This window comes from Micromonospora acroterricola (assembly GCF_003172955.1).
GTDB classification, from domain to species: domain Bacteria; phylum Actinomycetota; class Actinomycetes; order Mycobacteriales; family Micromonosporaceae; genus Micromonospora; species Micromonospora acroterricola.
Genome location: NZ_QGKR01000352.1, coordinates 1 through 57,671, shown reverse-complemented (window position 1 = coordinate 57,671; position 57,671 = coordinate 1). Strand labels below are relative to the sequence as shown.

39 protein-coding genes and 1 pseudogene (1 of these 40 running past the window's edge) are annotated in these 57,671 nt (G+C 74.3%); 15 read left to right on the top strand and 25 right to left on the bottom strand.

The annotated features are described in order from the left end of the window. Positions 1-37 carry the final stretch of an NUDIX hydrolase gene (locus DKT68_RS29735; protein WP_109820693.1) on the top strand. It extends 479 nt beyond the left edge of the window, so only the last 37 of its 516 coding nucleotides appear in the window; the start codon falls outside the window, past its left edge; its stop codon occupies positions 35-37. Positions 38-101: 64 nt separating this feature from the next. Beyond that, entirely contained in the window at positions 102-1,349 is a 1,248-nt protein-coding gene (locus DKT68_RS29730) for a hypothetical protein (protein ID WP_109820692.1), read from the top strand. 197 nt (positions 1,350-1,546) lie between these two features. Here DKT68_RS29730 and DKT68_RS29725 read toward each other — a convergent pair whose 3' ends face one another. From DKT68_RS29725 to DKT68_RS29720, 3 genes and pseudogenes are all read right to left on the bottom strand, one after another. Further along, positions 1,547-1,738 carry a DUF397 domain-containing protein gene (locus tag DKT68_RS29725; RefSeq protein WP_109820691.1) on the bottom strand — a complete coding sequence of 64 codons (192 nt, stop codon included), beginning with the start codon at positions 1,736-1,738 and terminating at the stop codon, positions 1,547-1,549. Further along, positions 1,729-1,830, bottom strand: a pseudogene (locus DKT68_RS30980) (XRE family transcriptional regulator); the annotation flags it as partial. The pseudogene DKT68_RS30980 and the gene DKT68_RS29725, both read right to left, overlap by 10 nt. A 3-nt stretch (positions 1,831-1,833) precedes the next feature. Further along, positions 1,834-2,058: a GntR family transcriptional regulator gene (locus DKT68_RS29720; RefSeq protein WP_109820690.1), complete on the bottom strand. Its 225-nt coding sequence runs from the start codon at positions 2,056-2,058 to the stop codon at positions 1,834-1,836. A gap of 247 nt (positions 2,059-2,305) precedes the next feature. On the opposite strand from DKT68_RS29720, the gene DKT68_RS29715 reads away from it, so the two are divergent. Further along, positions 2,306-2,506: a hypothetical protein gene (locus DKT68_RS29715; protein ID WP_109820689.1), complete on the top strand. Its 201-nt coding sequence runs from the start codon at positions 2,306-2,308 to the stop codon at positions 2,504-2,506. Between the two features lie 120 nt (positions 2,507-2,626). Here the strand turns inward: DKT68_RS29715 and DKT68_RS29710 are convergent, their stop codons facing one another. From DKT68_RS29710 to DKT68_RS29645, 14 genes are all read right to left on the bottom strand, one after another. Continuing rightward, positions 2,627-8,137, bottom strand: a complete 5,511-nt coding sequence (locus tag DKT68_RS29710; protein WP_109820688.1) for a non-ribosomal peptide synthetase/MFS transporter — start codon at positions 8,135-8,137, stop codon at positions 2,627-2,629. Continuing rightward, a complete protein-coding gene (locus DKT68_RS29705; RefSeq protein WP_109820687.1) occupies positions 8,134-11,250 on the bottom strand; it encodes a non-ribosomal peptide synthetase in 3,117 nt (1,038 codons plus the stop codon). Before DKT68_RS29705 ends, DKT68_RS29710 begins: the two co-directional genes overlap by 4 nt. Positions 11,251-11,374: 124 nt before the next feature. Beyond that, positions 11,375-11,563, bottom strand: a complete 189-nt coding sequence (locus tag DKT68_RS29700; RefSeq protein ID WP_109820686.1) for an MbtH family protein — start codon at positions 11,561-11,563, stop codon at positions 11,375-11,377. Then, entirely contained in the window at positions 11,563-12,516 is a 954-nt protein-coding gene (locus tag DKT68_RS29695) for a TauD/TfdA family dioxygenase (RefSeq protein WP_109820685.1), read from the bottom strand. The genes DKT68_RS29700 and DKT68_RS29695 overlap by 1 nt, the downstream gene beginning before the upstream one ends. A 23-nt stretch (positions 12,517-12,539) precedes the next feature. Beyond that, entirely contained in the window at positions 12,540-18,008 is a 5,469-nt protein-coding gene (locus tag DKT68_RS29690) for a type I polyketide synthase (RefSeq protein ID WP_109820684.1), read from the bottom strand. A gap of 14 nt (positions 18,009-18,022) precedes the next feature. After that, positions 18,023-21,544, bottom strand: coding sequence for a non-ribosomal peptide synthetase (locus DKT68_RS29685; RefSeq protein WP_109820683.1), 3,522 nt, complete (start codon positions 21,542-21,544; stop codon positions 18,023-18,025). Beyond that, a complete protein-coding gene (locus tag DKT68_RS29680) occupies positions 21,541-23,850 on the bottom strand; it encodes a lantibiotic dehydratase (RefSeq protein ID WP_109820682.1) in 2,310 nt (769 codons plus the stop codon). Before DKT68_RS29680 ends, DKT68_RS29685 begins: the two co-directional genes overlap by 4 nt. Next, positions 23,847-26,933, bottom strand: a complete 3,087-nt coding sequence (locus DKT68_RS29675; RefSeq protein ID WP_109820681.1) for a thioesterase domain-containing protein — start codon at positions 26,931-26,933, stop codon at positions 23,847-23,849. Before DKT68_RS29675 ends, DKT68_RS29680 begins: the two co-directional genes overlap by 4 nt. Continuing rightward, positions 26,930-30,244, bottom strand: a complete 3,315-nt coding sequence (locus DKT68_RS29670; protein WP_109820680.1) for an AMP-binding protein — start codon at positions 30,242-30,244, stop codon at positions 26,930-26,932. Before DKT68_RS29670 ends, DKT68_RS29675 begins: the two co-directional genes overlap by 4 nt. 318 nt (positions 30,245-30,562) lie before the next feature. Continuing rightward, positions 30,563-30,964: a DUF2267 domain-containing protein gene (locus DKT68_RS29665; protein WP_109820679.1), complete on the bottom strand. Its 402-nt coding sequence runs from the start codon at positions 30,962-30,964 to the stop codon at positions 30,563-30,565. A 66-nt stretch (positions 30,965-31,030) separates the two neighbouring features. Then, positions 31,031-31,429 (bottom strand): NUDIX hydrolase, encoded by a 399-nt coding sequence (locus tag DKT68_RS29660; RefSeq protein ID WP_109820678.1) that lies wholly within the window; start codon positions 31,427-31,429, stop codon positions 31,031-31,033. Positions 31,430-31,487: 58 nt separating this feature from the next. Continuing rightward, entirely contained in the window at positions 31,488-32,867 is a 1,380-nt protein-coding gene (locus tag DKT68_RS29655; protein WP_109820677.1) for an MGH1-like glycoside hydrolase domain-containing protein, read from the bottom strand. After that, entirely contained in the window at positions 32,864-33,688 is an 825-nt protein-coding gene (locus tag DKT68_RS29650) for a sugar phosphate isomerase/epimerase family protein (protein ID WP_109820676.1), read from the bottom strand. The genes DKT68_RS29655 and DKT68_RS29650 overlap by 4 nt, the downstream gene beginning before the upstream one ends. Continuing rightward, positions 33,688-34,725, bottom strand: a complete 1,038-nt coding sequence (locus DKT68_RS29645) for a zinc-dependent alcohol dehydrogenase (RefSeq protein ID WP_109820675.1) — start codon at positions 34,723-34,725, stop codon at positions 33,688-33,690. The genes DKT68_RS29650 and DKT68_RS29645 overlap by 1 nt, the downstream gene beginning before the upstream one ends. A 158-nt stretch (positions 34,726-34,883) precedes the next feature. On the opposite strand from DKT68_RS29645, the gene DKT68_RS29640 reads away from it, so the two are divergent. The 4 genes from DKT68_RS29640 (at position 34,884) to DKT68_RS29625 (ending at position 38,749) form a co-directional block, all read left to right on the top strand. Continuing rightward, a complete protein-coding gene (locus DKT68_RS29640; protein ID WP_236647134.1) occupies positions 34,884-36,236 on the top strand; it encodes an ABC transporter substrate-binding protein in 1,353 nt (450 codons plus the stop codon). After that, entirely contained in the window at positions 36,233-37,192 is a 960-nt protein-coding gene (locus tag DKT68_RS29635; protein ID WP_109820673.1) for a carbohydrate ABC transporter permease, read from the top strand. Before DKT68_RS29640 ends, DKT68_RS29635 begins: the two co-directional genes overlap by 4 nt. Then, entirely contained in the window at positions 37,192-38,058 is an 867-nt protein-coding gene (locus tag DKT68_RS29630; protein ID WP_109820672.1) for a carbohydrate ABC transporter permease, read from the top strand. Before DKT68_RS29635 ends, DKT68_RS29630 begins: the two co-directional genes overlap by 1 nt. 85 nt (positions 38,059-38,143) lie before the next feature. Further along, positions 38,144-38,749, top strand: a complete 606-nt coding sequence (locus DKT68_RS29625; protein WP_109820671.1) for a class I SAM-dependent methyltransferase — start codon at positions 38,144-38,146, stop codon at positions 38,747-38,749. An 18-nt stretch (positions 38,750-38,767) separates the two neighbouring features. On the opposite strand, the gene eccB is transcribed toward DKT68_RS29625, so the two are convergent. Continuing rightward, a complete protein-coding gene (gene eccB, locus DKT68_RS29620; protein WP_109820670.1) occupies positions 38,768-40,153 on the bottom strand; it encodes a type VII secretion protein EccB in 1,386 nt (461 codons plus the stop codon). 128 nt (positions 40,154-40,281) lie between these two features. On the opposite strand from eccB, the gene DKT68_RS29615 reads away from it, so the two are divergent. Further along, the gene (locus DKT68_RS29615; protein ID WP_109820669.1) at positions 40,282-41,001 is read left to right on the top strand and encodes a polyamine aminopropyltransferase; all 720 of its coding nucleotides are present in this window, start codon (positions 40,282-40,284) and stop codon (positions 40,999-41,001) included. A 184-nt stretch (positions 41,002-41,185) separates the two neighbouring features. Beyond that, positions 41,186-41,362 (top strand): hypothetical protein, encoded by a 177-nt coding sequence (locus DKT68_RS31645; protein ID WP_201749241.1) that lies wholly within the window; start codon positions 41,186-41,188, stop codon positions 41,360-41,362. Positions 41,363-41,374: 12 nt separating this feature from the next. On the opposite strand, the gene DKT68_RS29605 is transcribed toward DKT68_RS31645, so the two are convergent. Then, positions 41,375-43,189, bottom strand: coding sequence for an acyl-CoA dehydrogenase (locus DKT68_RS29605; RefSeq protein WP_109820667.1), 1,815 nt, complete (start codon positions 43,187-43,189; stop codon positions 41,375-41,377). A 222-nt stretch (positions 43,190-43,411) separates the two neighbouring features. On the opposite strand from DKT68_RS29605, the gene DKT68_RS29600 reads away from it, so the two are divergent. From DKT68_RS29600 to DKT68_RS29585, 4 genes are all read left to right on the top strand, one after another. Next, complete coding sequence (locus tag DKT68_RS29600) at positions 43,412-43,834, top strand: MmcQ/YjbR family DNA-binding protein (protein WP_109820666.1); 423 nt, start codon at positions 43,412-43,414, stop codon at positions 43,832-43,834. 124 nt (positions 43,835-43,958) lie between these two features. After that, the gene (locus tag DKT68_RS29595; RefSeq protein WP_236647138.1) at positions 43,959-44,990 is read left to right on the top strand and encodes a major royal jelly family protein; all 1,032 of its coding nucleotides are present in this window, start codon (positions 43,959-43,961) and stop codon (positions 44,988-44,990) included. Positions 44,991-45,046: 56 nt separating this feature from the next. Beyond that, a complete protein-coding gene (locus DKT68_RS29590; protein ID WP_109820664.1) occupies positions 45,047-45,427 on the top strand; it encodes a VOC family protein in 381 nt (126 codons plus the stop codon). A 59-nt stretch (positions 45,428-45,486) separates the two neighbouring features. Beyond that, the gene (locus DKT68_RS29585) at positions 45,487-46,182 is read left to right on the top strand and encodes an alpha/beta hydrolase (RefSeq protein ID WP_109820663.1); all 696 of its coding nucleotides are present in this window, start codon (positions 45,487-45,489) and stop codon (positions 46,180-46,182) included. Positions 46,183-46,200: 18 nt separating this feature from the next. Here DKT68_RS29585 and DKT68_RS29580 read toward each other — a convergent pair whose 3' ends face one another. Genes DKT68_RS29580 through DKT68_RS29570 form a run of 3 tightly spaced genes read right to left on the bottom strand, consistent with a single transcriptional unit; the run spans position 46,201 to position 49,677 of the window. Next, the gene (locus tag DKT68_RS29580; protein ID WP_109820662.1) at positions 46,201-47,457 is read right to left on the bottom strand and encodes an MFS transporter; all 1,257 of its coding nucleotides are present in this window, start codon (positions 47,455-47,457) and stop codon (positions 46,201-46,203) included. Then, complete coding sequence (locus DKT68_RS29575) at positions 47,454-48,050, bottom strand: ArsR/SmtB family transcription factor (RefSeq protein WP_109820661.1); 597 nt, start codon at positions 48,048-48,050, stop codon at positions 47,454-47,456. Before DKT68_RS29575 ends, DKT68_RS29580 begins: the two co-directional genes overlap by 4 nt. A gap of 49 nt (positions 48,051-48,099) precedes the next feature. Then, on the bottom strand, positions 48,100-49,677 hold the full coding sequence (locus DKT68_RS29570) for an LLM class flavin-dependent oxidoreductase (protein ID WP_109820660.1): 1,578 nt from the start codon (positions 49,675-49,677) through the stop codon (positions 48,100-48,102). Positions 49,678-49,790: 113 nt separating this feature from the next. Between DKT68_RS29570 and DKT68_RS29565 the strand changes: the two genes are divergently transcribed. Then, on the top strand, positions 49,791-50,396 hold the full coding sequence (locus DKT68_RS29565; protein WP_109820659.1) for a MarR family winged helix-turn-helix transcriptional regulator: 606 nt from the start codon (positions 49,791-49,793) through the stop codon (positions 50,394-50,396). A gap of 131 nt (positions 50,397-50,527) precedes the next feature. Here DKT68_RS29565 and DKT68_RS29560 read toward each other — a convergent pair whose 3' ends face one another. Both DKT68_RS29560 and DKT68_RS29555 read right to left on the bottom strand, forming a co-directional pair. Further along, entirely contained in the window at positions 50,528-52,036 is a 1,509-nt protein-coding gene (locus DKT68_RS29560) for a CehA/McbA family metallohydrolase domain-containing protein (RefSeq protein ID WP_109820658.1), read from the bottom strand. A gap of 175 nt (positions 52,037-52,211) precedes the next feature. Then, positions 52,212-54,209, bottom strand: a complete 1,998-nt coding sequence (locus DKT68_RS29555; protein ID WP_109820657.1) for a Xaa-Pro dipeptidyl-peptidase — start codon at positions 54,207-54,209, stop codon at positions 52,212-52,214. A 181-nt stretch (positions 54,210-54,390) separates the two neighbouring features. Between DKT68_RS29555 and DKT68_RS29550 the strand changes: the two genes are divergently transcribed. Continuing rightward, entirely contained in the window at positions 54,391-56,634 is a 2,244-nt protein-coding gene (locus DKT68_RS29550; RefSeq protein WP_201749240.1) for a WD40/YVTN/BNR-like repeat-containing protein, read from the top strand. A gap of 60 nt (positions 56,635-56,694) precedes the next feature. Here the strand turns inward: DKT68_RS29550 and DKT68_RS32285 are convergent, their stop codons facing one another. Continuing rightward, a complete protein-coding gene (locus DKT68_RS32285; protein ID WP_236647133.1) occupies positions 56,695-57,357 on the bottom strand; it encodes a hypothetical protein in 663 nt (220 codons plus the stop codon). Positions 57,358-57,671: the final 314 nt, after the last annotated feature.

Genomic DNA, 57,671 nt, shown 5'->3' with positions numbered 1-57,671 from the left:
CGAGGAGATCGACGAGCCGTTCGAGCTGTTCTCGTGACCGAGGTGCAGTTGGCCGACTCGGCTCCCATGCCCCGGAGCGGCGGTTGGGGCAGAGTGGAGGAATGACGAGCGACCTGCACGGCCCGCTGTCCCGGTACGCCGACCGCCTGCACGCCGGGATCGGCCCCGAGCACCACGTCGCCTCCCCGCTCGGCGCATGGCTGCTGCTCGCGCTCTGCGCCACGACCGCGACCGACCGTGCGGACAACGCGGCAGCCGAGGGGCTTGCGGAGGCTCTCGGCACCGACCTGTCCAGCGCCGTCAAGGTCGCCCGCGCGCTGCTGGACGCCCCGCATCCGCTGGTCGCGTCCGCCACCGCGCTCTGGCACCGGCCGGGTCAGGGCGACGGCGGGCCGTCCGGCTGGCGGAGGGCACTGCCCGCGACGACCGAGGTCGGTCCACTGCCCGACCAGGCCGGATTGGACGCCTGGGCCCGGGAGCACACCCTCGGCCTGATCGAGACGTTCCCGCTGCGGGTCAGGCCGGAGGTGGTGCTGGCCCTGGCCAGCGCGCTGGCCACCCGGATCTCCTGGGCGGACCCGTTCGAGGTCGCCGACGCCGGGGCGCTCGGCGCCGGCAGCGCCTGGGCGGGCCGGCTGCGCCGGGTGTTGCGCAGCCCACGCCGGGGCCACCGCTGCGACATCGTGCGGACCGAGCGGGCCGGTGACGTGATCGTGCACGCCGCGCCCGCCCAGGCGACCGACGGCGCGGGGCTGGTGGTCCTCTCGGTGGCCGCCGCGCCGCACGTGCCGCCGGCCGAGGTGCTGGCCGCCGCGTACCAGCTCAGCGCCGGCGCGGCCGACGGCGCGGAGCCGGCCGGTCGGCGCTCGCTGTTCGACCTGCCGCTCGGCGAGACTCCCCTGTGGACGCTTTGGGAGGAACGGGTACGGACCCGGGCCCGCGACGGCCGCGAGGAGCGGCACACGGCGTTGCTCCCCTGCTGGTCGGCCCGCAGCGAGCACGACCTGGGCGCCCCCGCTCTGGGCTTCCCGGCGGCGTCGGCGACGCTGGCGACGGCGCTGGCCCTGCCGGTGCAGGACTTCGAGGCGCGGCAGGCGGCGATGGCCCGGTTCGGCCGGTACGGCTTCGAGGCGGCCGCGGTGACCGGCATGTTCGAGCTGACCAGCATGCCGCCGGAGGGCCTGGCCCGCACCGCCGAGCTGCGCTTCGGCAACCCGTACGCGGTGGTCGCGGTCACCACCGACAAGCGGGCCGACGGCGCGACCGGCCCGTGGCACGGGGTTCCGGTCTTCTCCGGCTGGGTCGCCGAGCCCGAGGAGCTACCGGAGGCCGACGCGGTCGACCGGTGAGCAAGACCGGCTGACGTGTGCATGGCGCGACGGGCTCACCGAACCGGGCCCGCACCTCATCCAGGCCGTGGCCCCACCCGTCGCCTGACCTTGCGTCCCGACCACGCCCTTCGTGCCAGGCCCGCACCACGTCCGCTGTCCGAACACTGGCTCAGTGCTGCCCGGAGGAAGGGGCGCTTCGGGTACGCCCGGTGCGGTTACGGCCGCTGGGCGAGCTGGGTGACGAAGGCACGCCAGGCCGTCGGGCCGAAGACGAGGGTGCCACCGTCGCGGTTCTTCGTGTCACGGATCAGGATGACGCCGGGAAGATTGTCCGCGACCTCCACGCAGTCGCCGCCGTTGCCGCCGCTTTTCGTGCTCTTGCGCCACCGCGCGCCGGTCATGTCCATGAGGCTGCCGCTTCTTTCAGGAGGTCCAGGGACCGCCCGCGGGACAGGGGCGCGCCCCGAATGCGTTCCCACCGTCGCTTCAGGATAGCGACACGCTAACCAGGTTCGGCGACGAAGACACCCTGACCCTGTTGCCCGTAGATGAGATTGCGGGCGTGCAACTCCTTGACAGCGCGATAAGCCGTCGATCGAGCCACGTTGTACAGCTCGCCGATCTCGGAGACCGAGGGCAGTTGCTGGCCCGACGCGTACTCGCCAGATCTGATCTTGGCCTCGATGTCGTCGGCTACCCGCCGGTAGTGCGGTGGTCTGGTCGGCATGATCGGCTCTCCTGGACTTCAGCGGAGATCATGTTTCCAGCCCGGGCCTGATCAGGACAAGCCGACAACACCGTCGAGTGGTCACAGTGAGAACTTGACTACAGTGAGACAGTGGATACAGTGAGACAGCGACCGGATGACTCCTGGACTTCAGCACTCCGACATTCCGGTCCTTCCACGCTGGAGGCACGACGCATGGACTGTGCCCCAGGGTGGGCTCCTCGTGGCCTCGTGAAAGGTGCCGACCATGCCGATCGATGAGCCGGTGTCCACCGCGACCGAATTCTTCGTAGCGAAGCAGGTCCTGGACGCGCACTGGTCCAGGGCGCTCGACGAGCCTTGGCGAGTTGGCGGATGCCTGGAATGCCACGGCGGCAAGGACTGCCCGCAGCTTGATTGGGCGCTCGGCCTCATGGCGGAGGTCGCATCGGTCATGTTGCAGAAGTAGTGACGGTGTTGCCGACGGCACGACCTTGGACACGGCGACGGGGCAACAACGACCCCGCACACGCGTACGGCTGCGGGGCCGCCGCGGCGCCGATGTGACACCACGGCGGCCCCACCCGGGTCACACCCCGACCGGCACCCGCTCCTCCTCGCGCTGCGCGGCGCGGGCCGCCAGCCGACGTTCCCGCTCCTGCGCGCCGATCAGGTCGTCGGGCAGCGAGTCCGGCACCTCCAGGTCGAAGCGGCGCAGCAGCCGGATCGCGAAGCCGCCCAGGGTGATCAGGGTCAGCGCCGCGCCGAAGCAGACGTACGCGAAGCCGATGCCCCGGCCCGGACCGGTGCCGATCACCGCGCCCACCGACCCGGCGAGTGCCCCGTCCGGGGCGAGCAGCGGCTCGAACAGGTTGGTGGCCGCCGGGGCGAGCAGCGCGAAGCCGATCGGCAGCGTCGACCAGGAGATGGTCTGGTTGAGGCTGAACACCCGGCCGTGGAAGCGCTGCGGCACCTTCACCTGGACGATGGTGGCGTAGATGGACTGCGCGGTGGTCATCGACATGGCCAGCCAGAAGGCCCCAACGCAGATCATCGCGACGGACGCGTCCAGACCGACCAGGACGCAGCCGAGCGCCGTGCCGAGGTTACCGATCAGCACGCCGATCATGCGGCGGTGCCGGGGCCCGCCCCAGAGCGACATGAGTACGCCACCGGCCACCGCGCCGACCGCCTCGGCGAGAGCGACCTGGGCGACCTGCGTGGCGTTGCCGAAGGAGAGCACCAGCGGGGTGGTGAGCACCAGCGCGGGGGCCAGGAAGATGTTGCCCAGCGCGAAGTAGCCCAGCATCAGGCGGAAGCCACGGTGCTGCCACGAGTAGCGCAGGCCGTTGGCGATCGCCACGAGCAGCCGCTCCTTGGGCCGCCAGCCGAGCAGGTCGGGGAAGCGGACCAGAGACAGGGTCACCACCGCGACCAGGTAGCTGACCACGTCGAGCAGCAGGATGCCCTTGAGGTCGATGGCGGCCAGCAGGCCGGCGGCGAAGACCGGCATCAGCAGCATGGCGAAACCGTTGGAGAGCTGCGTGATGCCCATCGCGTGCCCCAGGTAGCGCTTGGGCACGAGTTGCGGCACGGCCGACTGGAACGCGATCCGCTGGAACGACCCGGCCACCTGACTCAGCGCCACCAGGGCGTAGATGTGCCAGAGCACCAGGTTGTCCGTCCAGAGCAGCGCGGCCAGGATCAGCTGGATCGAGCCGGCGCTGCAACTGGCGACCATCATGATCTTGCGGCGGCTGACCCGGTCGGTGATCGCGCCCGCGATCGGCAGCATCAGCACGCCGCAGACCAGCGCCAGGGCCCAGAGCAGGCCCAGGTTGGCCACCGAGCCGGTGCGGGTGAACAGCCAGATCGGCAGCGCGAACGCGGTCAGGGCCGAGCCCGTGGTGGAGACCATCTGCCCGGCGGTGACCGCCACGAACCGGGCCATGCTCGGCCGGACGACCGGCTGCTCCGGGCCGGTGACGGCGTCGACGCCCCTGGTGTCGGCCACCGCCCAGCCGGCGTCCTCACCGCGTGCCTGCGGGGTCAGCGCGCCGACGTCCCCGGCGAGGAGCGCCGGGTGCGCCCGGGTGACGATCTCGGCCAGCTCCTCGGCCCGGTACTTGAGGAAGAAGTGCCCGGCCTGGTCGAGGACGACCAGCGCCAGCCGGTCGCTGAGGAACTGCCACTCGGCGTACCGCTCGGTGTGGTAGTCGGTGACCGGGTCCTCCGAGCCGACCACCGAGATGATCGGGGCGCGCAGCTTGACCGCGCGTCGGTCGAGCAGGTCGGTGAAGTACTCCTCCGAGGCTCGGGAGTCGGCCCGCATGTTGCTGATGATCCGGTCGGCCTGCTCCGGGTCCAGTTCGTCGGTGTCCACCCCCATCGACTTGAGCCAGCTCGCGTAGTGCCTGTTGCTGCGCAGCTTCTCCAGGCGGGTACGCAACGCCGCGAAGAGCCCCTTCGGGCGGGCGAAGGGGAACATCGCGCCGATGTAGAGCGCGGTCAGCTCCCGGCCTGCGGCCTCCACCTTGCGGGCCACCTCGGCGACGATCGCGCTGCCGACGCCGCAGTGCCCGTAGAGGGCGAGCGGGCCCTCGACGCGCTCCAGGATCTCCTCGGCGACGCGGGTGGTCAGCTCGTCGAAGGGCAGCGCGTCCTCGGTGAGCCCCACGTCGTGCCCGGGGATCGCCAGGGACCAGAGCGCGTGCCCGGCCGGCAGCGCGTCCGCGAGGGGCTGATAGACGATCGCGCTGCCGCCCCCATACGGCACGCAGACGTACGTGATGACCCGCTGCGCCGCCGGGATCGGCCTGGTCAGCTCGTAGAGCAACCGGCGCGGCCCGTCTCCCTCACCGCCCCCGGACATGAAGGTGGCCAGGTCGCGGATGGTCCGCTGCTGGAACAGGTCCATGACGCCGACCGCCCGGCCGCCGTGCTCGGCCTTGCGGATCCGGGCGACGACCTGCGTGGCGAGCATCGAGTGCCCACCCAGGTCGAAGAAGTCGTCGTCGATGCCGAGGGTGTCCACCCCGAGCACCTCGGACCAGATGCCGGCGAGCAGTCGCTCGGTGTCGTCGCGCGGCTCGACCAGGGCCACCGACGCGGCGCGGGTGACCACCGGCGCGGGCAGCGCCGTGCGGTCCAGCTTGCCGTTCGGGGTCAGTGGCAGCGCGTCCAGGGTGACGAACGCGGCCGGCACCATGTACTCGGGCAGGGTCTCCTTCAGCGCCGCCTTGACCGCGTCGTGCTCGGCCGCGCCGACCAGGTATCCGGTGAGCCGCTTGTCGCCGGGGGTGTCCTCGCGGACCAGCACCACCGCCTCGGTCACGCCTGGCTGGGCGCGCAACGCGCTCTCGATCTCCCCCAGCTCGATGCGCAGTCCGCGCAGCTTGACCTGGTGGTCGATCCGGCCGAGGAACTCCAGCACCCCACCGGCTGCCGCACCGGGCGCCGTGCGCCAGCGGGCCAGGTCGCCGGTGCGGTACAGCCGCGCGCCCGGCTCTGCGGCGAACGGGTCCGGCACGAACCGCTCGGCGGTCTGCGCCGGCCGGCGGTGGTAGCCGCGCGCCAACCCGACCCCGCCGATGTGCAGCTCCCCGGCGACGCCGACCGGGCACGGGTTGCCCCGGGCGTCCAGCACGTGCAGCCGCAGGTTGCTGATCGGCGCGCCGATCGGCACGCTGGTCAGCTCGCCGAGCAGCCCCGGGTCACACTCCCAGGCGCTGACGTCGATCGCCGCCTCCGTCGGGCCGTACAGGTTGTGCAGCCCGCAGCCGGGCAGCCGGGCGGTGAAGTCGCGGGCCGCCGCGACCGGCAGCTCCTCGCCCGAGCAGATCACGCGGCGCAGCGCGGTCGCGGCCCCGACGCCGTCCTCGGCGAGGAAGACCGTGAGCATCGACGGTACGAAGTGGGCGGTGGTGACCCGCTCGGCGATCAGCAGGTCGCGCAGGTAGCCGGCGTCCTTGTGACCGCCCGGCTCGGCCAGCACCAGCCGGGCGCCCTCGCGCAGCGGCCAGAAGAACTCCCAGACCGAGACGTCGAAGCTGGCCGGAGTCTTCTGCAACACCGCGTCGTCGGCGCCGAGTCGGTAGGTGCGCTGCATCCAGCCGAGGCGGTTGACGATGCCCCGGTGGGTGTTCGGCACGCCCTTGGGCCGGCCGGTGGAGCCGGAGGTGTAGATGACGTACGCCAGGTTGGCCGGGCCGGCCGTCGGCGTGGGGTCGGTCGCCGGCTGGTCGGCCCAGACCGACTCGTCGTCCAGGACGAGCACGCTCGCGTCGGTCGCCGGCAGCACGTCGCGCAGGTGCTCCTGCACCAGCACCACCGGCGCGGCCGCGTCGGTGACCATGAAGGCCAACCGGTCCGCCGGATACTCCGGGTCCAGCGGCAGGTAGGCGCCGCCAGCCTTGAGGACGCCCAGCAGGCCGGCGACCAGCTCCACCGAGCGTTCCGCGCAGACACCGACCAGGGTCTCCGGACCCACCCCGGCGCCGCGCAGCCGGTGCGCCACCCGGTTCGCCGCCGCGTTCAGCTCGGCGTACGTCACCGAGCGGCCGGCGAACCGAAGGGCCACCGCGTCCGGCGTACGGGCCGCGCGCTCCTCGATCGGGGCGTGCAGGGTCTGCTGCCGGGGAAAGCCGCCGGTGGTGTCGTTCCACCCGGCCAGCAGCTCCCGTTCGGCGGGGGCGAGCAGGTCCAGCGCGGAGACCGGCAGGTCCGGCGCGGCGACCACGGCGCGCAGCAGGGTCGTCAGCCGGTGCGCCATCCGCTCGACGGTGGCCCGGGTGAACAGGTCGGTGTTGAAGACCAGCTTTCCCCAGAGCCCGTCACCGGTCTCGACGGCGTGCAGCTCGAAGTCGAAGCGGGTCGCGCGCAGCTCCATCGGATGCCACTCGAACCCCACCCCGGCCTCGTCCGCGACCCCGGCGAACCGGCCCATCTCGTAGTTCTGCAACACGAACATCGCCTGGAACACCGGTGAGCGGCTGACGTCGCGGGGCAGCCCCAGCTCGTGCACCACCCGGGCGAACGGCACCTCGGCGTGCTCCAACCCGTCCAGCACCGCACGCCTGGTCCGCTCCAGCAGCTCGCTGAAGGTCGGGTCGCCGGCCAGCTCGGCACGCAGCGGCAGCATGTTGACGAACATGCCGACCACGTTCTCCAGCTCCGGAGCGGACCGGCCGGCCACCGACGCGCCGACCGCGAAGTCGACCTGCCCGGCGTGCCGGGCGAGGAACACCTGGTACGCGGCGAGCAGCGTCATGAACAGCGTGCCGCCGTACGAGCGGGTCAGCGCGGCCAGCCCCTCGGTGGCTGCCGCGTTCAGGGTGAACTCGACGAAGTCCCCACGGTAGGTCTGGGTGGCCGGCCGCGGCAGGTCCAGCGGCAACTCCAGCGGGGTGATCCCGGCCAGCCGCCCCTTCCACCAGTCCAGGTGCCGGCGGGCGGTCGGCCCGGCCAGCTCCTCCGCCTCCCAGACCGCGAAGTCGCCATACTGCACCGGCAGAGCGGGCAGCTCCCCGTCGCGGTAGCGGGTGATCAGGTCGCGCAGCAGCACGTCCACCGACCAGCCGTCGCCGACGATGTGGTGCTGGCCGAGGAAGAGCACGTGCTCGGTCGGCGCCAGCCGGATCAGCAGGGCGCGCAGCAGCGGCCCGTCGGCCAGGTCGAACGGCTCGGCCGCCGCCGCGTCGACCAGCGCCTGCGCGGCGGCCTCGTCGGCGGCGTCGACCACCGTCAACGGCACCTCGACCGCGTCGTCGAGCACCACGGTGGGCCGACCGTCGGAGTCGGCCGGGAACCGGGTGCGCAGCGACTCGTGCCGCCCGGTCAGGTCGGCCAACGCGCGGCGCAGCGCCGCGACATCGAGCGGGCCGCGCACCCGCAGCGGCACCGCGATGTGGTACGCCGCCTCCCCGGGAGCGAGCTGGTCCATGAACCAGACCCGCTCCTGGGCGTACGACAGCGGCACCTCGGCGTCCGGCGGGCGGGGAGTGATCCGCGCGGCGGGCGTGCCGCTCGACCGGCGGCGCAGCCGTTGGGCGATCAGCGCCTGCCGGGCGGCGTCGCGGGCCGGGTCCTTCACGTCGGTCATGACGGTGTGTCCTTCTCCGCCGCGAGCAGCGCGGCGACCTCGGTTTCGGAGAGCTCGTCGAGTTCGGCGGCGATCCGCTGTTCGATCTGGGCGGCCAGGTCGGCCACCACGGGGCTGCTGAACAGCGCCCGCATCGGCAACTCCACGTCCACCTCGGCGCGGATCCGGGCCATCGCCCGCATGCCCCGCAGCGAGTTGCCGCCCAGGGCGAAGAAGTCGTCGAGCGCGCCGACCTTCTCCAACTGGAGGATCTCGGCGTACACCTCGGCGACCAGGGCCTCGGCGTCGGTGCGCGGGGCCACGAAGCCGTCGGAGGTGGAGGCGTCCGGCGCCGGCAGCGCGGCGGTGTCCAGCTTGCCGTTCGGGGTCAGCGGCAACGCCTCCAACCGGACGAACGCGCTCGGCACCAGGTGCGCGGGCAGGTCGAGAGCCAGGTCGGCGGCGAGCGCCGCCTCGTCGGCCGGGCCGACCACGTAGCCGACCAGCGTCGGCTCGCCGGTGTCGGCGCGGACCACCACCGCCGCCTCGTCCACGTCCGGACGGGCGCGCAGCACCGACTCGATCTCGCCCAGCTCGATCCGCATGCCCCGAACCTTGACCTGGTTGTCCCGGCGGCCCAGGTACTCCAGCGTCCCGTCGGCCCGCCAGCGGGCCAGGTCACCGGTGCGGTACATGCGCTCCCCCGCCGGGCCGTACGGGCAGGGCAGGAAGCGCTCGGCGGTGAGCGCCGGCCGGCGCAGGTAGCCGCGGGCGAGTTGCGACCCGGCGACGTACAGCTCGCCGACCACGCCCGGCGGCACCGGGTGCAGCGCGGCGTCGAGCAGATGGACCCGGGTGGTCCAGGTGGGCTGGCCGATCGGCACCGGCCCCGCGGGCACCGGCTGCCCGGGGGCGATCCGGGCCGCGACACAGCCCACGGTCGCCTCGGTCGGGCCGTACTCGTTGATCACGGCGACCTCGGGGTGCGCCGCCCGCCAGCCGGCCAGCTGCTCGCCGGTCAGCGCCTCGCCGCCGATCACCAGGTCCGTGGTGGGCGACAGCGCGTCGTCGAGCAGCGGCAGGTGACTCGGGGTGACCTTGAGGAAGGTCGGCGGCCCGCCGGCGCGCGCGGCCGGCGTGTCGATGCCGGCCAACCGCACCGCGCCACCCGTGGTGAGCGGGCCGAGCAGCCCGGTCACCGTCAGGTCGAACGAGACCGGCGAGTGCAGCAGCGCGGTGCCGGCCAGCCCGGGGTAGGTGTCCCGGGCCCAGGCCAGGTAGGCGTTGACCGCGCGGTGCTCGACCAGCACGCCCTTGGGCCGGCCGGTGGAGCCGGAGGTGTAGAGCAGGTACGCCGGGTGCTCCGGGCGCAACGGCGCCCGCCGGTCGTCGTCGGTGAGGTCGGCGGCGTCCAGGTCGGCGGCGGTCGTCGGGCCGAGCACCAGCGCGTCGGCCGGGGCCAGCGCGGCCGTCGGCGGGGTGGCCAGCACCAGCGCCGGCTCCGCGTCGGCCAGCAGGTAGCCGATCCGGTTCGCGGGGTAGCCGGTGTCGACCGGCAGGTACGCCGCGCCGGCCTTGAGCACCGCGAGGACGGCCACCACCAGCTCCACCGAGCGGGGCAGCAGCAGCGCGACCCGGGTCTCCGGGCCGGCGCCGCGCTCGACCAGCAGCCGGGCCAGCCGGTTGGCGCGGGCGGCCAACTCGGCGTAGCTCAGCTCCTCCCCGTCGCAGACCAGCGCGACCGCGGCCGGGGTGGCGGCGGCCTGCCGCTCCACCTCGGCGACCAGGGTGGTCGGGGCCACCTCGCCGCCCGAGCCGGTCCAGGTGAGCAGCAGATCGCGTTCGGCGTCGTCGAGCAGGGGCAGGGCGGACAGCCGCGTCCCCGGCTCGGCGACGGCTGCCGTGAGCAGCCGCAGGTAGCGGGCGACGATCGACTCGGCGGTGGCCCGGTCGAACAGGTCGGTGCGGTAGACCAGCCGGCTGGTGTCGCCGGTGATGTCGAAGGCCAGGTCGTCCTTGGTGGTGCCCAGCGGCACCGGGTCCAGGCCCGAGTCGGGGATGAAGTTCAGCGCGGTCTGGAACACCGGCTGCACCGACGGGTCACGGTGCGGGGCGACGGCCTCGACGATCCGCTGGAACGGGGTCTGCCCGTGCTCCATCGCGTCCACCAGGCCGGTACGGACCCGGCCGAGCAGGTCGGTGACGCTCGGATCGTCGCTCAGATCGCAGCGCAGCGCGACCGGGTTGACGAACATGCCGATCAGCGGCGTCAGCTCGGCGGTGTCCCGGCCGGCGGTCGAGACGCCCACCACCACCTCCGGGTCACCGGAGACCCGGGACAGCAGGGCGGCGAACGCGGCCAGCAGCACCATGTACGGGGTGGCCGAGGCGCCGGCGGCCAGCTCGCCGACCCGGTCCAGCAGCCCGTCGGGCAGGTCGAAGCGCACCTCGTCGCCGGCGAAGCCGAGCTGGGCGGGGCGCGGCCGGTCCAGCGGCAGGCCCGTCACCGCCGGCGCGCCGGCCAGCTGGTCACGCCAGAAGGCGAGCTGCCGGTCCAGCTCGGCCCCGCTGAGCTGGTCGCGCTGCCAGACGGCAAAGTCCGCGTACTGGATGGGCAGCTCGGGCACCTCGGCGGGCGCGCCGGTCAGCGCGGCCCGGGCGAACGCGGCCATTTCGGCGTCGAACAGCACCGCCGAGTGGCTGTCGAAGACCGCGTGGTGCACCACGAACTGCAACCGCAGCCGGCCGTCGCCGAACCGGGCCAGCCGGGCCCGCCACGGTGGCGGCGCGTCCAGCGGGATCGGAGTGCGGGCCAGCTCGGCCAGCGTCGCGGCGTAGCGGGCCTCCTGCTCGTCGGCGGGCAGGCCGGTCAGGTCCAGCTCCGGCAGCTCGAGCGGCTCGGGTGCGCGGACCACCTGCACCAGCGCACCGTCGACCATCCGCAGGTGCGTGCGGAGCGACTCGTGCCGGGCGACCACCTGGCCGAGCACCTCGGCGACCTGGGCGGCCGTGACGCCGGCCGGGACGTGCCGCGGCGCGGAGACGTTGAAGACCGGCGAGCCGGGATCGAACTGGTTGGCCGTCCACACCCGCTCCTGGGCGAAGGAGGCCGGGAAGGTCCACTCCCTGGTCATCGTTGCTGCCCTCCGCTCGCGACCGCGGGGCTCCGCTCCGCCGCACTCCTCGCGCTCACGCCACCGCTTCGCGGCGGCGCAAGCGCCCCGCTGCTGTGCCTGCTGGTTCGCTCGCTACGCTCGCTCACTGGCTCGCCTCGCGGACCGAACGGGGACGCATGTCGGTCCAGACGGTGTCGACGTGCGCCAGGCACTCCTCGCGGGTGCCGGCGAACCCGGCGTCGTGCCACCCCGCCGGGAGCTCCCGCTCGGCCGACCAGATGGAGTACTGCTCCTCGTCGTTGCGCACGACCAGGAATCGGGGTTCGGCCATCACTGTGCTCCATCGGTGTCGGGGGTGTGCGGTTCGGCCATCGCGACCGCGATCCTGCGGGGGCCGGTGAACGGCTCACGGCCGTGCGCGGCGGTCATGTTGTCCACCACCAGCACGTCGTCGCGCTGGTAGTCGAAGCGGACGCTGGCGGCCCGGTAGGCGGCGCGCAGGTGGTCCATGACGTCGGCGGGGATCTCGCCGCCGTCGCCGTAGTAGGTGTTCGACGGCAGCCCGTCAGCCCCGAACATCGCCAGCAGGCCCTCCTGGAGGTCCTTCGCCAGGCTGCTCACGTGGAAGAACGTGGCGTGGTTGAACCAGCGGGGCGTGTCCGAGCCGGGCCGGTGGTGCACGGCGTCGCGGACCGCCCGCGTACGCAGCCCGTCGCGGCCCACCCACTCCAGGCTGATCCGGTTCGCCGCCGCGTACGCCTCGACCTCGGCCCGGTCGTCGGTGCCGAACACGTGCTGCCAGGTGGTGCCGAAGTCCTCGTGGAAGTTGCGCATCAGCATCCAGCGGCGGCGGACGAACTCCTCGCGTACCGCCGGGTCGATCTCCCGGTAGACCTGACGGACGTCGGCCAGCGGGGTGGCACCCAGTGTCAACGGCGCCGTGATGCAGTAGAAGAACAGCGTCAACGGCCAGCGCGCCTGGTACGAGTTCTCGTTGTGCAGGAAGATCTCCTCGTCCGGCGGGTAGTCGGTCGAGGTGTACACCCGGCCCTTGATGGCGTGCCGCGGTGAGGACCGCTCGGTGTAGGTCAGCGGCTCACCGGACAGCGCCCGGACCACCTGGTCGAAGCCGTCCACCCCGCCCACGTCGAAGCCGCGGAACAGCAGGCCGCCCTGCTCGGCGAGGGTTGCCCGCAACTCGGCGCGGCGCTCGGTGATCAGTTCGGTCAGCGCCCGGCCGTCGGATTCGACGACCACGGGCAGCGTGGCGATCGTGTCGCTCATGGCTCTCTACTCCTGATTTCTCGTCACGCGCGGGGCAGTCGCGGAATGGTGGGAATCGGTGCCGGGGTGGCCGGATCGGCGGTGGCGGCGGCGCGCAGCTCCTCGATCCGGGCGGCCAGCCCGGCCACGGTGGGGGTCTCGAAGAGGCTGCGCATCGGCAGCTTCACCCCGGTCACCTTGCGCATCGCCGCGATCAGCTGCACCGCGACCAGGGAGTTGCCGCCGAGGGCGAAGAAGTCGTCGTCGACGCCGACCTCGGCCGCCCCGAGCGCGTCCTGCCACACCCGGGCGATGGTGATCTCCAGCTCGGTGCCCCGCGCGGCGCTGCCGGCCCCGACGCCGGTCGGGGCCGGATCGGCGACCACGTCGTCGACGGTGAGGTTGTCGGTGGTGACCCGACCGGCGCGCCGCCGGATGTCGTCCACCGTGCGGGTGGCGATGACCACCTGGGCGCCGAGGCCGGCGGTGAGGCTGCGGCGGAACGCCTCCGCACCGTCCACCGGCCGGATGTCCTCAGTGGAGGTCGGCGCGGCAGCGCCCCCGTGCGCGTCGGACGGCCCGGCCAGGCCGCCGGTTACCGCTGCCTGGTCGACCCGGCGCAACACGAACTCGCTGATCGCGACGAGCTCCCGGCCGTCCGGGTCGCGCAGCGACAGGTCGGCGGCGATCACCTCGTCGGTGCCACCGGCCCGGTGCCGCAGCTCGCTGGTGAACCGGGCCGGCAGCGGCCCGCGCACCACGATGCGGCCGTAGGACAGCGGCAGGTAGGTGCCGCTGCCGCGGCCCCGACCGAACGCGGTCGCCACGTCCAGCAGCGCGGGGTGCAGGCCCCACGCGGGCAGGTCGCCCAGCGCCGCGGCGGGCGCCTCGACCACCGCCAGCTCCGAGCCGTCGGCCAGGTGGTGCTCGCCCAGCGCCGCCCAGCGCGGCCCGAAGGTGAGCATGCTGGTCCGGCCCCGGCCGAACGACTCGTCGTCGTCCACCCGGCGGCCGGCCGGGACGGCCGGGGCGGCCGGTGAGGCCGGCTCGTCGGTCCAGCCGGCCGCGCCCCGCACGTGGGTCCGCAGCCGGCCCCCGGTCAAGCTCCGGACCGCGAAGTCGGTGCCGCCGTCGTCGGCCGGCGTCAGCTCCACCCGGTACTGCGCGACGGTGCCGTCGGGCACCGCGAACGGCTCCAGGAAGACCACGTCGCGCAGCTCCACCGCCGCCGTCGGGCCGGGGGCAGGCAGCGCGGCGGTCACCGCGGCCCGCACCGACTCCAGGTGGGCGGTGCCCGGTACGACCGGCACGCCGCCGATCCGGTGCTCGTCGAGCAGCCAGTGGGTGCTCGCCGAGACCAGGCCGTGCAGCACCGTCTCCCCCGGCCCGGTGACCTTCGTGGTGAGCACCGGGTGCTCGACCGCGCTGGTCACCGTGTCGCGGCCGGCCGCCCGGAAGCCGGCCGGCGCGGCGGTCTCCACCGCCATGCCCACCTCGGCCCAGCCGCCCCAGTTCTGCGACAGCACCGGTGCGCGCCAACCCGCGCCGGAGCGGGCGTGCGCGTCCAGGAACGCGTTGGCGGCGCAGTAGTCGACCTGACCGAAGCCGCCGACCACCGCCGTGATGGACGAGCACAGCACCACGAAGTCCAGCGGCAGGTCACCGAAGACCTGGGCGAGGGCGAGGGTGCCGGCGAGCTTCGGGGCGAGCACCCACTCCGCCTCGGCCCGCTCCTTGACCTCGGCCATCCCCCCGCCGGGGAGGCCGGCCGCGTGCACGATGCCGTCGATGCCGCCGTACGCGGCCTGCGCGGCCTCGCGGACCCGACGCAGGTCGGCCGGGTCGGTGACGTCGGCGGCGAGCACCAGCACCTCCGCGCCGGCGGCCTCCATCCGGCGGATCGCCGCGATGGCGCGTCCCGCCCGGTCGTCGCCGTGCACGGCGAGGTGGTCGTCCCAGCGCTCCCGCTCGGGCAGCCCGGAGCGGGCCAGCAGCACCAGCTTCGCCCGGGCCCGGGTGGCGAAGTCCTCGGCCAGGGTGATGCCGATGCCGCCGAGACCACCGGTGATGACGTACCGGCCGCCGTCGCGCAGCGCGCCCGGCTCCCCCTCGGCGTCGATCGTCACCTGCTCGACGTCGGCCACCCAGCGCCGGCCGCCGCGCAGGGCCACCTCGGGCTCGCGGGGGCGGCGCAGCTCGGCCACCAGCGCACCGGCGTCGTCGTCGGTCGGGTCCGCGTCGATCAGCCGAACGGCCAGCCCGGGCAGCTCGGCGGGGAGCACCCGGGCCAACCCGGCGAGGGTGGCGTGTTCCGGGCGGCGCAGGTCGTCGCCCCGCACGTCGCCCGTGCCGGCGGTGACCAGGTCCAGGGCGAGGCCATCCTCACCGCCGGTCAGACCGGCGCCGGCGAGCGCCTGCACCAGGTGCAGGGCACTGAAGAAGCCCAGCTCCTGCGCGGCCCAGGTGGCCGCGATGTCGGTGCCGGTGGGCGCGCCGTCCAGGGTGAACGCGTGCACCAGCCGACCCGGGAGCGCACCGTCGGCGGTGAGCGCGGCGACCAGCGCGTCGTGGTCGGCGCGTACGCCGGGGCGCAGCCGGTAGCCGCCGTCGGCGGCGGCGAAGGAGTCGCCGGGGCGTACCGGCACCGGGTCGGCGCCGGCGGCCCGCAGGCCGGCGACCAGCGCGTCGCCGCGCGAACCCGCGGTGAGGACCAGGCAGCGGCCCAGCGACCCGGCCGGCGGCAGCGGCGCGGCCTGGCGCCAGACCGGCACCGCGAACCACTCGGCGAGCGGTCGCGGCCCGGTCTCCGCCGGGGCCGTCGCGACCGGCTGCTCCGGGTCCGGGTCGATCCAGTAGCGGCGACGCTCGAAGGGGTACGTGGGCAGCGGCACCCGCCGGGCCGCCGGATCGGCGTCGACGCGCACCGGCAGGCCCGCGCACCACAGCGCGCCGGCGGTGCCGAGCAGGGCGGCCAGGTCGCCGGTGTTCTCCCCGGCGCCGGGCAGGCTGCCCAGCGGGACGAGGGCGCGCTGCTCCGGCGCGGCCTTCGCGGTCTGCATCCGGGCCAGGTTGGCCAACTGCCGGCCCGGACCACACTCGACCAGCTGCCAAATGCCCGCCGCCAGCAGTGTGGCCACGCAGTCACCGAAACGGACCGGCCGGCGCAGGTGCGCGGCCCAGTACGCCGGGTCGGTGGCCTGCTCGGCGGTGATCCAGGTGCCGGTGACGTTCGACAGGAACGGCACCGTCGGCGGGCGCAGCGACACCGTGCCCATCAGCGCGGTGAACTCGGCGAGGATCGGCTCCATCATCGGCGAGTGGAACGCGTGCGAGGTGCGCAGCACCTTGGACTTGCCGGCCAGCGTCGTGGCGAACGCCTCGACGGCGGCGGTCTCGCCGGCCACCACGCAGGTGCCCGGGCCGTTGACCGTGGCCACCGAGAGTCCCTCTGGCAGCAACTCGGCGACCACCGACTCGTCCAGCACGACGGCGAGCATCGACCCGGCGGGCAGCGACTGCATCAGCCGGCCCCGCGCGGCGACCACCCGCAGCGCGTCCGGCAGGCTCAACACCCCGGCCACGGTGGCGGCGACGTACTCGCCGATGGAGTGGCCGATCATCGCGGCCGGCCGGACACCGGCCTCCTGCCAGAGCACGGCCAGGGCGTACTCGACGGTGAACAGCGCCGGCTGGGTGTACCAGGTTTCGGTGAGCTTCTCCCCCGCCGCCGGGTCCCGGCCGAGGATCAGGTCCCGCAGGTCCAGGCCCAGGTCGAGGCGGAGCAGCTCGGCGCACTCGTCGACCACGGCGGCGAAGCGGGGCTGCTCGGCGTAGAGCTGCGCGCCCATCCCGGCGTACTGGGAGCCCTGACCGGAGAAGAGGAACCCTACTGTCGGGGCTGGACGGTCGGTCAATGGTTGCGGTCCGCGCTGGCCGCGCACCGGGGTGCGCAGGGCGGTCACGGCGCTGGGGAGGTCGGTGGCGACCACCGCGCGGCGGTGGGGGTGCGGGCGACGGCCGACGCGCAGCGTGTGCGCGACGTCGGCGAGGTACGCGGGCCCGGCGTCCGCGGCGCCGTCCAGGTGGGCGGCGAGGCGCCGCACCGCGGCGTCCAGTGCGCTCGGGGTGGCCGCGCTGACCTGGAGCAGGTGCGCCGGGGGCACCCGACGGTCGCCGTGGTGCGCCGTCGGCGCCTCCTCCAGCACCACGTGGGCGTTGGTTCCGCCGATGCCGAACGAGCTGACCCCGGCCCGGCGCGGTCCGCCGTCGGTGTCCCACTTGGTGAGGGTGTTCGCCACGTAGAACGGGGTGTCGGCGAACTCGACGGCCGGGTTCGGCGTCTCGAAGTTGATCGTCGGCGGGATCAGCCCGTGTTCCATCGCGAGCACCGTCTTGATGACGCTGACGATGCCGGAGGGCTGGCTGAGGTGGCCGATGTTCGACTTCACCGAGCCGATGCCGCACCAGCCCCGCTCGTCGGTGTCGCGGGTGTACACCGCGGAGAGCGCCGCCACCTCGATCGGGTCGCCCATCGCGGTGCCGGTGCCGTGCGCCTCGACGTAGCTGATGCTGCGCGGGTCGACGTCGGCCATCGCCACGGCCTGGGCGATGGCCGCCATCTGCCCGTCGATGCTGGGCGCGGTGAAGCCGACCTTGCCGGCGCCGTCGTTGTTGATGGCGTTGCCGAGCACGACCGCGCGGATGGCGTCGCCGTCGGCGATCGCGTCGGAGAGCCGCTTGAGCAGGGTCACCCCGACGCCGCTGCCCCACACCGTGCCGTTGGCGGCGGCGTCGAACGGCCGGCAGCGGCCGTCGGGCGAGGTGAAGCCCTCCATGCCCAGGTAGCCGACGTGCGGCAGCTCGACGTTCACTCCACCGGCGAGCGCCATGTCGCACTCGCCGTTGCGCAGCGACTCGCAGGCCAGGTGGAACGCGACCAGCGACGTCGAGCAGGCGGTGTGCACGGTCAGGCTCGGCCCGCGCAGGTCCAGCCGGTACGACACGTTCGTGGCGACGTAGTTCGGCGAGTTGCCGGTGGCGATGGAGACCGCGCCGTGCGGGCTGCCGCCGACCCGCCGGTTGCGCAGCACGTTGCGGTGCAGGTACGTGTTGCCGCCGGTGCCGGCGTACACGCCGATCGCGCCGTCGTAGCGGGCCGGGTCGTAGCCGGCGTCCTCGAGCGCGGTGTGGCAGGTCTCCAGGAACAGCCGGTGCTGCGGGTCGGTCAGCTCCGCCTCCCGGGCGGTCATCCCGAACAGCGTGGCGTCGAACTCGTCGTAGCCGTCGACCAGCGGGGCGCGGTTGACCCAGCCCGGGTCGTCGACCTCCTCGACGGTCGCGCCCCGGGCCAGCTGCTCCTCGCGGGTCAGCTCGGTGGCCGACTCCACGCCGTCGACCAGGTTGCGCCAGAACTCGTGCACGTCGGCGGCGCCGGGTAGGCGCGCGGCCAGGCCGACGATCGCGATCGGTTCGATGCCCTCGTGGGGCGGGTCTGTTGCGGTCGGGTTGCTCATCAGGCTGTCCTTCGTCACGCGGTGCCGCCGGGGCGGCGGGGAGGGATACGGCGGGTACGACTGCGGCGGGCCGCGGCACGCAGGGCGGCTCGCGCCAGCTCGGGCCGGTCGGCGGCGCCGTCGAGGCTGGCGGCGAGCGCCCGGACGGTGGGATGGCGGAACAGGTCGAGCATGGGGATGGACCGGCCGGTGGCGGCGGTCAGCCGGGCGTGCACCGCGGCGAGCGCGAGGGAGTGCCCGCCGATGTCGAAGAAGTTGTCGGTCACCCCGACCCGGTCGCGCTCCAGCACCTCCCGCCAGATCCCGGCGATCAGCTCCTCGGTCTCGGTGAGCCCGTCGGGGCCGGCCGGCACCAGCCCCGGTGGCGGGCCGGCTGGCTCGCCACCGGCGACCGTCATCGCGCCGAGCTGCGGCACCCGCACCGTGGGCCGGGGCAGCGCGGTGGCCACCTCGCGGGCTGGCGTGTCCGGCGCGGCGGCCAGCGCACCCACCAGCTCGGCCAGGTCGGCGAGCAGGTCGTCGATGCGCGCGGCGTCGAACAGGTCCGGGTTGTAGACCACCTCGACGCCGGTACGACCGGCGTGCTGCACCACGTAGACGGTGATGTCGAACGGTGAGCCCGGCTTGGGCACCGGCACCGGTTCGGCGGTCAGCCCGCTCAGGGTGAGCCGGGGCGGCGCGAAGTTGAGCACGTTGAACAGCACCTGCACCAGCGGCGCGCGGGCGGTGTCCCGGCCGACGCCGAGCGCCTCGATGATGCGTTCCAGCGGCGCCCCGGGGTGGGCGGTGGCCTCGTGCAGCTCCCCTGCGCACCGGTCGACCAGCTCGGCGAAGCTCGCCCCGCCGGTGCGGACCCGCACCGGCACCGTGTCGATGAAGAAGCCGATCACATCGTCGAAGGCGGCCAGCCGCCGGTCGGCGACGATCGCGCCGAGCACGTGGTCGTCGCCGCCGGTGAGCCGCGCGATCAGCTCACCGAACGCGGCCAGCAGCACCGCGGCGACCGTGGTGCCGCGCCGCTCGGCCAGCTCGCGGACCGCACGGTCGGTGCCGGCGGAGAGCCGGACGGCCGCCTCCGCCCCGGCGTAGGTCTGCACCGCCGGTCGGGGCCGGTCCCGGGGCAGGTCCAGCACCGTCGGCGCGCCGCCCAGGTGCCCGGTCCACCACGTCAGGTCGGGCCCGCCCCGCAGCCGGTCCCGCTCGGCGCGCCACACCGCGTAGTCGGCGTAACGGGCCGGCAGCTCCGGCAGCGCGGGCGATCGCCCGGCCACCGCCTGGGCGTACGCGGCCGCGAGATCGTCGTAGCAGACCCGCTCCGACCAGCCGTCGAACACGGCGTGGTGCCAGGTCGCGGCCAGCACGTGCTCGGTCGGCCCGAGCCGGTAGACGGTCACCTGCCAGGGCGGCCCGGTGGCCAGGTCGAAGGGGTGCGCGGCGCCGGCGGTGAGCATCCGGGCCAGCTCCGCCTCCGGCTCGGCGCTGGTGGTCAGGTCGACCACCGGCACCGCCACGTCGGTCGGCTCGGCGCAGACCGCGTAGGGCACGCCGGCGGTCTGCGGGATTCGCCAGCGCAGCACGTCGTGCCGCTCGGCGACGGTCCGCAGCGCCGCGCCGAGGGCGGCGATGTCCAGCGGACCGCGCAGCCGGTGCGCCACCGCGATGTTGTACGGCGCGCTGGACGGCGCGAGCTGGTCGACGAACCAGAGTCGTCGTTGCGGTGGCGAGAGGGTGGGCGGGTTGCCGGTGCTCAGCCCGTCGTCGCCGACGGGTGCGTCGGCCACCCGCTCGGCCAGCCGGCCGAAGGTGCGCGCGGTGAACACCTCGCGGGTGTCGACCTGCCGGCCCAGTTCGGCGCGCAGCGCGGCGACCAGGCGCATCGCGGCGATGGAGTTGCCGCCTGCGGCGAGGAAGTCGGTCGCCGGCCCGGGCGCCGCCCCGAGCAACCGGGTCCAGATGCCGGCCACGGCCGCCGCGAGGGACCCGCCGCGCGCATCCGGTGCGGCGGTGTCGGCGGGTGCGACGGTGTGCGCCGCGGCCAGCGCGCGCAACGCCGGCCGGTCCAGCTTGCCGCTGATCGGGCTGACCGGCAGCGCGGTGCGGCGCAGCACCCGGGCCGGCAGCATCGCCGTGGTCAGCCGGCTGCCGGCGTACGACCGCAGCCGGTCGTCGTCGGGCGCGTCCTCCGGCGTGAGGAACGCGACCAGCTCGGCGCCGGCCGGGCCGGGGACCGCCTCGACCGCGACCCCGGTCACCCCGGGCAGATCGGCCAACACCGCCTCCACCTCGCCCAGCTCGATGCGCTGCCCGCGGATCTTGACCTGCCGGTCGGTCCGACCGAGGTAGACGATCCGCCCGTCCGGGTCGTGCCGGACCAGGTCACCGGTGCGGTACAGCCGCTCGCCGGGCAGCCCGGAGAACGGATCCGGGACGAACCGCTCGGCGGTCAACCCGGGCCGGCCCAGGTAGCCGTCGGCCAACCCCGGCCCGCCGATCAGCAGCTCACCGGTCTCCCCCGGCGGCACCGGGTCCAGCGCCACGTCCACCACGTACGCCCGGTGGTTGGGCAGCGGCCGGCCGATCGGCATCGGGTCGGACTCCGAGGCGCTCAACGGGCCGCTGACCGCCAGCACGGTCGTCTCGGTGGGGCCGTAGCCGTTGAGGAACCGGCGGCCGGGCGCCCAGCGGGCGGCCAGCGCGGCCGGCACCGCCTCGCCGCCGCAGAGCACCGTGCGCCAGCCGGGCAGCTCCGCCGGGTCCAGCATGGACAGCACGGTCGGCGTGATGAAGCCCCAGTTGACCTCGTGCGCGGCGATGAACCGGGCCAGCCGGACCGGGTCGGCGCGGTCCTCGGCGCCGAGCAACTGCACCGAGCCGCCGAGCAGCAGCGGCACGAACAGGTCCATGGTGGCCGCGTCGAAACCGAGCGAGGCGATGCCGAGGCTGCGGACGCCGGCGTCGGCGCCGGTGAGCGCGACCACGCCGGTGACGAACTCGACCACGTTGCGGTGGCTGGTGAGCACGCCCTTCGGCCGGCCGGTGGAGCCCGAGGTGAACAGCACGTACGCCGGGTCACCGGGTCGGGCCGGGCAGGGCACGAGGACGCCCGGGCCGGGCAGCCCGACGGCCTCGACGCCGGGCGCGCCGCCGAACTCCGCCTCGGCGGCGTCGCCGACCACGAGGGACACACCCGCGTCGGCGGCGATCCCGCGAAGCCGCCGACGCGGGCCGCCCGGCTCCAGCGGCACGTAGCAGCCGCCGGCCAGCAGCACACCGAGCACCGTGGCCACCAGCTCGGGCCGACGGGCGCCGCACACACCCACCCGGGTCTGCCGGCCGACGCCCCGAGCGCGCAGCGCGGCGGCCACCCCGGCGGCCAGGGACAGCAGCTCAGCATAGGTGAGCCGGTCGTCCCACTGACGCACCGCCACGGCGTCCGGGGTGCGCGCGGCCTGCGCGACGACCAGGTCCGCGATCGTCGCGTCCGGCCAGGGCAGGGGCTCGCCCCGTACGGCTCTGCTGGACAGGATATCGGTCAACGGTTCCCCCCGGGATAGCTGCTCGGATCGGTGACCTGCAGGCGCAGCTCGCTGACGTAGGCGCGGCCCGACGCGTCGGTCACCCAGCTGTCGGTCGGCGCCGGCAGCAGCTCGCTGACCACGAGCGTCACGTCCGGCCCGCTGCGGGCGGCGGCGTCGACCATCGCGCACAGCGACTGGGCGTGGAGCGGGCCGGTCAGGTCGACGTAGCACGGCTTGACCTCGGTGCCGACCTTCACGAACGCCCGCTCGGGCAGGCCGAGCCGGGCCCGCCACCGCCGCACCGCGAGGAACCGCTCCGCCTCCCCGCTCACCCCGGCCAGGCCGCTCTCCCCGACCGTGGTCCGCCAGGTGCGTCGCGCCACGACCAGCCGGTCGATGGTGATCCTGGGTGTGTGCGGCGCTGGGTTGAGGAGCTTGAAGCTGTCCAGCAGCAGCGAGCCGAGCAGGTTCGCGAAGATCTCCATGAGAGGCCAGCGGCTGCCGTCGGGCAGCACCGCCGCCAGCCGGTCGCCGTCGGGCACCACCCGCACCCCGGTTGCGGGGACCAGCCGGTCGACCTCGCCGCCCCGGGCGGTGTCGATGCCGAGTTGCCGGTCGGCCGGGCCGGTCAGCCCGGAGGTGGTGCGGGTGGTGACGCGGGGAAAGCCCTCCGGGTAGAGCACCCGGAGCCGGGCCGGACCGACGTCGGTGTCCATCCCGGCGCGCAGCGCCGCCGGGTCCGGGTGGAACGGCACGAAGACCGCACTGTCGAACGTGGCGTTCGCCGGGTGCAGCTCGCCGAGCACCAGCAGGAACTCGCCCCGGTTCAGCGCGGCCAGGTCCGCGGCGCTGATCTGCACGTCCGGGCTGTGGATCCGGGCCGACGGCCAGCCGGGCGACTCCGCCGGGAAGACCTTCCGCACCCGGTCGGCCAGCTCCGCGCTGCGCAACCGCAACTCGGGCTGCTCAGGTGGCAGGGCCGCGAGGTCGAACAGCTCCGCCCACCGGGCGGTGAAGCCGGCGCCGGCGGTGGCCAGCGGCCCGTCCGAGGCCATCAGCAACCCCTGCGCCAACGACCAGACGTCGGCCAGCCGTACCGGCCCGTCGGCGCGCAACTCCTCGTACAGCTCGGCGAGGATCCCCTCGCACGCGGCGCCGATCTCGGCGGTCAGCCAACGGGCCGCCTGGAGCACCACCGCCAGCGGAGCGGCGAGCGCGTCGAGCACGTCGGCGCCCACGGCGACGGTGAGGTCCCGGGCCGTCTCCTCGTAGGCGACCGTGCGGCCGGCGTACATCTGACCGGCCTGCCGGGTGGCGGGCCGGCCGGTGACGGCGGTGAACTCCGTGTTCAGCGCGGCCAGCGCCGCGCCGAGCCGGTCGGCGTCTCCGGCGCTCGCGGCCACCTCGTCGCAGGCCAGGCAGAGCCGTTCGAAACCGGCGGTCACCTCGGCGCGCAGCGCCGGGTCGCCGATCGCCGCCAGCCGCTCGCGCAGCACCTGCTCGGCACGAGGGCTGATCGGCAGGCCGGCGTCCCAGGTCAGCAGGTCGCGCTCGACCAGCCGGTCGAGCAGCAGGAAGCCGTCGGCGTCGGTACGCAGCCCGGCGTCGCCGTCGGCGCGGACACGCTCGACCACGGCCCAGGCCGGGGTACGCCCGTCGCAGGCGGCCAGCAACAGCGCGTCGAGCACGGACAGCTCCACCGGCGGGTGCAGCGGCCGGTGCAGCGATCGGCCCGCCACGCTCAGGTGCGGTGGCAGTGCCGGCGCCCACCAGCGGCGTACGGCCGGGTCGTCGGCGAGCCGGTCGGCGTACGCGATCAGCGCCCACGCCTCGAAGTGCACCTCGCGACGGGACACCAGCCCCGGCCCCGGCCACAGCCGGGTCGCCCGCACGGTGGGATCGAGCGTGCCCCAGCAGACCGGACCGAAGAACCCGATCGTCTCGGCCTTTCCGCAGTAGCGCTGCCAGTAACGCAGCAGGCTCAACTCGCGCTTCCGCCGCCGCACGTTGCGTACGGCCGGGTCGGTGCGCAGCAGGCCGTCCAGGGCGATCAGCATCTCCGGGTTCTGCCAGGTGACCGCCTCCCGCAGCAGCGGGTCGGCGGCGATCCGTCCGGCGGCCGCCGACGAGTCGGCCAGCGCCTCCGCGAACGCCTTCTCGAACATCTCGGCGGCGACCTCGCCGGCCAGCAGCGCGTCGGCGGCGTCGGCGGCGTCCGGTGCGGCGAAGGCGTCCAGCCCGGCGGCCGGGAAGCCGGCCGTGCGCAGCACCAGGTGGCGCCACACGGACCAACCCGTGTCACCCAGCGGCAGCAGGTGGCTCATCGCGCCGGCTCCGACTCGTCGGTGTCCACGATGTGCAGCCGCAGTTCGCTGAAGTACCGCCGGCCGGCCGCGTCGGGAACCCACGCATCCTGCGCGGTGGGCAGCATCTCGCTGACCACCAGCGTCGTGTCGTCCCCGCCGTCACGGTGCGCCGCCCGGACCATGGCGCAGAACATGTTGGCGAAGGCGGGGCTGCTCAGGTCGACGAAGCACGGCTTGGTCTCGGTGCCGAGCTTGACGTACACCTGCTCCGGCAGGCCCAACCGACGCCGCCAGTCCCGCACCGCCAGGAAGCGGGCCCGCTCCCCGGTCACCGCGCCGAGGCCGCTCGCGCCGACGGTGGTACGCCACGTCTGCCGCGCCACCACGAGCCGGTCGAGCGTGATCCGCGGGGTGTACGGCGCGGCGGCGACCAGCTTGAACCCGTCGACGGCGTGCGCGCTGAGCAGACCGGCGAAGACCTCGGCCAGCGGCCAGCGCCGCCCTTCGGTGTCGGCGACCACCAGCCGGCCGGCCTCGTCCTGCACGGTCAGCGCCACGGTGGGCAGCACCCGCCCCGGCTCGGCGTTGGGCGCGGGCGCGAAGGCCAGCAGCCGGTCGGTCGGGCCGATCAGCGCCTCGGCGACCCGGCTGGTACGCCGGGGCCAGTCGGTGGGAAAGAGCAGCCGGAACCGGTCCGGGCCGAGGTCGGCCGCCAGCGCGGCGCGCAGCCGCTCGACGTCCGGGTGCGAGGGGGTGAACGCCTGGCAGTCGAAGGACGCCCAGGCGGCGTGCAGCTCACCGAGCACGACGGTGTAGTCGCCTCGGGCCAGCGCGTCCGCGTCGGCGGCGCAGATCTGGAGGTCCGGGCTGTGCAGGCGGGAGTTGGACCAGCCCGGCGGGACGGGCGGGAAGACCTCGTCGACCCGGGCGGCCAGGTCCGCCACGTCCAGCCGGACGTCGGTGCTGCCCGCCGGCAGATCGGTCAACCCGAACAGCCCGGCCCAGCGGGCGGCGAACTCGGTGGCCACCGCGTCGACCGGGCGCGGCCCGCTGCCCCAGAAGAGGCCCTGCGCCAGGAACCACAGGTCGGACAGGGCCACCGGGGCGTCGCCAGCCTCGGCGCGCAGCTCGTCGTACAGCTCCCGGAACGACGCCCCGTACGCCTCCTCCAGCGCGCCGGCCAGCCAGCGGGCAGCCCGCAGCAACACGGCCAGCGGCGCGGCGAGACCGTCCAGCAGCGGGGCGCCGAAGACCACGTCCAGGTCACGGCTGGTGTCCTCGTAGCAGAGCGTCCGGCCGGCGTACATCTCGCCGGCCCGGCGCTGCGCCGGCTGCCCGGTCAGGTCGGTGAACGTCTCGTCGAGCGCGTCCAGCGCGGCGCGCAGCCGGTCCGGGTCGCCGGCCGCCACGGCGACGGTGTCCCGGGCGGCGCACAGCCGGTCGAAGCCGGCCTCGGCGGCGGCGCGGGCGGGGGCGTCGCCGATCTCCGTGATCCGCTGCCGCAGCACCTCCTCGGCGGCGGGGCTGACCGGCAGCGCGGCGTCCCAGGTGGCCAGCTCCCGCTCCACCAGCCGGTCGAGCAGCGCGTACCCGTCCTCCGGGCGGCGCAGCCCGATGGCCGGGTCGGTGACCAGGTCGCAGGCCGGGCGGCGGCCGTCGGCGGCAGCGAGCAGCGCCGCCTCGACCGGCGACAGTGGCACCGGCGGCCGGCCCGGCCGGCGCACCTCCCTGCCGGCGAGGCTCAGGTGCGGTGCGAGCCGGGGCGCCCACCAGCGGCGCACCGCCACGTCCCCGCCGATCCGCTGCGCGTACGCGCTCAGCGCCCACGACTCGAACCACACCCAGCGCCGGCGGGTCAGCGTCGCACCGGGGCGTGCCTCGGCGGCGACCGGAAGCTCCGGGTCGAGGGTGACCCAGCAGCTCGGGCCGAAGAAGCCGACGGTCTCGTTCTTGCCGCAGTAGCGCTGCCAGTACCTGAGCAGGGCGCGTTCCCGGTCGCGCCGGCGAACGTTGCGCGGGGCGTCCGGGCCACCGCGGACGAGCCCGTCGAGAGCGGCCAGCGCGCCCCGGTTCTGCCAGGTGACCGCCTCGCGCAGCAGCGGGTCGGCGGCCAGCTCGACGAGCCGCCGGCCACTGGCGGACACCGCCTCGGCGAACTCCTTGTCGAACAGTTCGGCGCCGGCGCCGGTGGCCAGCAGCTCGTCGGCCGCCTCGGCGGCCTGCGGGGCGGACAGCAGCATCAGCCCGTCGGCCGGGAAGCCGGTGCTGCGCAGGATGCCGTCCCGCCACACCGACCAGCCGGTGTCGCCCAGCGGCACCCGGTGCGCGTCGGCCGCGACGGCGACCGGACGGGCCGGGCCCGGGTCGACGCGGATTGCGGCGGCCAGGTCGGCGCGGATCGCGGCGGCCAGCTCGGGCAGCGCGTCGTGCAGGAAGAAGTGCCCGCCGTCCAGCTCGTGCAGGGTGAAACCGGCGGCCGTGTGCTCACGCCAGGCGGCGCTCTGCTCCCGGCTCACCGCCCGGTCGTCGCGGCCGCTGAACACCACGATCGGCACGGGCAGCGGCTCCTCGGGCCGGTACCGGTAGCCGTCCACCCGCTCGAAGTCGGCACGCAGCAGCGGCAGCAGCAGCTCGACCAGCTCGGGATGCTCCAGCACACCGGCGGGCAACCCGCCGCCGCTGCGGAGCCGGCGCAGCAGCTCGTCGTCGTCCACCATGGACAAGCCGTCGAAGACGCTGGGCGCGCTGACGTGCGGGGCGCGGGCGCCGCCGACGTACAGCCGCAGCGGCAGCGGCAGCCCGGCGCGCCGCAGCTCGCGGACCACCTCGAAGCCGAGCCGCCCGCCCATCGAGTGGCCGTAGAGGGCGTACGGCCCCTCGGCCCGCTCGGCGATGGCGGTGGCCACGTCGGCCACCCGGAACCGGGGGTCCTCGCTGATCCGGTTCTCCCGCCCGGGCAGCTGCACCGGCAGCACCTCGACGTCCGGGCCGAACCGGGCCGGGAAGTGGCGGAACGCGCTGGCGCCGGCGCCGGCGTAGGGCAGGCAGAACAACTGCACCGGTGCCGGATCGCGGCTGCCGGCGGAGAGGAACCAGTTCACCGCACGCCTTTCTGAGGGGGGTCGATCCAGTACCGCTGCCGCTGGAAGGGGTAGGTGGGCAGCGAGGTGCGTCGGACACCGTCGGCCGGGTGCAGGGCCGTCCAGTCCAGGGCCTGGCCGGCGACCCAGGTGGCGGCCAGCTCGCGCAGCGCACCGGCCGGGCCGGCGACCCGGGCGTCGGTGGCCAGCAGCTCGTCCAGCGCGGCGACCGCGCCGGCCGCGTCGGTGGCGACGACGGCGGCCCGGCAGCCGAACTCGCGCCGGCCCAGCCCGAACGAGCTGACCCCGGCGACCCGGCGCGGCGCCTCCGGCCAGTCCCGCACCTTCGTCGGCACGTAGAAGGGGCCGGCCGCCAGGTCGATCTCCGGGTGCGGGCGCGTGAAGTGCAGGTTCGGCGGGATGACACCGTGCTGCACGGCGAGCACCGCCTTGATCAGCCCGGCGATGCCGGCCGCCGCGTCCAGGTGACCGATGGTCGTCTTCACCGAGCCGAGCGCGCAGGTCTCGGCGGGCGCGGCGCCCTGGTACACCTCGTGCAGCGCGGCCACCTCGATGGCGTCGCCGAGCGGCGTGCCGCTGCCGTGCGCCTCGATGAAGCGGACCTCGCCGGGGGCGACCTCGGCGGCGGCGAGCGCACCGGCCACCGCGGCGGCCTGCCCGGCCGGGCCGGGAACGGCGTACCCGGCCCGGTCGGCGCCGTCGTTGGTGACCGCCCAGCCGGGCAGGATCGCGAGGACCCGGTCGCCGTCGGCCTGCGCGTCGGCGAGCCGGCGCAGCGCCACCACCCCGACGCCGGAGCCGAAGCCGGCACCCTGGGCGCCCTCGTCGAAGGCCCGGCAACGGCCGTCCGGGGAGGCCAGGCCGCCGGGGGTGTGCCGGTGCCGGGGCCACGTCACGCTCACCCCGCCGGCCAGGGCGAGGTCGCACTGGTAGTCGGCCAGGCTCTGCGCGGCGAGGCAGACCGCGACCAACGAGCTGGAACAGGCGCTCTGCACCGCCACCGCCGGCCCGGTCAGCCCCAACCGGTACGCGACCTGGCCGGGCAGGTGGTCGGTGAGCTGCCGGCCGACCAGCCGGGCCTCCCAGTCGTCCGGGTCGACGTCGCCGACCACCGCCGGGTTGTCCATGAGGTGGAACAGGAAGTAACGGTTGACGGCGGTCGCGCCGTACACGCCGACCAGGCCGGGGAACCGGGCCGGGTCGTGACCGGCGTCCTCCAGCGCCTCCCAGGCGGTCTCCAGGAACAGCCGGTGCTGCGGGTCGGTGCGGGCGGCCTCCCGCTCGCCGAAGGCGAAGAACTCGGCGTCGAAGTCGGCGACGCCGTCGAGCCGGCCGGTGGCCTTCACGTGCCGGGGGTCGGCGCGCAGCCCGGGGCCGACGCCCAGCGCGGCCAGTTCCTCGTCGCTGTGGTCGTGGATCGCGTCCACCCCGGCGCACAGGTTCCACCAGAAGGTGGCCACGTCCGGCGCCCCGGGGAACCGGCCGGCGAGACCGACCACGGCGATCTCGTCGCCGGTGTACTCGCGGACACCGCCCGGCGCGGCGGGCGGGCCGGCTGCGCTCGGCGGCACGGCGGCCTGGGCCTGTGCCGGGGCGACCACCGACGGGGTCGTCGGCGCCGGCGGGTCGACCAGCCGGGCCTGGGCGGCGACCGTCGGGTGGTCGAAGAGCCGCAGCAGCGGCACCGCCACACCGAACCGTTCGGCCAGCCGCTGCTGCACCTGGCCGAGCAGCAGGGACTGCCCGCCGACGTCGAAGAAGCTGTCGGTGCGGCCGACCGCGTGCCGGCCGAGCACGGCGCACCAGATGTCGTGCACGATTCGCTCGGTCGGCGTGGCCGGCCGGTCGCCGGGCGGCACCGCCCGTGCCGGGTCCGGCAGCGCCCGCTCGTCGATCTTCCCGCTGACGGTCAGGGGGAACGCGGCGACCGGTACGACGGCGCGGGGCAGCGCGTACTCGGGCAGTTGCCGGGCCAGGGCGGCGCGCAACGTCGCCGGGTCCACCGGCGGCCCGCCCGACCGGACGTACGCCAGCAGCTCGCCGTCGCGGGCGATGGCCCGCACCTCGGCGACGCCGGGCTCGGCGGCGAGCACCGCCTCGATCTCGGTCAACTCGACCCGGAACCCGCGCACCTTGACCTGCCGGTCGAGCCGGCCGAGACAGCGCAGCTCGCCGGTGGGCAGCAGCTCCCCCAGGTCGCCGGTGCGGTACACCGGCACGCCGTCGGGGTCGTGCCCGAACCGGTCGCTGACCTGGTCGAGGTAGCCGGGGGCGAGGTGCCGGCCGCGTACGACGATCTCGCCGTCCGGGGCCAGCCGCAGCGCGTACCCGGGCAGGGCGCTGCCGATCGGCAGTGGACCGGTGGCCTCGGGCTCGACGTCGGTCAGCGGCAGCGCGTACCGGGCGGCGAAGGTCATCTCCGTGGCCCCGTAGCCGTTGACCAGCACGCAGCCCGGCGCGAAGCGGCCTCGGGCGCGGGCCGCGTCGGTGTAGGTGGCCTGTTCACCGCCGAGCAGCACCACCCGCACCCGGTCCAGCCGCTCGACGCCCGGAGTGTCCAGCAGGTACCGGTAGACGGTCGGGGTGGAGTGGTAGACGGTGACGCCGTGCCGGGCCAGGTGTTCGGTGGCGTACGCCAGCCCGTGCCGGCGCAGGTCGACCGGGACGACCGCGGCGCCGGTGAGCAGCGCCGGGTAGAGGTCGGGGATGGCCGCGTCGAAGCTGAACGAGGCGAGCAGGCTGAGCCGGTCGTCCGGGCGCAGTTCGAGGGTGGCGATCTGGTTGTCCACGACGTGCGTCAGGTTGCGGTGGGTCTGCCCGACGGCCTTGGGCCGCCCGGTGGAGCCGGAGGTGAACAGCACGTACGCGAGCGCGTCCGCGTCCACCGGCACGGGCCGCAGCGGCGCCGGCCGCACGTCGACGGCCGGGACGACCCGCAGGCCGGGCCGGTCGGCGGCGAGCCGTCGGGCCAGCTCGGTGTGCTCGCCACCGCAGAGCAGGACGGTGACGTCGGCGCCGTCGAGCAGGTGGCGCAGCCGCTGCTCCGGGAAGCCGGGGTCGAGCGGCACGTAGGCGGCGCCCGCGGCGAGCGTGCCGAGGATCGCGGCGATGGTGCCCGCGCCGTGCGGGGTCAGCAGGCCGACCCGGTCACCGGGTCGCACGCCGGCCGCGGCGAGCAGGTCGGCGTGCCCGCCGGCCAGACCGGCGAGGGCGGCGTAGTCGAGCGCGCCGGTGTCGCCGAGGACGGCGGGACGATCGGATCGGGCAGAGGCGGCGTCGCCGAAGCGCTGGATCAGCGTCGAGTTTCCCATCTCAGGACGCGCACACCGCTCCACAACAGACGGACGCGCAGCAATCGACAGCCATGATCATCATCCCCCCCAGGACTTCACAATGGAAGGAGCATATGGCTCGATGCGTGTCGCGATAGATCATCGACTAGAGTCGACCCGAAGGGGCGATCAGAGGCTCCGACAAGGGACGACGAACATCATCCGATCATCCCCCTGGCGCGGTGCGTGATTTTCGCCTAAAGCGCCACCAGGCAGATTAATTTCCGGTCACTTACCATTTGCGTCGGGGAATTTCCCGACATGAAGCACCTAGTCCGAATAGCGACATCGAAGCGTTCAGTCCCCGACAGACGGCGGCGCAGCGGGTGCGACACCGCCGTCCGGATCACGCGGCAACTGCGCCACCATGTCCCGGAACTCCCGCACCGTCACCGCGTCGCGCAGGGTCGCGAAGACCGCGCCGGTGCCGGCCCGGGCGGTCGCCTCGTCGACTCCGGCCCGCACTCCCACCCGGCGCAGGAACTCCGCCGGCCCGGCGGCGGTCGGTGGGCCGGACGTGTCCGTTCCGCCCAGATAGCCGTGCAGCTCGTCCGGGAGGTGCCCGGCGAGATCGTCCGCCGGCCGGCCCGTGACCCGTTCGGCCATCGTCTGGAGCACGGCACGAGCCACCACGGCGGCCTGTTCGGTCGGGAGCCCCGAGCGCTGGGACACCGCCTCGATGAAGCGGGGGAACCGCACGCCGCCCTCCTGTCGCCACGGGGACCCGCGCTTACCCGGGCACGGAGGCGCCAAACGGCGACACGGTCAGCGCAGCAGGCCCACCACCCGCAGGTGGTCGAAGATGAGGTGGTCGACCGGGGAGGTGCGGTGCCGGTCGGCGTACCCGAACCAGGCCGTCTCGGCGATCTCGCTGGCCGGGCGCAACCGCCCCTCGTACCCCGCCCGGTAGCAGGTCATCCGAACGGTCGTGCCGGCCGCGTGGCCGTGCGCCCGGGCGGTGAACGTGCCGAGGTGCGTCGCGCCGCGCACGTCGACCGCGACGCTCAGCTCCTCCTCGACCTCCCGGCGCAGGGTGTCCAGGTCGGTCTCCCCCGGCTCACGCTTGCCACCCGGCAGGTACCACACGTCCTTCCCCCGGGAGCGGGTGCTGAGCACCAGCCCGTCCTCGATGAGGATCCACGCCACCTTGTCGATCTCGGACACACGCCACCCCTCCGGCCGCCGGGACGGGCACGCTATCACCGTTGCCGACCGGAGCAGGTCAGCGCGCCACCGTCGCCCGGTCGGTCTCCGGCGTGGGCTCCTCGGCCAGCAGGTCGAGCAGCAGTGCGGCGGTCCAGCCGAACGCCGGCGAGCCCAGCCCGACGCCGGTGTCCGGGTGGAAGTACTCGTGGCAGCCGGCCCCGGCGACCAACCCGATCATCGACCGGCGCAGCCCGGCGGCCAGCTCGGGACGCCCGTGCGTCAGGAGCCCGCGCCGCACCAGCCAGCCGACGTTGAGCCAGCTCGGCCCACGCCAGTAGCGCAACGGCTCGAAGTCCGGCGCGGTGCGGTCGTGGCTGGGCAGTGGCCGCTCCATCCGCTCGGCCACCCCGAAGCGCGCCGACCGGGCCTCGACGACCAGCGCGTCGACCTGCCGGGCCGGCAGGTCGGGCAGGATCAGCGGCGCCAACCCGAGCACGGTGCGGGCCGGGACCAGCCGGCCGGTGCGCAGGTCACGCGGGGCGAACGTGCCGGTCGCCGGGTCGTACAGCCGGCGTACCAGGGCCTCGGTGATCCGGGCCGCGCGGGCCCGGTGCGGCCCCGGGTCGGCGCCGAGCACCGTCGCGATCCGGGCCAGCGCGTGTTCGGCCGCGCCGAACGCCGCGTTGAACAGCGGGCACTCCACCAGGAACGGGTGACCGTCGGCCAGGACCTGGTCGGAGTAGCCACGGTCCCGGTAGGAGGCGACCATCGCCAGGTAGCGCGCGTAGTCCAGGTCCGTGGGGCGGTGCGCGGCGTCGGCGTGCGCGGTGTCGTGCCGGCGGTACGCGCGCATCACCGTCGCCTCGGCCGCCACCGCCGCCATCGGCTCGTCCCAGGCGGGGCTGTTGTCCAGGCCGGACTCCCACGGGTGCACGATGCAGGCCAGCCCCTCGCCGGTCAGGTCCCGCCGGTCAGCCAGGTAGCCCTGCTGGGCGACCAGCGCGGGATAGAGCCGGCGCAGCGCGGCCAGGCCGGCCGGGTCGGGCGCCCGCCGGTACGCCAGCCACGCGGCGAGCGCGTGCACCGGCGGCTGGACCAGACCGGACGTGTCGAGGGCCGGCGCTCCCTCGGCGGTCGCCGAGCGCCACAGCTCCGGCCCCGGAAAATACGCGCCCACCCGCAGCGCCCGGTTGAACACGATGTGCGGCACCCGCCCGTCGGCCCACTGCGCCCGGAACAGGCTCGCCAGCTCCCGCCAGGCCCGCTCGGGCCGCACGTGGGCCAGCCCGACCGCGATGAACGCGGAGTCCCAGCTCCACTGGTGCGGGTAGAGGGTGCGCGACGGCACGGTGTGGTCGTGCTCCCAGTTGGCGTCGAGGGTGGCGACCGCGAGCCGGCGCAGCCCGGCGACGTCGGCCGGCCCGCCGGTACGGGCCGTGGCGGCGTCGGCGGTCATGCTGCGGCCCGCCGCCGGGGCAGCGCGTGCCGCAGCACCGTGGCGGCCTGCTGAAGGGCGCGGACCGGGTCGCCGCGCAACCGGCACTCCAGCGCCAGCCAGCCCCGGTAGTCCAGCTCCAGCAGGGTCCGCACGAGCGCCGGCCAGTCCAGGTGCCCGGCGCCCGGCTGGTAGCGGTTGGAGTCGCTGACCTGCACGTGCCCGAGGTACGGCGCGGCGCCGCGCAACGCCCGGTGCACGTCGTCCTCCTCGATGTTCATGTGGAAGGTGTCGGCGACCACCCGCACCGAGGGCAGCCCGACCGCCGCACAGAGCGCCACCGCCTCGTCGAGCCGGTTGACCATGTGGTCCTCGTACCGGTTGAGGGGTTCCAGGAAGAGGGTGACGCCCTCGGCCCGCGCGTGCTCGCCCAGCTCGCCGAGGGCGTCGAGGAGCACCTGCCGGTCGCCGGCGGGCGGGCGCGGCGGTTCGAACGGCGGCAGCCGCCGGGAGAACATCCCCCAGGCCGCCGGGGTCATCGCCCCGACGCCGCCCAGCTCGGCGATCACCGAGAGCTGGGAGCGCAGGTTGCGCACCGCGTCGGCGGAGCGGGCGGGGTCGAAGTCGCCGATGAAGTGGCCCATCTCGACGCAGACGGTGGGCATCACCACCCCGGCGGCTCGGGCCCGGCGCAGCTCGGGCAACCGGCGGGCGAACGCGAGGTCGCCGCGGCCGCGCAGCTCGATGCCCTGGTAGCCGAGGGCGGTGGCGAGGGCGTACTTCTGGATCAGGTCGGTGCCCGGCAGGAGCTGTTCCTGGCAGGCCAGCGCAATGGTGGTCATCAGAACCTCAACACCACTTGGAGGACGTCACCGGCGCCGCGGTCGAGCAGCGCGAGGGCGTCGGCGACCGCGCTGGCGTCGACGATGTGGCTGACCAGCGGCAACGGGTCGACGCTGCGCTCAGCCACCAGCTCCATGAAGGTCTGCGCGACCCGGTCGCCGGTCCACCGTCCGGCCATGCTCGGCGCGGGGGTGGGCCCGGAGATCTGAGCCGCAACCAGCTGGATGCGGTTGTGGTGGAACTCCTCGCCAAGGCCGAGCCCGTCGGCCTGGCCCTGGTAGAAGCCGGCGGCCACGACCCGGCCGGCGTGTGCGGTGGACCGGATCGCCTCGTGCAGCGCCGGGTACGCCCCGGACAGCTCCAGGCAGACGTCCGCGCCCCGGCCCGCGGTGGCCCGGCGCAGTACGGCGGCGGCGGACTCGGCGCCGGCGTCCACCGCCGACCTGGCGCCGTAGCGGGCGGCGTGTTCCAGCCGGTCGGGCACCCGGTCCACCGCCACGACCCGGGCGCCGGAGAGCACCGCGAGCCGGGTGGCGAGCAGCCCGATGACGCCCTGCCCGAAGACACCGACCCAGTCGCCGAGGTGCAGGTCGCCGGCCAGCACGGCGGTCAGCGCGATGGCGCCCGGCCGGGCGAAGACCGCGGCGAGCGGGTCCAGGCCGGCGGGCAGCGGGTGGACCGCCTCGGCGGCCAGCACGGCCTCGGCGCGGTGCCCCCAGATGCCCCAGACCAGCTGACCCGGGTGCCGGTCGGTGACCTCCGGCGCCACCTCGACGACCTCGCCGACCTCCTCGTAGCCGAAGCCGGCCAGCGGGTAGGGCACCGGGGTGCTCCGGGGCACGAACATCCGGGCGGCGTCGTCCCAGTCCTTGCTGAGGCGTGGATTGCTGCCCCGGTAGAGGGTCAGCTCGGTGCCGGCCGAGATGCCGGAATAGCGGGTGCGGACGCGGACCTGGCCGGGGCCGAGCGGATCCGGTGGGCAGGGCTCGAGGCTGATCTGTCGAGGCCCGGCGAGAGAGACAACCCAATTGCCCATGAGTCACATCCCGGTAGCACTGGGCTCCAGGATAGGCAAAAAATGGCCATATGTCTTGTCATTGATCAATCGAAGGTGTTGAATCCGTCATGTACCCTTCGAGAGGAGTGCCACCGATGTCAGCACCTCCGAGGCGGATACTCGCCACCACCCTGATCATGGCACTTACCGCATCCACCCTGCTGGCCTGCGGCGACGACGAGTCGGACAGCAGCAGCAACAAGATCACCGTGTGGAGCCTGGAGGACGTGGCCGACCGGGTCACCGCCACCAAGGCGATCATCGCCGACTTCACGGCGAAGACCGGCGTCCAGGTCGAGCTGGTCACCGTCAACGAGGACCAGTTCCCCTCCCTGATCGCCGCCAACGCCGCCGCCGGCGACCTGCCCGACGTGGTCGGCTCCGTCTCCCTCGCCGGCATCCGCACGCTCGCCGGCAACGAGCTGCTGCACGGCTCGGCCAACGGCGAGATCGTCGACACCCTCGGCAGGCAGACCTTCTCCCCCCGTGCGCTGGAGCTCACCTCCGACGACGGCAAGCAGCTCTCCGTGCCCAGCGACGGGTGGGGGCAGCTCCTCGTCTACCGCAAGGACCTGTTCGACGCCGCCGGCCTGCCCGCCCCCGACACGTACGAGCGGATCACCGCCGCCGCCGCGAGGCTCAACACCGGCGGCGTAGCCGGCATCACCGCGGCGACCGCCCCCGGCGACGTGTTCACCCAGCAGACCTTCGAGCACCTCGCGCTGGCCAACGGCTGCCAGCTCACCGACGACGGCGGCGGGGTCACCCTGGACTCGCCGCAGTGCGTCGAGGCGTTCCGCTTCTACGGCGACCTGATCCGGAACAGCTCGGTGAAGGGCGCGCAGGACGTGGACACCACCCGGGCCACCTACTTCGCCGGCAGGGCGGCGATGGTCGTCTGGTCACCGTTCATCCTCGACGAGCTGGCCGGGCTGCGCAACGACGCCAAGCCGACCTGCCCGCAGTGCCAGGCCGACCCGTCGTTCCTGGCGAAGAACAGCGGGTTCGTCACCGCGATCAAGGGCCCCAACGGCGCCGAGCCGGCCCAGTACGGCGAGATCAGCTCATGGGCGGTGCTCGACGGCGCGGCGACCGACCCGGCGAAGTCCTTCGTCGAGCACATGCTCGGCGAGGCGTACCCGCGCTGGTTCGGCATGTCGCCCGAGGGTCGCTTCCCCGTGCGCAAGGGCACCCCGGCCGAGCCGGAGGCGTACCTCACCGCCTGGAACACCAGCCAGGCCGGCGTGGACGCCAAGAAGCCCCTCGCAGACGTGTACGGCGACGAGGTGCTGGCGACGCTGCGCCGCAGCCCGGACACCTTCCAGCGCTGGGGGCTCAGCCAGGGGCAGGGCAAGCTCGTCGGCGCCATGCTCGGCGAGCTGCCGGTGCCGAAGGCGATGAGCGACCTCCTCGCCGGCAAGTCCGACGCGGTGGCCACCGCCGCGCGGGCCAAGAAGGACGTCGAGGCCATCAAGGCGGGCGTCAATTGACCACCACCACGCCGGGCACCGGCCGCTCCCCCACCCGGGAGCGGCCGGCGCCGGCCCGCCGCCGCCGACCGCTGACCCTGCGCCGCCGCGAGTCCCGAGCCGGGCTCGCGCTCGTCGCACCCACCCTGCTCGTCACCATCGCGGTGATCGGAATTCCGATCGTCTGGACCGTGGTGCTCGCCTTCCAGCGGGTCCGGCTCGCCACACTGCGCAAGACCGGGCTGTTCGGCGAGTTCACCATGGACAACGTCGACCGGGTGCTGCACACCCCGGGCTTCGCCACCACGCTGTGGACCACGCTGGTCTACAGCATCGGCGGCACCCTCGGGTCGATCCTGCTGGGCCTCGTCGCCGCCCTGGTGGTCCGCCGCCCCTTCCGCGGCCGCACCCTGGTCCGGGCGTCCATGCTGCTGCCGTACGTGGCGCCGGTGGTCGCGGTGACCTTCGTGTGGCAGGTGATGCTCGACCCGCAGCTCGGCATCGTCAACGACTGGGGCCAGCGGCTGCTCGGCTGGGACGCCCCGGTGCCGTTCCTGTCCCAGGAGTCGACCGCGCTCGCCACGGTGATCGTGTTCGAGGCGTGGCGGTACTTCCCGTTCGCGTTCCTGTTCCTGCTGGCCCGGCTCCAGGCGGCTCCCGGCGAGCTGGAGGAGGCCGCCCGGGTCGACGGCGCCACGCCCACCCAACGGTTCCGGCACATCCTGCTGCCGCAACTGCTGCCGGTGATCGCCCTGCTGGGCGTGCTGCGCTTCATCATGACGTTCAACAAGTTCGACGACGTCTACCTGCTCACCGGCGGATCGGCCGGCACCGAGGTGGTCAGCGTGCGGGTGTACGAGTTCCTCACCGCCCGGACCGACATCGGCGCCGCCGCCGCGCAGGCGGTCGTGCTGGCCGTGGTGCTGATCGTGTTCGTGCTGATCTACCTGCGCTTCTTCGGACGGAGGGTGGACTGATGGACCGGGACATGGTCGAGACCGTCAGCCTGCGCTGGCTGCGCCGCCTGGTGGTCGCCGCGTTCCTGGTGATCACCGTCTTCCCCTTCTACTACATGCTGATGCTCTCGGTACGCCCCATCGAGCGGCTGCTGCTCGACCCCGGCTCGCTGGTGGTCGGTTTCGGCGAGCTGACCGTCGCCACGTACGCCGAGGTGCTCAGGGCCGCCGACGACGGCGGCCAGGGTTTCCTCACCTTCATCCGCAACAGCGGCCTGGTGGCGGTCGCGGCGACGGTGCTCACCCTGGTGGTGGCGATCCCCGGGGCGTACGCGGTGGCCCGGCTGCGGTTCTTCGGCCGGCGGCAGGTCGACTTCCTGTTCCTGGCCGTCTACCTGTTCCCGTCGATCGTCATCGCGATCCCGCTGTTCGTGGTGTTCACCCGGGCCGGGCTGCGCGGCTCCCTGTTCGGCCTGGTGCTGGTGTACATCTCGCAGACGCTGCCGGTCTCGGTCTACATGTTGAAGAACTACTTCGACACGATCCCGGTCAGCCTGGAGGAGTCCGCCGCCATCGACGGCGCCGGCCGGCTCGGCATCATCCGCCGGGTCAGCCTGCCCTTGGCCATGCCGTCGATCATGGCGGTCGCGCTCTACGACTTCATGATCGCCTGGAACGAGTTCCTCTTCGCGCTGCTGTTCCTGGTCGACAAGCCCGACCGGTGGACGGTGTCGCTCGGGCTGTCCCTGCTCGCCGACGGCGTGGAGGTGCCCAAGACCGTGCTGATGGCCGGTTCGGTCGTCCTCACCCTGCCCATCGTGATCCTCTTCTTCGCCAGCGAACGCCTCCTCACCGAGGGCCTGACCAGCGGCGCCGAGAAAGGCTGACCCCACCCCGGCCGCCGCCCGCCGCCCCGGCGGGCGGCGGCCGGGTGGCGCGGCGTGGTGCCGTTGGTACGGATACCGTGGCCCCATGGGCAACCCGACGCGCTGGGCGACCGACACCGGGCCTGAGCACTCGCAGTGGTACATCGACCGGTTCCGGAAGCTCGCCGCCGAGGGCGCCGACCTGGCCGGCGAGGCGCGGCTGGTGGACGCTCTCGTCCCGCCCGGCTCGCGGATCCTCGACGCCGGCAGCGGCACCGGCCGGGTGGGCGCGGCGCTGGCCCAGCGCGGGCACACCGTGGTCGGGGTGGACGCCGACCCCGCGCTGGTGGCCGCCGCCACCGCCGACCACCCCGGCCCACGCTGGCTCGTCGCCGACCTGGCCGAGCTGGACCTGCCGGCGCTCGACGAGGCAGAGCCGTTCGACGCGGCGGTGCTGGCCGGCAACGTGCTCGCCTTCGTCGCCGCCGGCACCGAGCCGGAGGTGCTGCGCCGGCTCGCCGGGCACCTGCGCCCGGACGGCGTGCTGGCCGTGGGCTTCGGCACCGAACGCGGTTACCCGCTGACCGCGTTCGACGCCGACGCGGTCGCCGCCGGGCTGCGCCTGGAGCACCGCTTCGCCACCTGGGACCTGCGCCCGTGGCGCGACGACGCGCCCTTCGCGGTCAGCATCCTGCGCCGCCCGGCCGCCTGACACCCGCAGCGCCCTTCGTCAGGCGGGGGCGGCGACGGCCCGGGCGGCGGCCGGGTCCAGGGTCGCGCCGGCCGGCACCAGGCTGACCAGGCCCGCCGGCAGCCGCAGGGGTCGCACGTCGCGGTAGCCGAGCATCGCGAGCACGTCCCGGTCGGCCAGCACGTACCGCCGGCCCAGGTCGGTGACCACGGAGACCGCGCCGCCGGACGCGCCGGGCGAAGCGGCGGCCTCGACCACCGCGCCGCGGCCCGGCTCCACCACCACGTGGTCGGCGGGCACGGCGCCGCCGGCCGGCGCGGTCCGCGGCACGGCGGCCAGGTCCGGCAGCGGTACGCCCCACCGCACCTCTCCCGCCCCACCGTCGTCGGCGACCCGGGTGCAGAACGCCGCGTCGTCGCCGGCCACGAGCCGGGGCGGGACCGGCGGCGGGGCCAGCGGACCCGTCGGGGCGAGATCGGGCACCGTGGGCAGCGCGGCGAACCGGCCCAACGTCATCGGTTCCGGCTCACCCTGCCCGGTGCGGGCCAGCAACAGCCCGGCCTGAAGCTCGGTGATCCCGGCCAGCCCGGCGTCGAGCGCCACCGCGTACTGCCGGCCACCGCCGGAGTTGCGCACCAGGTAGACCTGGCCGACGGTGGCGCCCGGCACCGCGGTGGCGCGCCGGCCCTGGTTGGGCAGGGCGAGCGGGGCCAGGTCGGCGCCGGCGGGCAGCGAGTTGAGCAGCGCGGGCGCCACGGGCACCGCCCGCGCCCGGGTCGTGGCCAGCGCCGCCAGCACCCGGCTGGGGTCGCGGATCAGGTAGCGCCGCTGGTGCCAGACCAGGTGCAGCCCGCCGTCGGGGTGGCGCAGCAGCAGCGCGTCGTCGCCGAGCGGCTGGCCACCGCCGGGCTCGGTGCCGATCAGCAGCGCGGACCGGGGCGCCTCGTCGTCGGCGCCGGCCGGCCTCGCCGAGCAGACCGTCCACGCCGCCGTGGCCAACCGACCCGGGGCGGGCAGCGAATCCGGCGCGTCGGCGATGCCCAGTGGCAGCCCGCGCGGAACACCGTCGATGGAGCGCCGGGAGACCAGCACGGTCTTCGACCGGTCGGCGCCGACGATCAGCAGCGCCGAGGCGTAGTTGAGCACCGGGTGCAGCTTCTGCTCGCGATAGACGAACCGCGCGCCGGACTCCTTCTCCACGATCACCGCGCCCGGGTCGCGCCAGCCGCTGCCGCCGCCGGCGAACAGCCCGTAGAGCGCGAAGCCGCCCAGCCCGATCGCCGCGACCAGGACGCTGGCCAGCCCGGCGCCGGCGAGCCGCCGGAACGGCGACTGCGCGGGATCGGTCTCCCACATCACCAGGGCGGCGACCGCCCGCTGGACGCTGAACTGGTAGGAGTGCAGCTGGTCCTGCCGCGACGGCATGAGATCCCTTCCCGCTCGATCGGCCGGGCACAGGATATGCGCTCCGTCGATGTCCCGCGGACCCTCCGTGGCGGGTGCCGGTCGGGCCGGTACCCTCCGGGGGACGAATCCGGCGGCGAGAGGGCACCGTGGGCGCGCGCTTCGAGGAACTGGCCTGGCGGGAGACCCCGATCGGCGCGATCAGCCTGCGCCGACGCCGGGACCCGGCGCTCGAGGTCGAGGTGTACGAGGTCAAGCTCGACGACGAGTACCTGATGTCCAGCCTCTTCCCGGTCGCGGAGATCGAGCTGGCACGGTTGGGCCTGGCCGAGGTCGTCGGTGACGCGCTCGACGTGGTGGTCGGCGGCCTCGGGCTGGGCTACACCGCGCGCGCCGCGCTGGACGACCCGCGGGTGCGGTCGCTGGTGGTGGTGGAGGCCATCGAGGACGTGATCGACTGGCACCGTCGGGGCCTGCTGCCGTTCGCGGCGGGGCTCGCCGAGGACACGCGGACCCGGTTCGCGCGGGCCGACTTCTTCGCGGCGGTGGCCGGCGACACCGGGTTCGACGCCGGGGCGCCGGGACGCCGGTTCGACGCCGTGCTGCTCGACGTCGACCACTCCCCGCGCAACGTCCTGCACCCCAGTCACGCCGGCTTGTACCAGCCGGCCGGGCTGCGTCGGCTGGCCGCCCTGCTGCGCCCGGAGGGCGTGTTCGCGCTCTGGTCGGACGACCCGCCGGACGCCGAGTTCACGGCGGCGCTCAGCGAGGTGTTCGCGACCGCGCGGTCGCACGTCGTGCCGTTCGCCAACCCGCTGACCGGCGGCCAGTCCGCCAACACCGTGTACGTCGCCCGCACCGCGAGCTGACCCGACCCGCCGCGCTCCGCTCACGCTGAGCCCGCCCCGCGCTGAGCCCCGGTCGCCGCGCTGAGCCCGCCGGGCCGCACCGGCGGGCGGCAGGCTCCTCGCGCCGACTGGGCATGGTGTCGCGCGGATCGGGAAGGTGACCCGGGGTCGCCGCACCCGGCGGGGCCGGTCACGGGAGGTCGACATGCGTGCCTTGCTCTGGGTCGTCGGGGTGGTCGCCGGCGTGCTGATCCTGCTCGGGCTGCTCCTCGAGGCGGTCCGCTGGCTGATCATCATCGGGTTGATCGCGCTGGTCGTGGTGATCGTGCTGGGCGTGGTCAAGGGGCGGCAGGCGATGAACCACCAGGCCAGGCGACGGTGAGGGCCGGCCGGTTCAGAACCAGTCGGCGCGCATCTCCAGCGTGGTCCGGTCCCGGCTGTCCAGCAGGTCGAACTGCGGGCCGGTGCGGGGCAGCTCGACGGTGAAGAAGTAGCGGGCGGCCTGCCGCTTGCCGGCGTGGAACGCGTCGCCGGCTCCCTCCGGCGGCAGCGCCAACAGCTGCTCCAGCCACATCCACGCGATCACGACGTGCCCGACCGCCTCCAGGTAGACGCTCGCGTTGGCCAGCGCGAGCACCGGGTCACCGTCGGCCCAGAGTCGGCGGGTGACCGCGATGATCCGGTCCACCGACGCGGCCAGCCGGTCGGCGAGCGCGGCGACCTCTCCCCCGGCCTGCCCGGCTCGGGCGACGGTCTCGCGGATCATCGAGGTCAGCAGGGTCAGGCCCGCGCCACCGTGCATGGTCATCTTGCGGCCCAGCAGGTCCAGCGCCTGGATGCCGTGGGTGCCCTCGTGGATCGGGTTGAGCCGGTTGTCCCGGTAGTGCTGCTCCACGTCGTGGTCTCGGGTGTAGCCGGCGCCGCCGAGCACCTGGATGGCCAGGTCGTTGGCCGTGAGGCACCACTGTGACGGCCAGCTCTTGGTGATCGGGGTGAGCACGTCCAGGAGCAGGTGCGCCCGCTCGCGATCGGCGTCGGCGGGGGCGGTCTTCTCCTCGTCGAGCAGCCGCGCGCAGTAGAGCACCAGGGCCAGCGCCCCCTCCACGTAGCTCTTCTGCGCCAGCAGCATCCGTCGTACGTCCGGGTGGTCGATGATCGGCACCTGCGGCGCGGCCGGGTCCTTGGCGCCGACCGGCCGGCCCTGCGGCCGTTCCCGGGCGTACGCCAGGCTCTTGAGGTAGCCGGTGTAGCCGAGCGCGGTGGCGCCGGCGCCCACGCCGATGCGGGCCTCGTTCATCATGTGGAACATCTGGGCCAGCCCCTGGTGCGGCGGGCCGACGAGGTGGCCCACCGCGCCGGGACGGCCGCCGGGCGCGTGGCCGCCGTCGCCGAAGCTGAGCAGGGTGTTGGTGGTGCCCCGGAAGCCCATCTTGTGGTTGAGCCCGACCAGCACCACGTCGTTGCGGTCGCCGAGCGAGCCGTCCGGCTCGACCAGCACCTTCGGCACGATGAACAGCGAGATCCCCTTCACCCCGGGCGGGCCGCCGGGGATCCGGGCGAGCACCAGGTGGACGATGTTCTCGGCCAGCTCGTGGTCGCCTCCGGAGATCCACATCTTGGTGCCTAAGAGCCGGTACGTGCCGTCCGGCTGCGGCTCGGCTCGGGTGGTGATGTCGGCCAGCGAGCTGCCCGCGTGCGGCTCGGACAGGCACATGGTGCCGAAGAACCGGCCCTCCAGCATGGGCCGCACGTAGGTGTCGACCTGCTCCGCGCTGCCGTGCGCCAGCAGCAGGTTGGCGTTGCCCAGGGTGAGGAACGGGTACGCCGAGGTGGAGACGTTGGCGGCCTGGATCCAGGTGAAGCAGGCGGCCGCGACGGCGTGCGGCAGTTGCAGGCCGCCGACCGAGGCGTCCAGCCCGGCGGTGAGCAGGCCGGTCTCGGCGAAGCTCTCCAGCGCCGCGCGGACCTCCGGGATCAGCCGCACCCGCTGCCCGTCGAAGGTGGGCTCGGCGAGGTCGGCGGCCCGGTTGTGCGGCGCGAACTGCTCGGTCGCGACCCGCTCGGCGAGGTCCAGGGCGTCGTCGAAGGTCTCCCGGGAGTGCTCGGCGTAGCGCGGGCGCTCGACCAGCTCGGACACCCGCAGCCAGTCGTGCAGCAGGAAGTCGAGGTCACGGCGGGAGAGCAGGGTGGACGGCACGGCACTCCTCATCGGGCAGCACGGGGCTCGGTGCGGGGCGCCAGCCCGCGTCGCCCCGGCCCATCCTGGCGGATCGGCGGAGCGCGCACCACCGGCGCCGGGTTCGACGGCGGCCGGCCAGCTGGTCTGTTGACGTCTGCCCCGGTCCGTCGTCAGACGTGCGGGCGCGGCGGCGCCGCGGCGGTCCGGCTGCATCGCGGGATCTGTCGTACCGGCGGACTAGGGTCGCTGACCGTGACCGAACCCGCCGACGTCCCGCCCGCGGTCCTCGACCGGCTGCGGCCGATCTGCCTCGGTCTGCCGGAGAGCTACGAGGAGCCGGCGTGGGTGGGCACCCGGTGGCGCATCCGCAGGCGGACCTTCGCCCACGTGCTCACCGTCGATCCCGACCACCAGGTCGCCCACGCGCGCGCCGCCGACGTGGACCGGCCGGCGTGCCTGCTGATCTTCCGGTCGCCGCCCGACGAGATCGCCGGGCTCGTGGCCAGCGGGCACCCCTTCTACAAGCCCGAGTGGGGCCCGACCGTGCTGGGCATGGTCGTGGCCGACGACACCGACTGGGACGAGGTCGGCGAGCTGCTCACCGAGAGCTACTGCCTGCTCGCCCCGAAGCGGCTCGCCGCCCTGGTCGACCGGCCCGGTCCCCCGCCCGACTGAGCGGCGACCGGCACGGGCCGCGGCCGCCGGGCGGGCGGTTTCGGGCGGCACGACCCGGGGATACGGCGCCCCGGATGGAGTCGAGACGCGCCGTTGGGCGGGTGAGGGGGGCGGATCTGTGACGATGCTGCCCACCGAGGAGGATCCCCGGCTGACGGCGGCGCTCGCCGAGGATCGGGTGTGCACGGGCGTGACGACCCTGCGGGGGCGGGTCTTCCTGAGCTACCCGTCGGCCGACCGCCCCGGGGTACGGGTCGCCGAGGCACTGCCGGACGGCCGCCGCACACCGTACCCGGATGCCGCGTGGAACCAGGCGGGCCAGCCGCCGGACAACGCCTTCGTCAACGTCAACGGGCTGCGTGGCGGCCCGGACGGCCGACTGTGGATCATCGACGCGGGCGCGCCGGGCGTCGGCACCTGGCAGGTGCCGGGCGGGGCCCGGCTGATCGTGGTCGACCCCGACGGCGACCGGGTGGACCGGGTCTACCACCTGGACTCGGCCGTGCATCCCACCAGCTTCGTCGACGACGTCCGGTTCCACGACGGGACCGGTTACCTCACCGACGCCGGTGCGCCGGGTCTCATCGTGCTCGACCTCGAATCGGGGCGGGCCCGGCGGGTGCTGGACGGGCATCCGAGCACGGTGGGCACTCCCCTGTCGGCCGACGGCCGGCCGCTGCGCGATCCTCAGGGCGGCGCGGTCCACATACACGCCGACCAGCTGGAGGTGTCCCCGGACGGCCGGTGGCTGTACTTCCAACCGGCCTCCGGCGGGATGTCCCGGATCGCCACCCGCTGGCTGGACGACCCGTCGGTGTCCGTGGACGAGCTGGCCCGGCGTGTCGAGCGGTGGTGTGACACGCCCAGCACCGGCGGTACGGCGATCGACGCCGCCGGCACCATCTACCTCAGCGACGTCGAACGGCGGCGTGTCCTGGCCCTGGCCACGGACCGGACCGTGCGCACTCTCGTCGCCGATCCCCGGCTGGTCTGGGTGGACGCGATGTGGATCGACGCCGACTCCCAGCTCTGGCTGCCGGCCGCCCAACTGCATCTGACCGCCGGGCTCAACGGCGGGCACGCGGCCGTCGACTACCCGGTCCGGATCTACCGGATGCCGGTCGACACCGGTCCGTCACCACTGGACCACACCTGACCGGGCAGGTGCCCGCCCGGTCGCGACACACCGGCTCCGTCGATATCCTGCGTCGCATGCACCGAAGCCGTGTCTGTGCCCTGCTGATCGACGCTCCGGAGGCGGAGGCAGGCCGGGCGGCGGAGTTCTGGTCGGCCGCGCTCGGCGTCAGCACCACGTCCGATCCGACGGAGCCGCAGTTCATCGGCCTGCACGGGGCGCTGCCCGGGCTGGTCACCGCGGTCCAGGCGGTCGACGACGCGCCACGCTTCCACCTCGACATCGAGAGCGACGACGTGGCGGCCGAGACCGAGCGGCTGATCGCGCTGGGCGCCACCGAGGTGTCGCGGTGGTTGGAGTGCCGGATCCTGCGGGTGCCCGGCGGGCACCTGGTCTGCGTTCTGCCCGTGTCCAGCCCGCCGGAGGTCTTCGCCGCGCAGGCCCGGACCTGGCCGTGACCCCCGCACCGCCCGCCCGGGCCGGCGGCGGTGTCACAGGGCCGGGCTAAGGTCCAGCCATGGCTGAGTTCGTACTGGTGGCGGGCGCGTGGTTGGGATCGTGGGCGTGGGACGAGGTGGTGCCGCCGCTGCGTGCGGCCGGCCACGGCGTCCACCCGTTGACCCTCTCCGGCCTCGCCGAGAAGCAGGGCGTGCCCGCTGGGCAGCAGACCCACGTGCAGGACGTCGTCGGTGAGATCGAGGGGCGCGACCTGCGCGACGTGGTGCTGGTCGGTCACAGCTACTCGGGCATCCCGGTGGGTCAGGCCGCCGAGCGGATCGGCGACCGGCTGACCCGGGTGGTCTTCGTCGACTCGGAGGTGCCGGTCGACGGTGGCTCGTTCGCGTCCGGCTGGTGGCAGGGCCCGGCGGCGCTGGAGTCGTTGATCGCCGACAACGGCGGCTACTGGCCGCCGCTCGACGCGGCCGATTTCGACGGCCAGGGGCTCACGGACGAGCAGGTCGCCCGGCTGGTCGAGGGCTCGACGCCGCATCCCGGCGCCACGCTGACCGAGCCGGCCGTGCTGACCCGCCCGCTCGGCGAGCTGCCGGCCACGTACGTCAAGTGCCTGCTCGACGGGCCCGAGCCCAACGACACCGTGGCGAAGCTGCTCACCAGCGAGCACTGGCGGCTGGTCACCATGAGCACCGGGCACTGGCCGATGCTCTCCCAGCCCGCCGAGCTGGCCCGGCTGCTGCTCGCGGCAGCCACCTGATCCCCAACGGCGGCGGGGTCAGGTCACCGGCTCGTCGAGGGTGGCGATGTGGCGCACCGGCGACGCGAGCAACCAGAACACGGCGAGCGTGCCGCCCAGGCCGGCGACGACCAGTGTCGGCCGAAGCCCGATGGTGGTGCCCAGCGCGCCGCCGACCAGCGCGCCGAGGGGCCGGATCCCGTAGTTGATGGCGCTGTACGCACCGGCCCGGCGGCCCCGCGCGTCGTCGGGCGTGACCGCCGTGAGCAGGGCGTTCAGGTTGACGTCCATCAGCATGACCCCGACGCTGGAGACCACCTCGATGGCCGCCAGCATGGCCACCTTCGTCCAGGTCGGGCCGGTCACCAGCGCCGTCAGCGCCAGCGGCGCCGGAAAGAGCACGACGCCGATCATCGCGGTGCGGCCCAACCCGATGGCGCGGGAGACCCGGGGCGCCAGCGCCGCGCCGGCGAGCCCGCCGAGCGCGCCGGCGCCGAACGCGATGCCGATGGCGCCGGCGGACAGGTCGAGCTCGCGGCTGGCGTACAGCACCAGCAGCGCGGTGGCGATGAAGGTGAAGAAGTTGACGGTGCTGGTGCAGCCGAGCGCGGCGCGCAGCACCGGGTGGCGCAGCACCAGCACGAGCCCTTCGCGGACCAGGCCGAGGGCGGACGACCGCCGCGGCGGGGGAGGCGTCTCGGTGACCGGGATGCGGCGGATCAGCAGCGCGGAGACGAGGAACGACAGGGCGTCGACGACGACCGCGACGGGCGCGGTCAACGCCTGGACCAGGCCCCCGCCGACGGCCGGGCCGGCCACGAACGAGACCGCACGGCTCATGCTCAGCTTGCTGGTCGCGTCGATGTAGGCCGACGGCGGCACCAGGGCCACGAAGAACGCCTGGCGCGCCATGGCGAACAGCACCGCCCCGGTGCCGGCGAGCAACGCCACCAGGTAGAGCTGGGCGAGGGTGACCACGCCGAACAGGTACGCCACCGGCAGGCTGAGCAGCACCGCGGCGCGGACCAGGTCCGCGATGATCAGGAGCCGGCGCTTGTGGGTGCGCTGGTCCACCCACGCGCCGAGGAACAGCCCCAGCAGGTTGGGCAGCCAGATCAGCGCGGTGAGGATGCTGACCTGCGCGGGCGTCGCGGCGAGCAGCGAGACGGCGATCAGCGGCAGGGCCAGTTCGCTGATCCGGTCGCCGAACTGGGAGACCGTCTCGCCGATCCAGAAGGTGCGGAACCGCCGGTCCCGATGCAGGGCCGGCGGGGGCGCGGTGCCGACGGTGGTCACGACGCGGCCGGTTCGTCGCCGGGCTGGGGCAGCAGGTAGCGCAGCATCTGGACGACCTGCGCGCCGGGTGGTGGGGTGGCCTCGTCCTTGCGCCGCACGTACGGGGCGAGCAGCTCCTCCATCGCGTCCTCGAGCTGCCGCAGCTCCTCGGCGGTGGCCACGAACCGGGTGGCGGCGACTCCGGCCAGCCCGCGCCACTCGGCGTCGAGCCGGGGTTCGTCGTGCAGCAGCCACTGCTGCGGCGCCTCGGCGTACCGGGCGAACATCTCGCCGCGCAGCTGGCGGCCGGCGGCCTGCCCCTCGGCGTCGTCCGGCAGGCTGAAGCGGAAGCCACGGGCGGCCGCCTGCCACCAGCGTTCCCGCCTGCTGGTGGCACCGTCCCAGTCGGTGACCAGCCCGAATGTCGCGAGGTGCCGCAGGTGCCAGCTGACCACCGAGGGCGTGGCGCCGACGTGTGGGGAGAGCCCGGTGGCGGTGGCCGGGCCGTGCTGCTGGAGGCGGTCGAGGATGGCGAGCCGGACCGGGTGGGCCAGCGCCCGCAGCGCCTGCGGCTCGGTGATCTCGAAATCTCCGTACGGATTCTTGAGAGGCATGTTTCGAAAGTAGTCTCTCAGGTTGTCCGGGGCAACCCGGGCCGCTCCGTCAGCTCACCCCCAGCCGGGCCAACGGCTCCACCAGCTCGCGCTCCTCGTAGCTGAGGTGGGACAGCAGGGCGTCGGTCAGCAGGTTCACCGCGGCGCGCAGCTCGGCCAACCCGTCCGGCGCCCCGACGTAGGCGACCAGGGCCCGGTCGACGCCCTCCAGGACGTCGTGGATGACGTGGTGCTCCTGCTCCAGCCGGTCGACGACCGGGCGGAGCCGTGGGTCGGCCTGCCGCAGCCGCGGAAAGAGCGCCTGGTCCTCGATCGTGTGGTGGGTGGTGACGATGCGGCAGTAGGACTCGCAGTAGGCGCCCAGCGTCCAGCGGTTCTGCCGCATGGTCATCGTGTTGATGTGCGACCGGGCCGTGCCGGCGTCGATCTCACCGGCCGCGACCTGCTCGATCAGGTCGTGGATCTGGGCCAACTCGCCGCGCAGGCCGTCGTGCACCTGCACCAGGTGCTGACCGGTCGCCTGCTCGTGGGGGGTGTAGGTGCGCGACGGGTCGGGCGCGGGCCCGGTCGGTCGGGCCGACTCGTCCCAGACGCGCTGGTCGCTGAGCCGCCGCCCGTCGTCCGGGGTCGGCACCACGGCGAAGGCGCCGCCGGTCACGGTCGCGCGGGCCGGCCGCGCCGGGGGCGTGACGACCACCGGCGACACCGGGGCGGGCGCGGTCTCCGGCTCCGTGCCTCGCTCGCGCTCGGTGGCGACCAGCTCGCGGACGGCGGGCGCCACCTCGCCGGCGAACCGGCGCAGGTCGTCGGGGTCGTCGCTGGCGAGGATGAAGGCGCTGACGCCGTCGCCGAGCGCGAGTTCGGCCAGCTCCCGCACCCACTGCTCGGCGGGCCCGTGCAGCGGGCCGCGCCCCGCCGACGCGAACTGGCCGGAGATGTTGAGCAGCCGGCGGACGTCGCGGGGCGAGCGGCCGGCCCGCCGTGCGGCGTCGTCGACCATCTCGTTGCCCTTGGCCAGGTCGCCGGGCTGAAGGTAGCCCAGCGAGGGCAGCCACCCGTCGGCCCGTCGACCGGTGAGCTCCAGCATCCGTGGCTTGTACGCGCCGAGCCAGATCGGCACCTCGTGCGCGGGGGCCGGGCCGCGTTTGGCGCCGACGACCCGGTGGAACTCGCCGTCGACCCGCACTCCCCCGCGCGCCTCGGCGTCCCAGAGCTGGCGGATGATTTCGATGGCCTCCTCCAGCGCCCGCACGCCCTGCCCGGGGGTCAGCCGCCGGCCGCCCATCGCCTCGATGGCCTCCCAGAACGCCCCCGCGCCGAGACCGAGCCCGACCCGGCCGCCGCTGAGCAGGTCCAGGCTGGCGACGCTGCGGGCCAGCACGGCCGGCGGGCGCAGCGGCAGGTTGGTGACGTTCGCCGACAGCTGCACCCGGTCGGTCCGCGCGGCGACGTAGCTCAGCAGCGTCCAGGTGTCGAGGAACCTCGGCTGGTACGGGTGGTCCTGGAAGGTGACCAGGTCCAGCCCGACCTGCTCGGCCAGGACGGCGAGGCCGACGGCGCGCTCCGGATCGTCACTGCCCGGGGTGGTGAACGATCCGAAGAGCAGGTCGTGGCCGTAGTCGCTCATCTGCGAGCCTCCCGTTTCCCGCGACGCTCGGACGATGCGCCGCAACCTCAACCCTATGTCACACAGAACATCTTCTGCCAACAAGGTCTGTGCCGCTGCGCTACTGTCGGCGTATGACGACGGGTGCCAGTGAGGTGCGGGACCGGCCCGATCCGCTCGACGAGGACCTGGGCTGGATGCTCGGGATCGTCTTCCGTGGCTACGTACGGGCGGCCGAGCACGCGCTCACCGACTTCCCCGGCGGTCCACGCGGCTACCAGGTGCTCACCGCCGCGATCACCGCGCCGGCCCGGAACCAGGGCGCGATCGCCGAGGAACTCGGCATCGACCGCACCGTGCTCACGTACGTCATCGACGACCTGGAAGGCCCCGGGTACGTCGCCCGTCGGGCGGACCCGGCCGACCGGCGCAGCCGGCTGGTGGACGTCACCGACGCCGGCCGCACGGCGTGGGAGCAGCGACGGCGGGCGCTGCGGCAGGTCGAGTCACACCTGCTGGGGGCGCTCGCGCCGGCCGAGTCGGCCACGCTGCGGGCCCTGCTCCAGCGTGTCGCCTGTTCGGCCCAGGCGGTCGACCCGCTGCGCGACCTCTGCGAGGTGGTCGCGCAGGTGCGGCCCGACCCGGCACCGCCCGCGCCCGGTCGCGGTGGGTCGGGGTCGGCGTCCGAGCCGGGCCGGAGGGCGCCCGCCGCCCGTGCCCGCCGTCGCCACAGCGACTGATCCCGAGCGCCGGCCACCCCCGAGTACGCGGTCCGCCGGCACGGCCCGACCTGGTGGGTCGAGCCGTGCCGGCGGAGCCGCGGCCACGGGTCAGCGCACGCGCACTGACGCGGCGTCGCTACCGCACTCGATCAGCGCACGTGCACGAACACCGGGTTCGAGTAGAACCACAGGTCGTCCCACGGGCTCTCCAGCCCGTCGGCGAGCGGCTCGCCCTCGTCGGTGCTGGTGCCCCGGACCCGCGCGTAGGTGTCGGCCTCGACGTTGCGCAGGGTGTGCCGGATGACGTGGTCCGCACCCTGCCGGCGCCAGTCACGCGGACCGAACCGCGCGACCACCTTGGTGGTGGGGTTGGTGTCGGCGTCCGGGTTGGCGCTCGGCCCGGTGATCTGGCCGACGATGAGGTCGACGCGGCGGACCTCGGGACGGTCACCGTTGGCGTTCACGCCGTCCAGCGGACGGAACCGGATCTCGATCTCGACATCGGTGCGGCTGCGGCGGCTGACCGTGACGGTCTCGCCCACCTCGGCCGTCCGGCCCTGCGAGCTGGCGGTGACGTCGAGACTGCGGATCAGGTCGCCGGTGGTGACCCAGATCCGGCCGTTGCGCAGACCGTCCATGATGTCGCCGTAGTCCTGGCGGGCGTGCACGTAGGTCTTGCTGTACTCACCCGGCCAGAAGTCCGAGCCGCCGCGGGTCCAGTGCACGTGCGAGTCCGACGTCGCGGTGATCCACCAGCGCCGGCCCTCGCCGAGCAGCGAGTCCCACAGCCCGCCGACCCGCGCGGTCATCTGGTCGAAGCCGCCGTAGGTGGGGTGGTTGCCGTACCCGCCCCGCTTGCCGCCGTTGAGCGGACCCGCCTGGTGGCCGGGCGCGCCCTCGAAGCCGACGTAGACGTCCGGCGCGGCGTTGTTGCCGTTGCGGAACTCCCGCGGGGTGTCCTGGCCGTACACGCCGAGCCCGGTCGCCGAGCGCGACGTGTGGTGGGCGATCACCAGTGGCTTGTGCGGCATTCCCCGGGCGACCTTGAGGAACTCCACCATCCTGGCCTCGGTGTCCCGGGCCGGGTCGGTGGGGAACGCGTCGTACTTGGCGAACCTGCTCTCCAGCTCGAACAGCTGCTTCGCCTCATCGTCGTGACGGGGAATCATCAGCGTGTGGTGGTCCAGCGACGGCGCGTCGAACTCCATGCCCCAGAACTGGAGCACCTCGGGCACGAGCTTGCGCGAGCGCAGCAGGTCGGGGTACGCCTGCTCGATGTTCACCTTCGAGTGGGTCGGTCCACCGTGGTCGGTGCACATCGCCCAGCTCAGGCCGAAGTTCTTGGCCATGATGGCGTTGGTGACGATGGGGTAGACCGCGTCCGCGCCCTTGTGGAAGACCGGCGGGGTCTTCGTGGTGTCGAACTCGCCGCTGTACTCGGAGTGGACGTGGTGGTCACCGGCACGCCACGCGCGGTTCCTCGACTCACCCCGGTCGCTCCTGTCGTCGCCGGGCTTGCGCTCCTCCTCGGCCCACGCCGCGCCGCTGCCCACCAGCGGGCTGGCCGCGGCCAGCGTCGCGCCGACGCCCGCGTACTTGACCAGCTTGCGCCGCGACAGCTGCGCGCGCTCGGTCTCTTCGGGTTGCCTGTCCCTCACCTGGGAGCCTCTCCTCGATCAGCGAATGCTCTGTCGATCAAGAAGCCTCGGAGAGGACCGTGAACGGCCGCTGTACGCGACACGGGGCCACGATGAACACCCACCACAGGGTGGGGCCGCCACCCACGGGAGCTGGCGGCCCCGCCAGCGCGGCGAACCGCACCGGGTCACCCGGTCAGGGCACCTGCCGGGTGTCGCGCGCGGTCCGGGCGGCCGACGGGTCGGCCGGCGCGGTCACCACCCGCGGCGCGACGTCCACCGAAGGCAGCCCGGCCCGGCCGGTGAGCGGGAGGATCAGCTCGCTGCGGCCCAGGTCGACCCGGACGGTCGCGTCGCGGTCGTCGGTCTCGGTGAACTCCGGGTCGCTCTGACCGAGCACCAGGCCGAGCACGTGGCCGGCGGGCAGCACCGCGTCGTACGCGTTCAGCGGCACGGTCACCGTGTACCAGCGGTCCGGCCGCAGCGGGGTGGCGAACCGCAGCGAACGGTGGTGCGCCGCGTCGAGCCAACCCCGGGTCAGCACGGCGTGGTCGGAGACCGCGGTGATCTCCTCGGTGTCCCGGTAGCAGGCGTCGTCGGCGTCCGTCGATGCTCCCCAGCAGGACTCGGTGGTCAGCGTCCGCACCCCCTCCGAGCTGTCGTACCGGATCCGCTCGGCGGTGCCGTAGTCGACCAGCCGCGCGGTCAGCTCGGTGGTGGGCCGGTCCACCCGGATCCGCAGGCGCACGGACGGGCTGCCGGAGATCCGCAGCGGCGCGCTGAGGGCGCCGGAGAGGAAGACCAACCGGCCGGCGGTCGCGGTGCTCGGCTCGGCGACCAGCTCCGCCTCGGTCAGCGACTCGTCGACGTACGCCTGCTCGCGGCCCGGACGCGCCCCGCGCCCACCGAGAGTGCCGGTCACGCCGTCGCCGGCGCCGAGGGCGACCCGCACCGACCGGGTGCCGGGCGCCGGCCAGTCGCGCTGCGTCGTCCACGTCCCCGGAGCGGTCTCCAGGTCGACCCGCGGCTCGTCCATGACCCCGTTGCGCAGCCCCTGCAACCAGTAGTCGAACCAGCGGTGCAGCGAGTCCACCCACTCGGCGCGCCGGACGTCGAACGGGTCCTCGTGGCCGGCCTGGTAGAGCCAGAGCTTGCGCGGCACGCCCTGCTCGGCCAACTCCTGCCACCAGCGGGCGAACTGGTTGGTCGTGACGTTCAGGTCGTTGACGCCGTGCGCCACGAACACGCTCGCCCGCACCCGGCCGGCGGCGGGCCGGTAGTCGCGTTGCGCCCAGAAGCCGTTGTAGTCGCCGGTCTCCTCGGCGCTGTCCGCGCGCAGCCGGGCCAGCTCCTCAGCGCAGGCCCCGTCCGTGCGGCCGTTGACGTACGAGTGCAGGTAGCCGGGATAGTCGGAGGACCGCAGCACCCCCTGGTAGCGCATGTAGTCGTACCAGCTGGAGATCGCCGAGATCGGCACGATGGTCGCCAGCCCCGGCACGCCGGTGGCGGCGACCCCGTTGGCGACCGAGCCGTCCCACGACTTGCCGATCATGCCGACGCGCCCGGTGCTCCACGCCGCGCTGACCGGCCGGCCGTCGGCCGTGAACGCGCGGGCCCGCCCGTTGAGCCAGTCCACGACGGCCTTGGCGCTGCCCACCTCCGCCGGGCCGCCGACGTCCTCACAGCCGGTGGAGCGGGCGGTGCCGGCGAGGTCCACCGCGGCGAACGCGTAGCCACGCGGGACGAAGTAGTTGTCGTAGAAGAGCGGGGCCTTCGCGATCACACCGGCCGCGTCGTACGTCTTGCGCTCGCTCTCGTTGCCCCGCCCGCAGCAGTGGTAGTAGGGCGAGGCGTCCATGATGACCGGCACCCGGACCCCCGCGGCGGCCGCCTCCCGGGGCCGGACCATGTCCACCGCCACCCGGTCCCGCACGCCGTCGCCGTCGCTGTCGGCCCGGGTCTCCACCCAGACGCTCTCCCGGATCGCGTCCGCGTAGGAGTAGACGGGGACGGTCTTGTCGCCGACGACGTGTGGGGGTGTCGGACGGTGCGACGCCGCCGCTTCGGCCGCCTCCGGGGCGGCGGTTGCCGGTGAGGCGGGCGCGGGCGCGGCGGGCAACGCCGCGAGCAGCAGGCCGGCCAGGACGGCGGCGACCCGGGCGCGGGTGCGGGCGGTCGACTGTGCGGACGACATCGGTGTCCTCCCCAGGGGTACGGCGCGTGGATCACATTCCATCGCATCGATGTCACTCTTGCCTAGTGCCCGCGCCGATCCCGTCGCCGAACGTTCGGCCCCGGGGGGTTGCCGATCGACACCCGTCTTCGTAATGTTCGCGGAGACCGGCCGTCCTCCCTCCACCGTCGAAGGGACCGCCATGGCGCGACGACCCACCCTCTGCCTGGCCCTCGTCGCGGCGCTGCTCGGCGGCGTCGCACAGGTGCCCACCGCCGCCGGGGCGGTCCCGCCCCGCCCCGAGGACGAGTACCGCCCGGTGCGCGGCCCGTCGGCCCCCGCCGAGTTCCGCTACCTGCAGAAGACCGTGCCCGGTGTGGCGCTGCCCCGGCACGCCTACGACACCGCCGCGCGGGCCGCCGCCCGACTGCCCGCCGTGGGCGGCAGGTGGAGTGCGGTCGGCCCGACGAACATCGGCGGTCGCATCACCTCGCTGGCCCTCGACCCGACGCGAGCCGACACCGTGTACGCCGCGGCGGCCAGCGGCGGGGTGTGGGTCAGCCGGGACGCCGGCCAACGCTTCGAGCCGGCCTGGCCGGACGGCTGGACGCAGGCGATGGGCGCGGTGGCCACCGGCCCGGACGGCACGCTCTACGCCGGCACGGGCGAGGTCAACCCGGGCGGCGGCAGCATCACCTACGAGGGCACCGGCCTGTACGCCTCCCGCGACGGCGGGCGCACCTGGCGCTTCCTCGGCCTGCGCGACTCGGGCGCGATCGGCGCCATCACGGTCGATCCGGCGGACCCGAGGCGGATCTTCGTGGCCGCGGCCGGCTCGCTCTACAACGGCGGTGGCGACCGGGGCGTGTACCGCTCGACCGACGGCGGCGCGACCTGGGCGCGGGTGCTGGCCGGGGCGAACGAGTTCACCGGGGCGACGGAGGTGCTGCTCGACCCTCGTGATCCCGGCCGGCTCTACGCCGTGCTCTGGGACCACCGCCGGGTGCCGGACCTGCGCACCTACGGCGGGGTGGGCTCCGGGGTGTACCGCTCGACCGACGGCGGCGCGAGCTGGCAGCGGCTGGCCGGTGGGCTGCCGGCGGCCGGGCCGGACGTGGGCCGGATCGGTCTCGGCCAGTCCGCCTCCGACCCGGACCGGCTCTACGCGATCGTCAACTCGACGGCGGGGCCGTTCGCCGGCTTCTACGGCAGCACCGACGGCGGCGACGCCTGGACCCGGCTGCCGGACACCCCCGACCTGACCGCCTCCCAGTCCACCTTCGGCTGGTGGTTCGGCAAGGTCTGGGTCGACCCGGACGAGCCGCTGCACGTGCACGTCGCGGGGGTGCCGCTGTTGACCACGAAGGACGGTGGGCAGAGCTGGACGGCCGACTCGACCTCCACGCACGTCGACCACCACGCCATGATCTGGGACCGGCGGTACCCGCAGCGGGTCTACCTCGGCAACGACGGGGGCACGTACCGCTCGGACGCCGACGGCGACGGCGGCTGGGTGAAGGCGACCCACGAGCCGTACACCCAGTTCTACAGCGTGGCGACCACGCCGCAGGATCCGGACCGGATCTCCGGCGGCACCCAGGACAACGGCTCCCTCCGGTCGTGGGGCGGGCCGGCGTTCAACGAGTACCTGGGCGGGGACGGTGAGGAGAACCAGATCAACCCGCGGGACAAGGAGAACGTCTACGCCTGCTACCAGTACGGCAACTGCTTCTGGTCGGTCGACGGCGGCGACACCATGACCTACTTCGGCAACCGGGTCACCGGCGCCCGCCGCAACTGGTTCACCCCGGTGGTCTTCGACCCGCGCGACCCGTCGGTCATGTACTACGGCGCCAACGTGCTCAACCGCTCCACCGACGGGGGTCGGACCTGGACGGCGATCAGCGGCGACCTGACCGGCGGCCCGGGCCGCGATCCGATCTACACGAACTACGGCACGATCACCACGGTCGCCCCGGCCGGCGACGGCCGGACCATCTACGTGGGCACCGACGACGGCCGGGTCTGGGTGACCCGGGACCTCGGCGGCTCGTGGACCCTGCTGCTCTCCGGGCAGCCGTGGGTCACCCGGGTCGTGGTCGACCCGGCCCGCGCCGGCCGGGTGTACGTGACGCTGTCGGCGTACCGGTCGGGCTCGGACCGGCCGTACGTGCTGGGCTCGCTGGACGGCGGGCGGCACTTCGCCGACCTGAGTGGCACGCTGCCCCGGGCACCGGTCAACGACCTGGTGATCGGCCGGGGGCTCACCCTCTACGTCGCCACCGACCAGGGCGTCTTCGTGAGCCCAACCGGCGGGGCGATCTGGCTGCGACAGGGCCGGGGGCTCCCGATGGTCCCGGTCGACGACATCGAGTACGACGCGACGCACCAGCGCCTGGTGGCCGGCACCTTCGGCCGCGGCATCTACCAGGTCCGCGTCGGCTGAGCGCGCACCGTCTCCGCCGGTCGTCGAGGCGGCCGGCGGAGTCGGGCGACGGTGTCGTCGTCAGATGCGGGCGCGGGGCAGCCAGCCCAGGAACCGCTGCCGGGCACTGGGCAACGGCAGCGTGGGCAGGTCCTCGGCGGCGGCGACGAGGCAGGAGCCGAGGTAGACGGCCAGGGCGGCGCGGGCTCCACCGAACTCGGCGAGGAGTTGGCTCTGCTTGGTGGCGCAGGGCCAGTCGCGACCACATCCGGTGCAGGTCCAGGTCGGCGACCGGGGCAGGTGTTCCGGCAGCCGGGGCCGGCGGTAGCGGCCCACGACGCTGTTGTCCGACCGCACGTCGCGTCGCCCGGGCAGCGGACGGCCGTTGCGGGGCGCCGGTGGACGGGGAGTCGGCAGGTAGCGCCGGACGGTGCCGAGGAGCGCACCGACGCGGATGAGGGCGTCCGGCCCCACCTGGTGGGTCAGCAGCGCCGTCAGCAGGTGATGCCCCAGCAGGTCCAGGGAGTCCCGGTTCAGGCCGAGGTCCCGGCACAGGTCGACGAAGTCTGGTGTCGTGAGTGGCACCCGGTCGTCGAGAGCCCGGCGCAGCACCTCGCGCAACGCCTCTGCGAAGGCCTCCAGCGCGTCCGCCTCGCCCAGCGCCAGGCTGTCCTCGCCCGCCACCCGCGCCAGCGTCTCCCCCACGACCAGCCGAACGACACGATCGGATCCGGTACTGTCCAACGGTCCCCCCTACGTGGCCGGTTGCCCGGCATCGGCCCCCGGCGGCCCTTCGGCGGCCCGGGGAATCGTGACCAGAATTCCGCCGTGCAAACTGCACGGCTAGGACAGCGGACGCAGGATCGCCCGGCGTGGTAGCCGGAAAGCGAAGTCGACGACCGGACACATCGGAGCGAGCGCCGAACTGCGGTTTGTTCTAGGGTGGAATTCCCATCATTGGCTATTGCCATAGTGGGGGACCAAAGAACAGCCCCACCGGTCGCCACCGTCCCGCTCGCGACGTTCCACCTCAGCCCCACGTCTCACCACCCCGGACA

Bases quoted from the DNA above. Each gene is read 5' to 3' on its own strand.
- DKT68_RS29730 (WP_109820692.1), top strand. From the start codon at position 102: ATGACGAGCGACCTGCACGGCCCGCTGTCCCGGTACGCCGACCGCCTG.
- DKT68_RS29725 (WP_109820691.1), bottom strand. From the start codon at position 1,738: ATGGACATGACCGGCGCGCGGTGGCGCAAGAGCACGAAAAGCGGCGGC.
- DKT68_RS29720 (WP_109820690.1), bottom strand. From the start codon at position 2,058: ATGCCGACCAGACCACCGCACTACCGGCGGGTAGCCGACGACATCGAG.
- DKT68_RS29715 (WP_109820689.1), top strand. From the start codon at position 2,306: ATGCCGATCGATGAGCCGGTGTCCACCGCGACCGAATTCTTCGTAGCG.
- DKT68_RS29710 (WP_109820688.1), bottom strand. From the start codon at position 8,137: ATGACCGACGTGAAGGACCCGGCCCGCGACGCCGCCCGGCAGGCGCTG.
- DKT68_RS29705 (WP_109820687.1), bottom strand. From the start codon at position 11,250: ATGACCAGGGAGTGGACCTTCCCGGCCTCCTTCGCCCAGGAGCGGGTG.
- DKT68_RS29700 (WP_109820686.1), bottom strand. From the start codon at position 11,563: ATGGCCGAACCCCGATTCCTGGTCGTGCGCAACGACGAGGAGCAGTAC.
- DKT68_RS29695 (WP_109820685.1), bottom strand. From the start codon at position 12,516: ATGAGCGACACGATCGCCACGCTGCCCGTGGTCGTCGAATCCGACGGC.
- DKT68_RS29690 (WP_109820684.1), bottom strand. From the start codon at position 18,008: ATGAGCAACCCGACCGCAACAGACCCGCCCCACGAGGGCATCGAACCG.
- DKT68_RS29680 (WP_109820682.1), bottom strand. From the start codon at position 23,850: ATGAGCCACCTGCTGCCGCTGGGTGACACGGGTTGGTCCGTGTGGCGC.
- DKT68_RS29670 (WP_109820680.1), bottom strand. From the start codon at position 30,244: ATGGGAAACTCGACGCTGATCCAGCGCTTCGGCGACGCCGCCTCTGCC.
- DKT68_RS29655 (WP_109820677.1), bottom strand. From the start codon at position 32,867: ATGACCGCCGACGCCGCCACGGCCCGTACCGGCGGGCCGGCCGACGTC.
- DKT68_RS29650 (WP_109820676.1), bottom strand. From the start codon at position 33,688: ATGACCACCATTGCGCTGGCCTGCCAGGAACAGCTCCTGCCGGGCACC.
- DKT68_RS29645 (WP_109820675.1), bottom strand. From the start codon at position 34,725: ATGGGCAATTGGGTTGTCTCTCTCGCCGGGCCTCGACAGATCAGCCTC.
- DKT68_RS29640 (WP_236647134.1), top strand. From the start codon at position 34,884: ATGGCACTTACCGCATCCACCCTGCTGGCCTGCGGCGACGACGAGTCG.
- DKT68_RS29630 (WP_109820672.1), top strand. From the start codon at position 37,192: ATGGACCGGGACATGGTCGAGACCGTCAGCCTGCGCTGGCTGCGCCGC.
- DKT68_RS29625 (WP_109820671.1), top strand. From the start codon at position 38,144: ATGGGCAACCCGACGCGCTGGGCGACCGACACCGGGCCTGAGCACTCG.
- eccB (WP_109820670.1), bottom strand. From the start codon at position 40,153: ATGCCGTCGCGGCAGGACCAGCTGCACTCCTACCAGTTCAGCGTCCAG.
- DKT68_RS31645 (WP_201749241.1), top strand. From the start codon at position 41,186: ATGCGTGCCTTGCTCTGGGTCGTCGGGGTGGTCGCCGGCGTGCTGATC.
- DKT68_RS29605 (WP_109820667.1), bottom strand. From the start codon at position 43,189: ATGAGGAGTGCCGTGCCGTCCACCCTGCTCTCCCGCCGTGACCTCGAC.
- DKT68_RS29595 (WP_236647138.1), top strand. From the start codon at position 43,959: ATGCTGCCCACCGAGGAGGATCCCCGGCTGACGGCGGCGCTCGCCGAG.
- DKT68_RS29590 (WP_109820664.1), top strand. From the start codon at position 45,047: ATGCACCGAAGCCGTGTCTGTGCCCTGCTGATCGACGCTCCGGAGGCG.
- DKT68_RS29585 (WP_109820663.1), top strand. From the start codon at position 45,487: ATGGCTGAGTTCGTACTGGTGGCGGGCGCGTGGTTGGGATCGTGGGCG.
- DKT68_RS29575 (WP_109820661.1), bottom strand. From the start codon at position 48,050: ATGCCTCTCAAGAATCCGTACGGAGATTTCGAGATCACCGAGCCGCAG.
- DKT68_RS29570 (WP_109820660.1), bottom strand. From the start codon at position 49,677: ATGAGCGACTACGGCCACGACCTGCTCTTCGGATCGTTCACCACCCCG.
- DKT68_RS29565 (WP_109820659.1), top strand. From the start codon at position 49,791: ATGACGACGGGTGCCAGTGAGGTGCGGGACCGGCCCGATCCGCTCGAC.
- DKT68_RS29555 (WP_109820657.1), bottom strand. From the start codon at position 54,209: ATGTCGTCCGCACAGTCGACCGCCCGCACCCGCGCCCGGGTCGCCGCC.
- DKT68_RS29550 (WP_201749240.1), top strand. From the start codon at position 54,391: ATGGCGCGACGACCCACCCTCTGCCTGGCCCTCGTCGCGGCGCTGCTC.